We start from the raw sequence: 55,750 nt of genomic DNA, 5'->3' as shown, positions 1-55,750 counted from the left end.
GCGTCGACCCGCACGGTGCCCTCGAGCGTCTGCCCGTCGCGCAGGTTGAGCACGGGCGTGCCGGTCGACGGGCTCGGCTCGGCGTGGGCCGTGGCCGGTTCGACGGCGACGATCGCCCCGCCGACCAGCGCGACGGCGAGCAGCCGCCGCAAGTGGTGCCTCATCCTGCTCCTTTGCGGATTCTCCGGGTGATGAAGACGGTTCTCCGGGTGATGAAGACGGTTCTCCGGGTGATGAAGACGGCGATGACGGCGGCGGCCAGGAGCACGCCGGCGACGAGGCCGATCTGGAGTGCGGCGCTGCGGCCCCGGTGCTGCGGTTCGGCCGGGCCGGGGCCGAGGGGCCAGTCGTGGGAGTCGGCGCCCTGGCGGTACACCGTGCGCTCCCCCTGCGGGCCGGTGGCCAGGGTCTGGTAGGCCGGGTTGAGGTCGGTGAGCGTGCGCACCGCGACGGTGGCGGTGCCGACCGGCCCGGCGCAGGTGTAGTCGATGCTCACGCCGCTCTTCGCCAGGTCGGCGGGGCGCTCGACGGCGCCGGCGCACGCCTTCCCGCCGCCGGCCACGGTGATCTGCTTGAGCAGGTACGCGGCGAAGCGGTCGGACGGGCCGATGGCGGCGGCGTCGCTGTCGCGGTAGAAGACGGCGCCGTCGAGCATGACCCGGTCCCTGGGCAGCAGGCCGAGGGAGACGCCGAGCAGCACGAGGTCGTCGAGGCCGCCGACCTTCCAGCGCACGTGCACGACCTCGGGCCGGGCCGCGTCGACGGCGATGGCGACCGTCTGGGGGTCGCCGAACGGGTGCGCGGCCGCCGGGCCGGGGGCGGCGAGCAGGGCCGCGGCGAGGCCCGCAGTGACGGCCGCCACGAGGCGCCGCCGGCGTCCGAGTGGCTCCAATGGGTTCGACTCCGGGATTGGGCTGGCAGCAGGCTGCGCCGAGTCTCGCGGTCGTGTGGAAGCAGCAGGCGACGTCGACGTGAACAGCGATGATCAGGAATACCGCCGGTCGTGTTTGAACCGATCCAAGGCGTTCCTGGCCACGAACGCCGGGTTCGGCTCCCGCTTCAGCCCGCTACGCGCGGCAGGTGTTCGACGCGGCCGTGACGCGCCAGGCCGGGCGGCTGCGCACGATCGCGGCGCCGGACGTCGACGACCTGCGCACCCTGCAGGTCGACGACGTCGCGCCGGTCCGGGAGCCGGCCGTCACGGCAGGGGGTACGCCTCGCGCAGGCTGATCCGGCTGTACTCCACATGCCGCACCAGCGGGTCGGCGGCCTGCGCGGCGGCGGTCAGCGGCAGCGTGCCGTGGGTCTCGTTGTAGAGCCGGTAGAAGCCCTCGGCGAAGTTGACGCCGGCGGCGCGGCCGGCCTCGCCGTTGGCCGACTCGATGAGCTTGCGGGCGAACAGGCCCGAGTACCCCTGGCTGTCGAAGCAGTCCATGGCCGCGACCTTGCGCCCGACGACGGGCGTGATGTCGACGAACACGTCGTTGCGCACCCCGAACAGGCTCAGCCCGTCGATCGGGTACACCGGCAGCGAGGTGAGGAAGACCTGCTTCACGTGGTACTCGGGCCGGCCGTCGAGGTTGCGCAGGTAGGCCCCGGCGCGCCCGAGCGCGGCCAGGACCGTCGTGGTGGCCACGGTGTGCGTGTTGGCCGCCATGACCGGGTTCTGCGGGTAGTCGCAGATGATGACGTCGGGGCGCTCGGCCGCGATCTGCTCGGCGACCGTCTCGACAAGCGACTCGTGCAGGCCGGCCTCGCGGTCGTCGCGGTCGAGCGTGACCACCCGGGAGATGCCGACGATCTCGGCGGCACGCTCCAGCTCGCCCTTCTTGAACGCGACGATCTCGTCCAGCCCGGCGCCGGCGATGGCCGCGTCGGGGTTGTCCTTGCGCCACTCCTCGGCGTACCGGTTGGCGTGGATGCGGCCGCCGTGGGTGAGGATCAGCGCGACGATCTCGTCACCGGCATCGGCGTGGCGGGCAAGGGTCCCGCCACAGTTGGTGATGGTGTCCGCGGGGTGCGCGTAGATGGTCATGACCTTCATGGCCACACCTCACGTGAAATGCCGTTCCATGTCAATCCTGAGTTGGGCTCCCGCCCTGACAGGATGGGGAGCTTGGGGATCGTACGTTTTCGAACGGTTCTGGAACAGGCAGTAGGTGCGCTGGGAGCGAAGGATCGACAGGTGGCAGGGACCGCTGGACGACCCGGCCGTGAGGCCCTCGAAGATGTCGCAGACCGTCAGGTGCTCCGGCCGGTGGGGCAGACCGTGTTGCAGGATCCGCAGCAGCCCGGCGGTGAAGACGCCGTGCCCGCCCGCGACCCGGGCCAGGTGGTGGGAGCCCGACGAGCTCAGGATGGTCGTGTTGCGGACCCCCGTCATCGACTCGGCCAGCCGGCCGGAGAACGACGCGTCGGCGAAGATCACCGTGGAGCGGGCCCGGGTGCCGATCAGGGCGGCGTTGAGGTCGCTCGCGGTGACCAGCGTCCGGGGCCGGTCGGGCCGGGAGCCGCGCACCGGGAACCCGACCTCGCCGTCGGCCGTCGGGACTCCGTGCCCGGCCAGGTACAGCAGGAGCTCGTCCGTCGCCGCGTCCGCCATCTCGCGCACCGCCGCCAGGACGTCGTCCACCCCCGGCGGGTCGATGAGCCGCACACAGGTGCCGGACGGCAGGCCGTAGACGAGCGGGTCGGACAGCAGGCCGGCGAGGGCGTCGGCGCCCCGCGGCGCCGACGGCAGCGGCGGCAACGCCGGATCGTCGTAGGTGCCGGTGCCCACAAGGAGGGCGCGGCACAGGGACAGATCCCGCGGCGGCGGCGCCGCGGGCTCCTTGCGGTAGGCCGCGTTCCGCACCAGGGCCAGCCGGCCCGCGGTGTTGCGGTCCTCCTTCTGCGGCTCGGCCTGCCCCGCGGCGATCAGGCGTGCCCGCACCGCGGGGAACACCGCATCGAGGGTCAGCAGCCGGTCCTGGCTCGCCACGCCCGCGCGCAGCACCCCGAGCAGTTCACCGGTGAACGCGGTGTGGCGTTTCCCCTCCGGGCTCGCGGCGAACCAGTCGGCGGCGGACGCCGTCAGCACGAACAGCCCGTCCGTGTCGAGGTCGTCCGGGCTCAGGCGGCCGAGCCGGCGCAGGTAGGGAACCTTCTGCAGGGCGAGTCCGCTGTAGCAGCAGTCCAGGATGACGACCTTCGCGTGCGCCGCGCTGCGCTGCAGCACGGCGGCGACGTCGTGAAACGGCACGGCGGTCCAGAAGGAGCTCCTCGCGGTGGTGTGCACCGCGAGCCGCAGCTCGGTTCCGGCCGGGTCGACCAGGCCGTGGCCGGCGTAGTAGAAGAGCAGCAGGTCTTCGGCTTCCGCCGCGGCGGCGTCCAGGGCCGACAGCAGAGCGGCCGGATCGGCGGGATCGTGCAGCGCCACGCACTGGGCCTTGGTGAGGTCGCTCCGCGCGGGATCGGTCAAGAGGTCGTAAAGCGCCTCGATGTTTGCTTTGACCGCGCCGATCGGCGGCAGATCGATGTCGCGATATTCGGCCGTACCGGCAAGAATCACCCTTGACTTCTGCCCGGGACGACCGGCTGTGGGACGAGGCGCTCCACGTGCTCGACCTCAACGCCGCGCCCTTCCGCGAGTGCCGTACGCAGCTGCGCGCGCTGTTGCGCAGTCCCGATGCCGAAGGCCTGGCCGGCGTGGTCGACTGGGGAGTGTTCGGATGAGGCGTCAATAGCGCGCGGAGATCTCCCAGCGCTCGACCACCTCGTCGCCGCGGACGGCGTACAGGTGGCTCCACATGTTCGTGGTGCCGCAGGCGTGGTTCGGGACGATCCGCACCAGGTCGCCGACGGCGAGGGAGGCGGCCGGGTCGAGGAGGAAGCCGTGCTCCTCGTTGGCGTCCACGAACCGGACGTCGGAGTCCAGGAGCCGCCCCACCGAGCCCGCGGCCGCGATGGTGTCCGAGCTCATCGCCTTGATGCCCGCGTCGATGATCGGGCGGCCCGCGCGCTGGACCGACACGACCCGGGCCAGGACCGACAGCGCACAGTCGTCGATGGTGCAGGAGCCGAGGCGGATCTGGTTGGCGTCGTAGTACACGTAGGTGCCGGGCCGGCCCTCGGTGACGCCCGCCGCGAACGGGGCCGACGTGGCGCCCGGCGTGGAGCCGACCGAGACCACGTCGATGTCGTGGCCGCCGGCGCGCAGGCCGTCGGCCAGCCGGGCCAGCAGGGCGCCCGCGCTGCGCCCGGCGGCCTCCAGGGACGGGCGGTCGGGCATCGTGGCCAGGTGGCCCTCGTGGGTGAGCAGCCCGCGCAGCCGCAGGCCGGGCAGCGCGGCCAGCGCGGCCGCGGTCGCCGGGACGTGCTCCGGGTCGACGCCGAGCCGGGCGTGGCCGGTGTTCACCTCCAGCACGAACGGGACCGTCACGCCGGCCGCGTGCGCGGCGGCCGACAGCGGCGCGGCGGCCTCGAGCGAGTCCAGCGCCACGGTCAGGCCGCCCGTGCGGACCGCGTCGATGACGAAGGCGACCTTGGGCGGGCCGACCGGGGCGTGCGCCCACAGCAGATCGCGAAGGCCCGCGGCCTGCAGCCACGCCACCTCGGCCGGGGTCGAGCAGGTCATGCCGAGCGCGCCCGCGCCGAGCTGGCGGCGTACCACCTCCAGGCATTTGGACGTCTTCGCGTGCGGGCGCAGCCCGACCCCGGCCGCGGCGAACGTGCCCGCCATCCGGGCGATGTTGCGCTCCAGGCGGTCGAGGTCGACGAGCAGCGACGGCGTCGGCAGCTCCGGGATCAGCGTCATCGGGCCAGCCCCAGGGCCTCGCGCGGGTCGCCGTCGATGAGCCACTCGACGGTCGCCGGCTCGATGGCCGGCAGGCCGCCCGGCCGCATCCGGGCGAGGCCGTGCAGGCCGTCCTTGGCCTCGGCCGGCGTCCACATCGGATAGTCGGAGCCGAAGAGCAGCTTCGGTACCACGCCCCACTCCTGCGCCCGCACGAGCGCCATGAACCCGTCCAGCGGGCGCGCCCACGAGGCCGAGACGTCGCCGAACACGTTGCGGTTCTTGCGCAGCACCACGATCGTCTCGCGCTGCCACGGGTGGCCGAGGTGCGCGATGATCTGCTTGAGATCGGGGTGCCGGCGGGCGACGTCGTCCACGAGCAGCGGGTTCGACAGCTCCAGGCGCCCCTCGGGGCTGGGCGTGGTGCCCATGTGCCACAGCACGATGAGCCCGGCCTCGGTGGCGGCGCGGAAGAACGGGTCGTGGGCCTCGTCGCGGGCGTCGAAGTGGGCCAGCACCGGGTACAGCTTCACGCCGCGCAGCCCGCGCGCGATGCCGTCGGCGAGCTGGTCCATGACGTCCGGGTCGGACAGGTCCAGCGCCATGAAGCCGAGTGTGTTCGTACTCGTCCGGGCGCAGAAGTCCTCGACGAACTCGTTCGGGGTGAGCACGCCGGCGCGGGTGGCGCGCATGCCGAAGACGAACGCGAGGTCGACGCCGGCCGCGGCCATCGCCTCGTCGTACTGCTCCGGGGTGCGGTCGGCGTACTCGTGGCCGTAGACGGGCTGCCAGTTGCGGTGCCACTCGCAGCCCCAGTGCTCGGACAGGTGGCAGTGGGTGTGGACGTCGATCATCCGGTGGTTCCTCTCGTGCGGTGCAGGACCCGCCCCGCCCGCCGGCCGGTGTGCGTGCCGCGCTCGACGGTCGGCACGCCGCCGACGAGCACCAGGTCGATGCCGGTGGCCAGCTGGTGCGGCGCGGTGAAGGTGGCGGTGTCGGCGATGGTGCGCGGGTCGAAGACGACGACGTCGGCGGGGGCGCCGGGGCGCAGCACGCCGAGGTGGGGCAGGCCGATGCGGCGGGCCGGCTCGGAGGTGCAGCGGCGCACCGCGTCGGGGAGATTCTCGGCGTAGCGGCTGAGGTACCGCGGAAAACATCCGTAGCTGCGCGGGTGCGGGACCCCGGCACCGGTGATGCCGCCCGGGTCCAGGGCCAGCCCGTCGGACGCGACCACCGCCGCGGGGTGGGCCAGGACCGTGCGCAGGTCGTCCTCGCTGCGCCCGCCGGCCGTCATCATGGCGCCCGCGCCGAGCTCGGCGAGCAGGTCGAGGGCGGCGTCGGCGCCGCCGAGGTCGGCCAGGGTGCGCCCGAGGGCCGGGTCCGCGTCGCCGCGGCTGGTCCAGCTGACGGTCAGCTCGTCCCAGCCGGTGGGCCGGTCGACCCAGGCGGCCCGGATCCGGGCGCGCACCCCCGGGTCGCGCAGCCGGGGCGCCCAGGCCGCGGCCCCGCCCTCGAGCGCCCAGGCGGGCAGCAGCTGGGACAGGGGCGCGTTGCCGTGGACGTACGGGTAGATGTCGACGCCGATCTCGCACCCGTCGGCGTTGGCCGCGTCGACGAGGTCGAGGGCGCCGCGGACCGCGCCCCAGTTGCGGCGGCCGACGGCGGCCAGGTGCGAGATCTGGGTGCGGGCGCCGGTGGTCCGGGCGACCCGCACCGCCTGCGCGACGGAGTCCAGCAGCCCGTCGTCGTAGCTGCGCACGTGCCAGGTGAAGACCGCGCCGGCCGCGGCGACGACCCGGGCGAGGGCGACGAGCTCCTCCTCGCGGGCGTAGGTCAGCGGCGGGTACACCAGGCCGGTCGACAGCCCCAGGGCGCCCGCGCCGAGCGCGTCGGCGAGCAGCCCGCACATGCGGTCGAGCTCGGCCGGCCCGGCCGGCCGGTCCTCGAAACCGCAGACGGCGGCGTGCAGCGGCACGTGCCCGACGAGCGCGGCCACGTTCACCGACGGGCGGGCGGCCGCCACGGCGGCGAGGTACCCCGGCAGGTCCCGCCAGTCCCAGGCGATCGCCGGGTCGAGGTCGAGGTAGCTCACCGCCGCCCGGATGCCCTCGATGTCGGCGCCGGGCGGCAGCGGGGCGACCCCGAGCCCGCAGTTGCCGACAACCTCGGTCGTGACGCCCTGGTGTACCTTGCTGCGCGCCTCGGGCCCGGACAGCAGCGTCAGGTCCGAGTGGGTGTGCAGGTCCACGAAGCCCGGGCAGACGATCCGCCCGGTGGCGTCGAACACCGGCGCGCCGGTCTCGATGACCGCCTCGACGGCCACGACCGCGCCGTCGCGGATCAGGACGTCGGCGGCGATCCCGGGCGAACCGGTGCCGTCGAGCACCGTCCCACCCTGGAGCAGCAACGTGGAATGTGATTCCATGTCCGCATGATCGAACGCTTCCATCCCGGCTCCTTCGCCCCCGTCACGGTTCCGCTGTCACACGCCACGAAGGCGGGCGGCTTCGTCTTCGTCTCCGGCCAGGTTGCCACGACCGCCGACGGCTCCATCTACCTCGGCGACTTCGAGGCCGAGGTGAACCAGACCCTGGACAACGTCGAGGCGGTGCTCGCCGCGGCCGGGGCCCGGGCCGACCAGATCGTCAAGGTCGGCGCGTTCCTGTCCAACGCGACGCTGTTCGCGCCGTTCAACGAGGTCTACGCCCGCCGCTTCGGCGCCGCCCCGCCCGCCCGCACCACGGTCGTCGTGGCGTTCGGCCGCGGCGACGTGCGCGTCGAGGTGGAGTGCATCGCGTACGTCGGCGAGTAACGCGGGCATCAGCGCTTCCCGGCGGGGCGCAGCGAACGGTGCACGATGCGCAGGGCCGCGGTGAAGTCGGGGTCGTCGGACATCGCCTTGGCGACCTCGTCCAGCGCGGCCACGTACTCCTGCTGCTTCGGCGCCGTGAACTCCCCCGCCGGCCCGGAGACACTGACCGCGGCGAGCAACTCGCCGCCGATGCGCACGCCGACCGCGACGCACCGCAGGCCGGCGCTGCGCTCGTTGTCGTCGAGGGCGTAGCCGCGCTTGGCGGTGCGCTTGAGGTCGCGGCGCAGGTCGGCGTGGGTGGTGACGGTGTTCTCGGCGAAGGCCGGGAACGGCTCGGCGGCGGGCAGCAGCGCGGCGAGGTCCGGCTCCGGCAGCTCCGACAGCAGCATCTTGCCCAGGCCGGTGCAGTACGTGTGGTCGCGGGCGCCGAGCGCGGTGGTGAACCGCAGCGGGCGGTCCGGCTCGGCGACGCAGATGTGCAGCACCTGGTCGCCGTCGAGCACGCCGAGGTTGGCGGTCTGGCCGGTGCCGAGCGCCACCGGGCGCAGGTAGGCCTCGGCCACCACGGTCAGGTCGAGCGAGGAGACGTACGCGCTGGCCAGCCGCTGCACCTTGTGCCCGAGGCGGTACGAGGGCCGCTCGTCGACCCGGACCACGTACTCCATCTCCGCCAGCACCGCCAGCAGCCGCACGAGGGTGCTCTTCGGCAGCGCGGTGCTCTCGCTGAGGTCGTTGACGGTCAGCGGCTCGGACTCGGCGGCGAGCATCTCCAGCAGCGCGAGGCCCCGGGCCAGGGCGTTGGCGTGGTAGTTCGCCGACGCCGGCTTGCTGTCGTCGACGGGCACCGGGCGGGCGGTGCGGATGGTGCGGGCCATGACGGCCTCCTCGGAACGGGCTCTACGCGGTAGTGGGCAGTTCAGGGAAGTGGCAGGCGCTCGGGTGGCCCGCCCCGATCCGATCGATCAGGGTGGGTGCCTCCTGTGCACAGACATCCTGGGCCTTCCAGCATCGTGTGCGAAATCGGCAACCCGACGGCGGGTCGGCCGGGCTCGGTACGTCACCGGTGAGCGTGATGCGCTCCCGCTCGTCCCGCCCCACCGGCGTGGGCACCGGGATCGCGGACAGCAGCGCCTGCGTGTACGGGTGGGTGGGGCGGGTGAAGATGTCCGCCCGGGTGCCCGTCTCCACGATGCCGCCGAGGTACATCACCGCGACCCGGTGCGAGATGTGCTTGACGACGGAGAGGTTGTGGGAGATGAACAGGTACGCGAGCCCCAGCCGGTCCTGCAGGTCCCGCAGCTGGTTGATCACCTGCGCCTGCACCGAGACGTCCAGCGCGCTGACCGGCTCGTCGAGCACGAGCAGCTTCGGGTTGAGCGCCAGGGCCCGGGCCAGGCCGACGCGCTGGCGCTGGCCGCCGGAGAACTCGTGGGCGTAGCGGCGGGCGTGCTCGGGGCGCAGCCCGACGAGGCGGAGCAGCTCGGCGACCCGGTCGGCGCCGCCGTCGCCGTAGCGGCCCTGCACCCGCAGCGGCTCGGCCACGATCTCGTGCACGGTCATGCGGGGCGACAGCGAGGCGTACGGGTCCTGGAACATGATCTGGATGTCGCGCCGCCTGGCCCGCAGCTGCGACTGGGGCAGCCGGGCCAGGTCGGCCCCCTCGAACAGGATCCGGCCCGCGGTCGGCTCCAGCAGGCGCACCAGCAGCCGGCCGGTGGTCGACTTGCCGCAGCCGGACTCGCCGACCAGCGACAGCGTCTCCCCCGCGGCCAGCTCCAGGTCGACCCCGTCCACCGCCCGCACCGCGCCGACCTGCCGGCGCAGCACCCCGCGCCGGATCGGGAAGTGTTTCGCGAGCCCCTCGACCTTCAAGAGAGTCATGCGCCCTCCGCTTCGCTCCGGCCGCACGACCTCCGAGCTGAGCCCATGATGACCGGCCCCTCCACTCCGCTCCGGACCGGCCGCACGCCCTCCGCTTCGCTCCGGCCGCACGACCTCCGAGCTGAGCCCATGATGACCGGCCCCTCCGCTCCGCTCCGGACCGGTCATGCGAGCTCCTCGTGGAAGTGGCAGGCGCTGCGGCGGCCCGCGCTGATCTGCAGCAGCGGCGGCCGGTCGGTCCGGCACACGTCCTGGGCCAGCGGGCAGCGCGGGTGGAACGGGCAGCCGCCGGGCGGCGCGGCCATGTTCGGCGGGTTGCCCGGGATCGGGTCGAGGCGGTCCGACTCGGCGTCCATGCGCGGGAGGCTCGCCAGCAGGCCGAGGGTGTACGGGTGGCGCGGCTTCTCGAACAGGGAGAGCACGTCGGCGGTCTCGACGACCCGCCCGGCGTACATGACGACCACCCGGTCCGCGAGCTCGGCCACGATGCCGAGGTCGTGGGTGATGAGGATGGTCGCGGCGCCGGTCTCCCGCTGGGCCTTCTGCAGCAGCTGGAGCACCTGGGCCTGGATGGTGACGTCCAGGGCGGTGGTCGGCTCGTCGGCGATGATGAGGTCCGGGTCGTTGGCGATGGCCATCGCGATCATCGCGCGCTGGCGCATGCCGCCGGAGAACTCGTGCGGGTACTGCTTCGCGCGATGGGCCGCGTCGGGGACGCCGACGAGCGCGAGCAGCTCCACCGCGCGGGCCCGGGCCGCCTTGCGGTCCCGCCGGTCCTGGTGCAGCAGCACGGTCTCGGCGATCTGCTCGCCGATGCTCAGCACCGGGTTGAGCGCGGTCATCGGGTCCTGGAAGATCATGCCGACCGGGCCGCCGCGGATCGCCCGCAGCGCCCGCGCCGACAGCCCGCGCAGGTCCTGGCCGCGGAACGCGAGCGTGTCCGCGCTCACCCGCGCCGGCGGCTCGCGCAGCAGGCGCAGCACCGACATCGCGGTGACGGTCTTGCCGGAGCCGGACTCGCCGACGACGGCGACGATCTCGCCCTCGTGCACCTCGAGGTCGACGCCGTCCACGGCGTGCACGACGGCGTCGTCGGTGTGGAAGTCGACGCTGAGGTTCCGGATCCGCAACAGGGCCGTCATGACTGCCTCGGATCCACGGCGTCGCGCAGGCCGTCGCCGATGAAGTTCACGGCGAGCACGGTCAGCGCGACCGCGACGCCCGGGGAGAGCCACAGCCACGGCTCGCTGCGGATGACGGTGAGGCTCTGCGCGTCGGTGAGCATGTTGCCCCAGCTCGCCGCGGGCGGCTGCACGCCGAGGCCGAGGAAGGACAGCGTCGCCTCGAGCGCGATCGCCTGGGCCACGGCGAGGGTCGCGGCCACGCTGACCGGGGGCAGCGCGGCCGGGATGATGTGCCGGCGCAGCAGCCACACCGGGCCGGCGCCGGTGGCCCGGGAGGCGAGCACGAACTCCTGCTCGCGCAGCGACAGCGTCACGCCGCGCACGATCCGGCCGCAGACCGGCCACTGGAACAGCCCGATCGCGATGACCATGGTGACCACGCTCGGGCCGAGGACGCCGGCGATGACCACGATGACGACAAGCGACGGGAACGACATGAACACGTCGGCGATGCGCATGATGAGCCCGTCGACCCAGCCGCCGAGCAGCCCGGCGATGCCGCCCAGGACCGTGCCGATGACCACGGCGAGGGCGGCCGAGGAGATGCCGACGCCGAGGGAGACCCGCCCGGCGAAGAGCAGCCGGCTGAACACGTCGCGGCCGGTCGAGTCGGTGCCGAGCCAGTGCCCGCCCGACGGCGCGGCCCGCGCGGCGAGCAGGTCGATCTGGTTGGGGTCGTGGCCGGACAGCGGCCGGGCGAAGACGGCCGCGAGCACGACGAGGAACAGGAAGACGAGGCTCGCGAGGGCGATCGGGTGCCGGCGGAAGCGCCGGAACGCGCCCCGGCGCGGGATCGCGTCGCCGCCACCGATGTCGGCGGCCTGGTCCGCCACCTGGATCGTCATCGCAGCCTCACCCGGGGGTCGACGAGCGTGTACAGGACATCGGCGAGCAGGTTGGACAGCAGCACCAGGATCGCGATCAGCAGCGCGAAGCCGATGATGACCGAGTAGTCGTGCTGGTTGACCGAGCTCACCGCGAGCTGGCCCATGCCCGGCCAGGCGAAGACCTGCTCGATGACGACCGCGCCGGCCAGCAGCTGCGGCACGCTGGAGGCGATCACGGTCAGCAGCGGGATGAGCGAGTTGCGGAAGGCGTGGCGCAGGACCACCCGCCGCGGGGGCGCGCCCTTGGCCTCCGCGGTGCGCACGTAGTCGGCCTGCAGCTCGGTGATCATGGAGCTGCGGACGTACCGCATGAAGGGCCCCGAATTGCCGAAGCCCAGGATGAGCGCCGGCAGCACGAGGTGGCGGATCGAGTCCAGCAGGCTCGGCGCGGTCGGGTCGGAGATGCCCGACGACGGCAGCCACTGCAGCTTCAGCGTGAAGAAGTAGATGGCGATCAGCGCGACGAAGAACACCGGGATCGACACCGAGCCGAGGCTCACCACGGTCGCGGAGTAGTCGACGATCGAGTTGCGCCGCCGGGCGGCGGCGATGCCGAGCGGGATGGCGACCAGCAGCGAGATGACGAGCGCGACGCCCATCAGCTCGACGGTCGGGCCGATGCGCTCGCCGAGCACGTCGGTGACGGCGCGCCCGTTGAGCAGCGAGTAGCCCAGGTCGCCCTGCAGGGCGTTGACCAGCCAGTGCCAGTACTGCACGAAGACCGACTGGTCGAGGCCGAGCTCGTGGCGCTTCTGCGCGATGAACTCGGCGCTGCCGGAGTTGAGCTGGTCCGCCGGGACCTGCATGGCGATCGGGTCGCCGGGTGACTTGTGCACCAGGCCGAAGATCGCGACGGTGATCAGGAAGAAGACCAGCACGTTCACCAGCAGGCGGCGGGCGAGGTATGCCCCCAAATTACGCTCACACTCCTTTCACTGTGAGGCGGCCGGGCGGGTGGGGTGGCGCCCGACCCGCCCGGCCGTGTCCGTCAGCCGGAGATGCTCCAGCTCGCCGGGTCCCAGAAGTTCGCGTCCTGCGAGCCGGGGGCCCGGAAGCCCTGGACCTTCTTGCTCACGCCCCACAGACCATAGGGGTTGTACAGCCACATGAGGTCGACCTGGGCGTTCGCCTCGGTCGCCGCCTGGTCGTAGAGGGCCTTGCGCTGCGCCGTGTCGACGGTCTGGTTGGCCTGCGTCATCAGCTGGTCGAGCTTGTTGTCGCAGAAGAAGTTGATGTTGCCGCCGGCCGGGTACTGCTGCGCGCACGCGGTGATCACGTTTATCGCCGAGGAGTCCACCGCGTAGTTGCCGCCGCCGTACAGCGTCATGTCGTACGACTTGTCCTTGTAGGTGCCGGCGATCTGGGCCGCCTGGATGTTCACCAGGTTCACCTTCACGCCGACCGCGGCGAGCTCGCTCTGCACGATCGTCGCGGTGGCGTCGCGGTCGCGCTGGCCGTGCACCCACTGCAGGTTCACGGTGCGGTTGGCGTCCCAGCCGGCCTCGGCGAGCAGCTGCTTGGCCTTCGCGACGTTCTTGGCGTAGTCGTTGAGGCCGGAGGGCTCGTTGGCCTTGGCGAAGTCGGACAGCCGCACCTCGGCCTTGCCCATGAGGACCGTCTTGACGATCTGCTGGCGGTCCACCGCGTAGAGGAAGGCCTGGCGGACGCGGGCGTCGGCGAAGTACGGCTTGGACTGGTTGAGCGCGATGCGCACGAACCCGGCGCCGGGCTTCTCCTGGGTGGCGACGCCGCCGAAGCCGGCCACGGTGGCCGCGTCGGTCGGCGAGTAGGAGGCGATGTCGATGCCGCCGTTGCCCAGCTGGGCGGTGGCGACGTCGGACGTCATCGGCTTGAGGTAGACGTCCTTGATCTTCGCCGGGTTGCGGTAGTTCGGGTTCGCCGTGACGTGGACGTACTGGTTCGTCTTGTACTCCACGAACGTGTACGGGCCCATGCCGACCGTCGGCTTGCGGAAGAACTCGTCCTTGGCCACGGCGTCCGGGGCGTCCTTGCCGAGGACGTGCTCGGGCAGGATCCACGGGTAGCCGATGACCGCGAGCAGGCCGAAGTTGGGCTGGGCGGCCTTGATGACGAACGTGTTGTCGTCCGGCGCCGAGAAGCCGGTGATCGTCGGGGCCTTGCCGGAGGTGAAGTCGGCGACGCCGGCGACCGCGGCGTAGCTGCCCGCGGTGGCGCTCGTGGTCTTCGGGTTGGCCAGCAGGGTGTACGTGAAGAGGACGTCCTTGGAGGTGAACGGCTGCCCGTCGCTCCACTTGAGACCCTTGCGCAGGTGGAACGTGAAGGTCGTCGCGTCCGGCGAGACGTCGTAGCTCTCGGCGAGGCGCGGCTGGAGCTTGTAGTCGGGGTCGACGGCGAGCAGGCCCTCGTTGACGAAGGACATGACCTGCGAGTCGGCGCCGTTGAGCGGGGCCAGCGGGCTGAAGACGCCGGCGGGCTCCTGGTAGAGGTACACGTTCAGCGACGACTTGCCCGGCGTGGACGCCGTGTCCGATTTCGGGCCGGTGCAGGCGGCGGCGGAGAGTAAGGCCACCGCGGCGGCACCGGCAAGGAACACCCGTTTCATGGGCACCTCTTTGTATCGGGGGGTTGGCACTTGCGAGGGTTGGGCGCGGCCTCAGGCCACCGTGTTGCGGAGGGTTCCCAGCGGGCCGAGGTCGACGGTCATCTCGTCGCCGGCCCTGAGGTATTCGCCGGTCGCGGCCCCGACGCCGGAGGGGGTGCCGGTGAGGATCACGTCACCGGGTTCCAGGGTCATCAGCCGCGACGCGTGGGCGATCAGCTCGGCCACCGTGAAGATCATGTCCTTGGTCGAGCCGTGCTGCTTGGTGACGCCGTTGACGTCGAGGCGCACCGGGATCGCCTGGGGGTCGCCGGCCTCGTCGGCGCTGAGCAGCCAGGGGCCGAGCGGCGCGAAGCCGTCGCACCACTTGCCGGCGAGCCAGTCGAAGAACCAGACGGCCTTGTCGTCGGTGTCGCGCTCGAAGCCGTAGTCCATGCTGCGCGCGGACACGTCGTTGGAGGCCATGTAGCCGGCGACGTACTCCAGCGCGTCGTCCGCCGCGACGTTGCGGGCCGGCCGGCCGATGACGACGGCGAGCTCGGCCTCCCAGTCGATCTCGTGGCTCACCTCGGGCAGCGGGATGACCGCGCCGGGCCCGACGATCGACGTGGGGGGCTTGAGGAACAGCCGCGGCGAGAGGCGCGTCTTGTCGAGCGGGTCGCCGCCGGTCTCGGTCACGTGGTCCTGGTAGTTGGCCGCGGCGGCGAGGAGCTTCCCGGGCCGCTGCAAGGGGGCCCGGAGCTCCACGGCGCCGAGCGGGACGGTCCTTTGTGGACCGTCGTGGTTCGGGAGTCCGCGTTCGACCAGCGCCTGCAGGTCGCCGTCGCCGAGCTCGGCGATCGTCTCGTCGTCCTCCAGGCGGCCGTGGCGGACCTTCCCGTCACGCAGATAGCTGACGAACCGCATCGAGCTTCACTCCCCGACCCTCGGTGATGGACTGCTGGGCGGCCTCGACCACCCGCTGCGCGCGGACCGCGTCGCGGGGGCCGAGCTCGGCGCGGCCCGTGCGCACGCCGGCGGCGAGCACGTCGAGCAGCGTGTCGACGGTGCCGGGGCCGATCCACGCGGGGCCGGCCGAGTCGGCGGTGTGCACCTGCAGCGCCGGGCGCAGGGCGTCCACGACGAGCACGCCGTGGGAGCCGCTGATGCGGTACCGGTGCAGCAGCAGGCCCGCGGGTGCGACCCCGTGCACAGCCGGCCCGCGGCCGACGACGATCGTGCTTGTCACTCCGCGCTCGTGGTCGAGCTGGAGGGTGGTGAGCGGGCCGCCGGTCGCGCGGACCTTCTCGACCGCCAGGCCGAGCAGGTCACAGACGGCGTCGATCGGGTACAGCCCGAGGTTGAGCAGCTCCCCGCCCGGCGCCGGGTCGCCGCCGGCCACGATGAAGTCACACTGGACGTTCCACGGCAGCCCGACCCGCCCGGCCCGGACCGCGGCCTTGGCCGAGCGCAGGGCGCCGCCGAGCCGCTGATGATGCGCCGGGACGATCACGACGCCGTGCTCGTCGGCCAGCTCCGCCAGCCGCTCGCACTCGGCGGCGGTGGCGGCCAGGGGCTTGTCGGCCAGCACGTGGCGACCGGCCCGGATCTCGCGCTCGATGGCCCCGGCCCGCTCCGGCAACGGCAACGCCACCGACACGACCTCCGCGTCCTCGTCGTCGACGATCGTGAACGCGGGGTGCCGTTCGAAGGCGGGGCGGTACATGTCGCGCTGGTGGTTCTGGGTTCCTATCCCGGCCTCGCCGAGCAGCCGCACGCGGATCATGCGAGCACCTCGTCCAGCGTCACGCGCTCGCCGGTCTGGATCGAGCGCTCCGCGGCGACGCCCATGGCGACCGCGAGCACCGCGTCGTCCACGGGCATCAGCGGCGGCGCGCCCCCGATGCTGTCCAGCCAGGCCCGCAGCTGCAGCGCGAAGCCGTTGCCGCCGGCCGCGGGCACGAGGGCCGGGCCGTTCTCGGCGTAGAGCACCGCGGCCTCGCCGTCCCAGTCCTGCCGGACGGCGCCCCCCGAGCCCGCGACGAACAGCTCCCGCTGGTTGAACGAGCCCGGCCGGTGCGCCCGGCTCATCTCGCACACCGCGGTGGCCCCGTTCGCGTAGTCCACCACCATCTCCAGGTAGTCGTAGATGCCCAGCTCCGCGGCGGTCTGCTTGTGGCCCCGGGCGCTCACGGCGACCGGCCGGGCGTCGAGCCACCAGGTGGCCAGGTCGAGCAGGTGCACGCCGTTGTGCAGGGCGTGCCCGCCGGACTTGGCCGGGTCGGCGACCCAGGCGCTCCAGTCGGGCCAGATCCAGCCGCCGAGGATGGCCAGCCGGACCAGGAACGGCTCGCCGATCCCGGCCACGGCCGCCTTGACCGCGCGGCCGTAGTCGTAGGCGCGGTGCGTGTGCGCCGCCGCCAGGACCAGGCCTTTTCCGGAAAACGCGGCCTGCAGGGCCCGCGCGTCGGCCACCGTGATGGTCAGGGGCTTCTCGATGAGCAGATGTTTGCCGGCGCCGGCGACCGCGGCGCCGATCGCGGCGTGCGTGAAGTTGGGCGTGCACACGATCGCCGCGTCGACGTCCGGCCAGGCCAGCGCGGCGGCCAGGTCGCTCTCGTGCGGGATGCCGCCCTGCGAGCGCGCGAACGCGGCGGCGCGGCCCGGGTCGACGTCGACGATCCCGGCGATGCGCGCCCCCGGCGTGACGGCCACGGCGGCACTGTGAGCGTCGGCGATGAACCCGGCGCCGACCAGCAGGATGCCGATCTCGTCCGTTGCCACCCGGCCCTCCTCCACTGCGATGTCCGACGACGTTTTTCACGACGTTTGGAACGTAGTTTCATGTCGCGCCGGAAGACTGTCAAGGTCCACTTTCCAAACATGGAACGTCTTGCCATGTTGTCGCGACGTGCTCTAGCGTCCCCGGCATGCCCTCTGCACAACGGCGGGAGGCCCCGCGCGGTCAGGCAATCGCGGAGCGGGCCGACCGAGTCATCCCCGGCGGCGTGAACTCATCGACGCGTTACATCGGTGAGCCGTACGCCTTCGCCGCCGCCGAAGGCGCCTACGTCACCGACGCCGACGGCCGCCGCTACCTCGACTACCACGCCGCCTTCGGCGCGATCCTCCTAGGCCACAACCATCCGGTCGTCAACGACGCCGTCCGGGCCGCGCTCGGCGGCATCGACCTCGTCGGCCTCGGCGTCACCGAGGGCGAGGTCGAGCTCGCGGAGCGGATCGTGGACATCATCCCGTCCGCCGAGTCGATGATCGCCACCATGAGCGGCTCGGAGGCCACCGCCCAGTCGATCCGGCTGGCCCGCGCGGTCACCGACCGCGACCTCATCATCAAGTTCCAGGGCGGCTTCCACGGCTGGACCGACTCCGTCGCCCGCAACGTCATCTCGGCGCCGGACAAGGCCTACGGCCGCGACCCGCTCTCCCGCGGCATCCTGGCCCAGGCCATCGACGCCACCCTCATCGCCGAGTTCAACGACCTCGACTCCGTCGCCGCGCTCTTCGACGCCCACCCCGGCCGCATCGCCGCGATAATCCTCGAGCCGATCCCGCACAACGTCGGCGCGCTGCTGCCCACGCAGGAGTTCGTCGAGGGGCTGCGCACGCTGACCCGCGACCGCGGCGCCCTGCTCATCTTCGACGAGGTCATCACCGGCTTCCGGCACGCGCTCGGGGGCTACCAGCAGGTCGTCGGGGTCACGCCGGACCTGACCACGTTCGGCAAGGGCATGGCCAACGGCTTCCCGATCGGCGGCGTCGCCGGCCGCCGGGACCTCATGGAGCACTTCAACGGCCGCACCGGCGACGTGCTCATGGCCGGCACCTTCAACGGCAACCCGGCCGCCTGCGCCGCGGCCCTGGCCACCATCGGCTACCTGAGCGAGCACCCGGACTTCTACACCCGCACCCACGAGCTGGGCGCCCGGATGCGCGACGGCCTCACCGCCATCGTCACCGAGCTCGGCATCGAGGCCACGGTGGCGGGCTTCGGCGGGGTGTTCGCGGCGTACTTCGCCAAGGCGCCCGTGCTCGGCTACCGCGACCTCATGCGCAACAACGACGCCGCGTACATCGCGTTCCACCGCGGCATGACCGAGCGCGGCTTCCTCATGCTGCCGATGGCCCTCAAGCGCAACCACGTGAGCGGTTCCCACACCGCCGCGGAGATCGACCTGACCCTGGAGGCGGCCCGCGAGGTGCTCGCCTCGCTGCGGCCGCTCCTGGAGGGATGATGCCGCTCTTCGTGAAGACCCCCGCCGGGTCCGCCGGGAAAGGGCCCGACGTCGCCGAGGTCGTCGCCACGGTGATCGCCGACGTGGAGGCGCGCGGCGACGAGGCCGTCCGCGAGTACTCCGAGAAGTTCGACAACTGGTCGCCGCCGAGCTTCCGGCTCGACCCCGAGCAGATCGAGCGCATCGTGGCCGGCGTGGACCGGCAGGTGATCGACGACATCCGCACCGTCCAGCGCAACGTCGGCGACTTCGCCCGGCGCCAGCTCGAGTCGCTGCACGACTTCGAGGTCGAGACCCTGCCCGGGGTGTACCTCGGGCAGCGCTCCATCCCCGTGTCCGCGGCGGGCGCGTACGTCCCCGGCGGCCGCTACCCGCTCGTCGCCTCCGCGCACATGACGGTCGTGACGGCCAAGGTGGCGGGCGTGCCCCGGGTGGCCGCGTGCACCCCGCCGATCCGCGGCGAGGTCCCGGCGGCGACGGTCGCCGCGATGCACCTGGCCGGCGCCGACGAGATCTATCTGCTCGGCGGCGTGCAGGCGGTCGCCGCCCTGGCCCTGGGCACCCCGTCCATCGCCAAGGTCGACCTGCTGGCCGGCCCGGGCAACGCCTACGTGGCCGAGGCCAAGCGCCGGCTCTTCGGCCGCGTCGGCATCGACCTGTTCGCCGGCCCGACCGAGATCCTCATCGTCGCCGACGACACCGCCGACCCGTTCATCGTCGCCGTCGACCTGCTCAGCCAGGCCGAGCACGGCCCCGACTCCCCCGCGATCCTGGTCTGCTCCTCGGAGCGGGTCGCCCGCGCGGCCCTCGCCCACGTCGAGGCGCTCCTGCCGGACCTGCCGACAAACGACTACGCCGGCCCCGCCTGGCGCGACCACGGCCAGATCATCGTGACCGGCACGACCGACGAGGCCTTCGCGGTGGCCAACGGCTTCGCGGCCGAGCACGTGCAGGTCCTCACCGCGGAGCCGCGCCGCGCCCTGGCCCTCATGCACGACTACGGCGCCCTCTTCCTCGGCGAGGCCACGTGCGTGTCCTACGGCGACAAGGTCATCGGCACCAACCACACCCTGCCGACGCGCGGCGCGGCGCGGTACACCGGCGGCCTGTGGGTCGGCAAGTACCTCAAGACCGTCACGTACCAGGAGGTCACCTCCCGGGAGTCGAGCGTCGAGCTCGGCCGCCTCTGCGGCCGCGCCGCGCGGGTCGAGCTCTTCGAGGGCCACGCCCGCTCGGGCGACGTGCGGGCGGCCAAGTACGCGGGCGACCCGCTGCCGTGGGCTGCGGGACAATACAACGCATGATCTTCAAAGACGGCCAGCGGGTCCTCTTCATCGGCGACAGCATCACCGACTGCGGCCGGACCGGCCCGCTGGCCCCGTACGGCGACGGCTACGTGAACCTGCTCCGCGCCCTGGTCACCGCCCGCCACCCGGCCACGGACCTGACCTGGCTGAACCGCGGCGTCTCGGGCGACACGGTGCGCCACCTGCGAGCCCGCTGGGACCGCGACGCCGTGGCCGAGCGCCCGGACTGGCTCTCGATCATGATCGGCATCAACGACGTCTGGCGCGCGTTCGGCGACCGCCCCGACGAGGCCGTGCCGATCGACGAGTACGAGTCGACCCTGCGGGCCCTGCTGACCGAGGTGGACTGCCCCATCATCGTCGGCACCCCGTACTTCATCGAGCCCGATCGCACCGACGCGCAGCGGGCCCGGAGCGACTTGTACGCGGACGTGGCCCGCCGGGTGGCCGCCGACTTCGGCGCGCTGCTGGTGGACACCCAGGCCATGTTCGACCGGCTGCTGGAGCACCGGGCCCCGTCGGCGTGGGCCCCGGACCGCGTCCACCCCGGCCTGGAGGGCCACACGGCCCTGGCCCTGGCCTTCCTCGACGTCATCGAGTCGGACTGAGGTCAGATGTCGTTCGATGATCGCGTGCGCAGCCCGTAGCGGCTCGCGACGGGGTTCCACACGTCCACGAACCGGGTCTTGGCCGCGCTGCTGTTCAGGGTCTGCCGCTGCGCGTCGTCGTAGTCGGCCTGCCCACCGCCGCCGCACCCGCTGGACTGCCGCGCCCGCCCCCACGACACGAAGCTGCGGTCGGCGGCGAGCGAGTAGCCGAGCGCCTCCTTGAGCATCGAGCGCACCTGCTCGCCCTCGGGGTCGCCGAACGGCCGTATTCACCGAACGGCCGAGGTGTTCCGCCCGGCGCACCGACACGCGGCGGTCGCCTGCGTCCGATCGCCAGCCGGACCGGACCGTCCGGCCGGTGCGTTCCGGCCGACCCGGTCAGCGGCCCGGGTCGACCAGGAGCTTCGGGCCCGGGCCGGCCGCCGGTGGGCGCCGGCCGGCCAGGGCCGCCGCGACCTCCTCAAGGCCGATCGTCGCGCCGACCAGTGGGTGCGGGTCGACCGAGCCGTCGGCGTAGGCGGCGATCGCGCCCGGCAGGCCCGCCGAGGCGCCCAGGATGCCCACCGCGGTCACGTCCTTGAGCGCGATCTCCCGGGTGTCGACGGTGCTCGGCACGCCCGACAGCCCGATGTACACGATCCGCCGCCCCGGCTCGACCAGGTCCAGGGCCAGCGCCGGGGCCGCGGGGTCGTTCGTGGCGTCGACCACGGCGTCCCACGGCAGCGGCGGCAGCTCCGCGCGGAGGCCGCCGGGGAAGCCGAGGGAGCGGGCCAGGGCCAGCTGCTCCGGGTCGCGGCCCAGCAGGTGGACCTCGGCGCCCCGCGAGCGCGCGAACAGCGCCGCCAGCAGGCCGATGGTGCCCGTGCCCAGGATCAGCAGGCGTTCGCCCGCGGACACGTTCGCGGCGAGCACGGCCCGCAGCGCGTTGCCGCCCGGCTCCACCAGGGCGCCCAGCTCGGCGTCGAGCGACGGCGGGAGGGCGTGCAGGGTGCGCGCCGGGACGACCAGGCGCTCGGCCAGGGCTCCGGCGATCGCGCCGCGGATGCCGACCTCGTCGCGGGCGGCGCACACGTGGTGGCGGCCCGCCCGGCAGCGCGGGCACCGGCCGCAGCCGATCATCGTGTCGCCGGTGACGCGGCGGCCCAGCCAGGACGGGTCGATGCCGGGGCCGGCCGCGGTCACCGTGCCGCACCACTCGTGGCCGGGGCGGACCGGGTACGCCGTGACGCCGGTCTGCAGGTAGCTCAGGCCGCCGGTGAACAGCTCCACATCCGTGCCGCAGATCCCGGCGCGCTCCACCTCGACCAGCACCTCGCCGGGGCCGGGCACCGGGTCGGGGACCTCCTGCACCGCGGCCCGGGACGGGCCGGTCAGGACGAGGGCGCGCACGCCGTTGGCGTCCAGTACGTCGTCGGCAGGCCCCGCGCGCCCACGGCGGCCGTGAACAGGCGGCCCGAGTCGGGGTGGGCGGCCCGCTGCTCCCGCGGCACGCCCCGGGCCGCGGTGGTGATGACCAGGACGTCGCCGGCGAAGGCCACGCACGACGTGTTCGGGGCCGGGACGGGGACCACGTCCAGCAGGGCGCCGGACGGCGAGCGGCACTCGACCCGGGCGCCGCCCCAGACGGCGATCCACAGGTTGCCGTCCGCGTCCACGCACATGCCGTCGGGGTGGCCGTCGGCGATGGTCAGCAGGTCGCGGCGCTCCCCCACGGCGCCGGTCGCCACGTCGTACTCGCGCACGTGCACGACCCCGGGCAGCGTGTCGATGCTGTAGAACAGCTCGCCCGACGGGCTCCAGGCCAGGCCGTTGGACAGGTCGAGGTCGGCGTCGAGCACCGTCACGCCCGCGTCGTCGAGGCGGACCAGGACCTCCTCGCCGCGGCGGTCGTCCTGGGCCAGGCTGCCGACCAGGAACCGGCCCGCAGGGTCCACGGCGCCGTCGTTGAGGCGGCTCTCGCGGTCGGCGGGCAGGACGCGCGCGACCGTCGAGCGGGTGCCGTCGAGCGCGACGGCGGTCAGCGTGTGCCGCTCGGCGACGAGCAGCGATCCGTCGGCGGCCACGGCCACGGCGCCGACGGTGTCGGCGAAGGCCCACGAGCGCGCCGGCGTGACCAGGCCCGCGGCGAGCGAGCCCTCGTGCACGGTGTTGGCCAGGATGTCGACCCAGAGCAGCCGGGATCGGGCCTCGTCCCAGACGGGGCCCTCGCCCAGGGCGTAGGAAGATGCCGAGGCCGGACGGGCGGAAAACGCCATGCCCGATAGTAGCCTCAGCCCATGGCCGGACGACGCAGTGCGCAGTGGTACGCCGGAGACGACCGCAACAGCTACATCCACCGCGCCTGGATGCGTCGCGGCCTGCCCGGCGACGCGTTCGAGGGCCGCCCGCACATCGCGATCGCCAACACCGCGAGCGACCTGACCCCGTGCAACGCGCACCTCGACGAGGTCGCCCGCAGCGTGGCCAACGGGGTGTACGAGGCCGGCGGCATCCCGCTCGACCTGCCCGTCGTGTCGCTCGGCGAGACGCAGGTGCGCCCGACGGCGATGCTGTGGCGGAACATGGCCGCGATGGCGACCGAGGAGATGCTGCGGGCCAACCCGATCGACGGCGTGGTGCTGCTCGGCGGCTGCGACAAGACGATCCCGGCGCTGCTCATGGCCGCGTGCTCGGTCGACCTGCCGGCGGTGGTGGTGCCGGGCGGGCCGATGCTCACCGGCACGTTCCGCGGGGTGCCGCTGGGCTGCGGGACCGACGTGTGGAAGCTGTCGGAGGAGGTGCGGGCGGGCACGCTGTCCGAGCGCGCGTTCCTGGACTCCGAGGCGTCGATGATCCGCAGCCGGGGGCACTGCAACACGATGGGTACCGCCTCCACGATGGGCCTGCTCGCCGAGGTCCTCGGCATGACGCGGCCCGGCATCGCCGGCATCCCGGCCGCCGACAGCCGCCTGCTCGCCGCCGCGCACGCCACCGGGGTCCTCGCGGTCGACCTCGTGGACCAGGACCGCCGGCCGAGCGGCATCCTGACCAAAGCGTCCTTCGAGAACGCGATCGTGGCCCTCGCCGCGCTGGGCGGGTCGACAAACGCCGTCGTGCACCTGCTCGCCATCGCCGGCCGCGCGGGCGTCGAGCTCACCCTGGACGACTTCGACCGGGTCGGCGCGGCGGTACCGCTGCTGGTGGATCTGCAGCCGGCGGGCCGTTTCCTGATGGAGGACCTCCACCGGGCCGGCGGGCTGCACGCCGTGCTCACCGAGGTCGCCGATCTGCTCGACCCGTCGGCGCTGACCGTCACGGGACGGCCGCTCGTCGAGGCCGTGACGCAGCCGATCTGGGACACCGAGGTGATCCGGCCGCGGGCGGAGCCGCTGCAGCCGCACGCCGGGATCGCCGTGCTGCGGGGCAACCTGGCGCCGGACGGGGCCGTCATCAAGCCGGCCGCGGCGTCGCCGCACCTGCTGCGCCACCGCGGCCCGGCGGTCGTCTTCGACTCGGTCGAAGACCTGCACGCCCGCCTCGACGACCCCGGGCTCGACATCACCGCCGACTCCGTCATCGTGCTGCGCGGGTGCGGGCCGCGGGGGTACCCGGGCATGCCCGAGGTCTCCAACACCCCGATCCCGGCCAAGCTCCTCGCGCAGGGGGTCCGGGACATGGTGCGCATCTGCGACGGGCGGATGAGCGGCACGGCGTACGGCACGGTCGTGCTGCACGTCGCCCCCGAGGCGGCCGCCGGCGGCCCCCTCGCGCGGGTCCGCACCGGCGACCTGATCACCCTGGACGTCGAGGCGCGCACCCTGCACTGCGAGGCCGACCTGGACGCCCGGGAGCCGTCGCCGGAGTTCCTCGCCGCCCTGGCGAGCCCGCGGCGGGGCTGGGAGCGGCTCTACGTCGACACCGTCCGCCAGGCCGACACCGGCGCCGACCTCGACTTCCTCATCGGCGCCAGCGGTGACCGGGTGGCGCGCGAGTCGCATTAGCGAGCACTAACGGACGTGTTCGAGCCTGAACGGTTCTGTTCGCTTGCTGGTGCGCATCGCGGGAGAGCCGCTGCCATAGGGCCATGAAGGCATTGAGATCCGTGTTGGTCGCGCTGGCCGTGCTCGCCGGCGCGCTCGTCGGGGCCGCCCCCGCCAGTGCGGCCACCGCGCTGGTCTACGCCACGTTCAAGGGCGACGCAGCCGCCGACGAGGAGCTGTGGCTCTACCAGTCCACGAACGGCGGCACGAGCTACAGCGTGCTCGCCGACACGAACTTCCGCGGCCCGACCGGCGTCCTGCGCGATCCCAGCATCCTGAAGTACAACGGCCGCTACTACATCGCGTACACGGTCCAGTCGTGGACCACGAGCAGCACGTACTTCAACATTGCGTCCAGCACGAACCTGACCACGTGGACGAACATCGCGAGCGTCGCGTCGGGGATCGCGAGCACGAAGTACACCTGGGCCCCGGAATTCTATGTCGAGGGCTCGTCGGTGAAGCTGATCGTGAGCGTCGCGGCGAGCACGTGCTCGAACTGCTTCCGGCCCTACGTGTACACCGCGCAGAACACGGCGCTGACGTCCTGGAGCGGCCCGGCGCAGATGTGGGGCCTGGGCACGAACCACATCGACACGTTCGTGGTGAAGTCCGGCTCGACGTGGCACGCGTTCACCAAGAACGAGACGACGAAGTACATCGAGCACTGGACGACGACCGCGAACCTCACCGAGGGCTGGGTCAACCGGGGCACCCTGTGGGCGTCCGGCTACGAGGGCCCGTCGCTGGTGCGGCTCGACGACGGCCGCTACCGCATCTACGTTGATAAATACACCAACGGCGGCATCTGGACCGCGACGAGCTCGGACCTCAACACCTGGACGGGGCTGAGCGCGGTCACGTGCGCCGGGTGCCGCCACGGAACCGCGACCGCCAAGTAGGGACACCGCCATGTCGCGAAGACTGCTGACGATGCTGGCCGTCGTCGTCGCCCTCCTCACCACCGCCGCCCCGGCCCACGCGGCCGCCGTCACCGTCCCCAGTGGAGTGCAGCTGCGCGACACCGCGGGCAATCTCCTGCACGCGCACGGGGGCGGGGTCATCCAGGTCGGCTCGTACTACTACTGGTTCGGCGAGAACCGCAACGCCAACGACACGTTCCGGTACGTCGACGTGTACCGCTCCACCGACCTGCGCACGTGGGAGTTCCGCAACCACGCGCTCACCCAGTCCTCCGCCTCCGAGCTGGGCTCGGCGAAGATCGAGCGGCCCAAGGTGATCTACAACAGCTCCACCGGGCAGTTCGTCATGTGGATGCACAAGGAGAACGGCACCGACTACGGCGAGGCCCGCGCCGCGGTCGCCACGTCGTCCACGGTCGATGGAAGTTACACGTACCGCGGCAGCTTCCGCCCGCTCGACTACATGTCACGGGACATCACGCTGTTCCGCGACGACGACGGTACCGCCTACATGATCTCGGCCGCCAACGAGAACGCCGACCTGCACGTGTACCGCCTCACGAGCGACTACCTCGGCGTGAGCGCCCGGGTCCAGCGCCTGTGGCCGGGCTCCTCGCGCGAGGCGCCCGCCATGTTCAAGCGCAACGGGGTGTACTTCCTGCTGACCTCGGCGGCCACCGGCTGGGGCCCGAACCAGCAGAAGTACGGCACCGCGACCAGCGTCACCGGCACGTGGAGCGGGCTGTCGAACGTCGGCGACAACACCGCGTTCGGCTCGCAGACGGCCTACGTGCTGCAGCTGGGCGGCTCGTACCTGTACATGGGCGACCGGTGGGCGGGCGCCTGGGGCGGGCCCGTCACCGACTCGCAGTACGTCTGGCTGCCGTTGTCGTTCCCGTCAAACACGAGCCTGAGCCTGTCGTGGGCGCCGCAGCTGAGCATCGACACGGCCGCCGGCACGGTGTCGGGAACGGCCGGGCCGGCGGAGCAGCTCGTGGCGCGGCACAGCGGCAAGTGCCTCGACGTGAGCTCGGGCTCCACGGCGGACAGCGCGCGCACGCTGCAGTACACCTGCGGCACCGGGCTGAACCAGCGCTTCACGGTGCAGGATCTGGGCAACGGCTACGTGCGGCTGGTCGCACGGCACAGCGGCAAGTGCCTCGACGTCAACGGCACCTCGACCGCCGACGGGGCGACCGTCCTGCAGTGGACGTGCGGCGGCGGCACCAACCAGCAGTGGCAGGTGCAGAGCGCCGGCTCCGGCTACGTCCGCCTCGTCGCGCGGCACAGCGGCAAGTGCCTCGACGTCGCCGACGGCTCCACCGCTGACGGGGCGGCCGGCCTGCAGTGGACGTGCAACGGGGGCACCAACCAGCAGTGGACCCGCCGCGCAGTGGCCTGACCCGACCGTCACCGGGGCCGCGGCGACCCGCGGCCCCGGTCTCGCGCCCGGCCGCATCCCGGGGGCAGAATTCGGTGCATGCCGGTCGTGATCGTGCTGGGAGGGGTCGGCGCGGAGCGGTTCACCGTCGCCGTCTCCCCGCCGGCCGAGCTGGCCGCGGCCCTGCACGTGCTCACCGGGCCGACCCACCACGCGGAGCGCGCCGACTGGGCCGCGGACGTGCTGCGCGGCGCCCCGGCGCCGCTGCTGGCCGGGCTGGACCGATTCGCTCCACTGTGGACGGCGCTGCGCTGGCGGGGGTTCTACCCGGGGCTGGGCGACTTCGGGCTGGACCGGTTCGCGGAGCTGACGGCGTTCGCGTGCGCCAGCGGGTACAGCGGCTTCGACTTCGGCCGCGTCCTGCACGACCCGGCCCAGGCCGCGCTGCTGCGCCAGACCGCCGAGCGCCTGCCCGACCCGCACCTGCGGCTGGCCGAGAACCTGCTGCGCGACCCGGCGGGGCTGCGCCGCGACATCGCCGGGTTCGCCGCCCTGTGCCACCGGGTGTTCTTCGCCGAGCTGTGGGCCGGGGTCGAGCCGGTGCTGAGCCGGGCCGCACACCGGCTGCGGCAGCGCCTCGCCGACGCCGGCCCGGCGGCCGCGCTCACGGCGCTGAGCCCGTCGACCGCGCGGATCGTGGCCGGCGCGAACGGGACGGACCGGGTGGTGTTCGACAAGGTGCACCACGCGGTGATCAGCCCGGCGCGGTCCCCGGTCATCCTGGTGCCGACGGTGTACGGCGCGCCGCACCTGCTGGCCAAGAACGAGCCGGGCGCGCCGCCGGTGGTGCACTTCCCGGTCGAGGCCGCGGACCTCGGCGTCACCCTCGCGCGCCGCCGGCTGCTCGCGCTCACCGACGCCCGCCGGGTGCGGCTGTGCCGGCTCATCGCCCGGCAGGCGATGACGACCGCGGACCTCGCCGACCGGCTCGGGATGACCCGGCCGCAGGTGTCACGGCACCTGCGGGTGCTGCGCGACCTGGAGCTGGTGCGGGTGCAGCGGCACGGCCGGCACGTGCACTACGCCCTCGACCTGGCCGCCGTGCAGCGCCTCGGCCACGACGTCGCCACGGCGCTGCAGCATTAGGATCCGTCCAGGAGCGGGGCGAGCACGGCCGTGTGGGCGTGCTCCAGGTCGCGGGTGGCAGTCAGCAGGGTGAGCGGGCCGGCGCCGGCGAGGTCGCGCAGGTGGCCCAGCGCCTCGGCCCCGTGCAGCTCGGCCCGGTAGCGCCGCGCGAACTCGGCGAAGCGCTCGGGCTCGTGGGCGTACCACTTGCGTAACTCGGCCGACGGGGCGACCGCCTTCAGCCACTCGTCGACGGCCGCGTCCGCCTTGGCGAGGCCGCGCGGCCACAGCCGGTCGACGAGCACCCGGCGGCCGTCGTCCGGGGCCGGCTCCTCGTACGCGCGCCTGACTCGCACCACCCCTCTACTGTGGCTCTGATTGCGACCGGCGGCACGGGGGTAAGAGATGATGATGCGAACGAAGGTTGTATCCGCGCTCGCGCCGCTCGCGCTGGTGCTGGCGGCCGCGGCCGGCTGCACCTCGGACGGCGGCGACGCGGCCGCGCCGGGGAGCTCGGCGCTGCCGGCGAGCGCGGAGCCCTCGGGCGCGGCGCCCGCGTCCAGCGCCGTGCCGGCGCCGTCGGGCAGCGGGGGCGGCGGCACCGGTGGCGACTCCACCCGCTGCCACCATGGCGACCTGCAGATCGAGGTGGCTCCGGCGCCCGGCGGCGGGGCGGCCGGCTCGCAGTACTCGTGGCTCAAGTTCGTGAACATGACGAGCCACCGCTGCACCCTGTACGGGTACCCGGGCGTCTCCTGGGTCACGGGCGCGAACGGGCAGCAGGTCAACCGGCCCGCCGGGCGGGACCCGAGCGCCAAGCCGGAGCACTTCGGCCTGGACGCCCACCAGCCCGCCCACGCGCAGGTCAGCATGCCGCAGACCGGCAACTTCGGCGACGCCGACTGCAAGCCCGTCCAGGCCGCCGGCTTCCGCGTGTACCTGCCGGACGAGACCGCCGCGGACTTCGTGCCGGTCCCGATGACCGTCTGCTCGGCGGACGGCGTCGGGCTCGCCCAGATCGGCCCGATGATCTCGGGCCTGTCTGAGTAGGGGCAGCCCCCGTACCATGCGGCGGTGAACCTCACGCGCCGCCCGGGCTGGGCCCCGGTCCTGCTCTCGTACGCCACGTTCATGCTCGTCGGCCTGAACGCCGGCGTCGGCGGGGTCCTCATCGTGTCCCAGATGGCCGACTACCGCGTCGACGAGGCCACGATCGGCATCACGTTCTTCACCTCCTCGGCCGGGTACATGCTGGCCGGGGCGACCGCCGGGGCGCTGCTGCACCGCGTCCACGTGCGGATGGCGCTGCTCATCGGGGTCGGCGTCTACGCGCTCGGCGCGGTGGCGATGGCCGTCCGGCCCGCGTTCGCGATCCTCGTCGCCGTGCAGCTGCTGGTCGGCTACGGCACCGGCATCCTCGAGTCGATCCTCAACGTCTTCCTCGCCGAGCTGCCGAACTCGACCACGCTGCTCAACCGGCTGCACGCGTTCTTCGGGGTCGGCGCGTTCCTCGGGCCGCTGCTGGCCGCCTGGCTGCTGCAGTACCTGGAGTGGACGTCGGTGTTCCTGGTCCTCGGCGTGCTGTGCGTGCCGCTGGCGACCGGGTTCCTTCTGGCGTACCCCCGCAAGGCCCCCGCCGTCGAGCACGCCGACGCGCCCCGGCCCACCGGCATGCTGCGCGACGCCCTACGCAGCCCCGCGGTGGTGCTCGGCTCGACGTTCCTGGCCGTGTACGTCGGGCTGGAGATCGGCGTCGGCACCTGGGCGTTCACGTTCCTGGTGCAGGAGCACGGCGAGCCGAGCGTGGTGGCCGGGTACACGGTCAGTGGCTACTGGCTCGGCCTGACCCTCGGCCGGTTCCTCATCAGCCCCCTCGCGACCCGGATCGGGATGAGCGCGGCCGCGATGGCGACGGCCTGCCTCGTGGGCGTGACGGCGGGGGCGGCGGTGCTGTGGGCGGTGCCGACGGCCGCCCTGGCCACGGCCGCCTTCGTGCTGCTCGGGTTCTTCCTCGGGCCGCTGTTCCCGACCGCGATGGCGGTCACGCCGCAGCTGGTGCCGCCGCGGCTGATGGCGACCGCGATCGGCGTCATGAACGGGACGTCGCTGCTGGGCGGGGCTGGGCTGCCGTGGCTGGCCGGCTGGCTGGCCCAGCACATCGGGATCTGGACCCTGATGCCGTTCGCGCTCGTGCTCTCCGTCGTGCAGCTCGGCGTCTGGCGCCTCATGGTCACCCGCGGGGGCGCCGGGCCGGACCGCGTGGCGACGCCGGAGCCGGCCGCGCCCGGCCTCTAGTCCCTGTCCTGCCCTAGTCGGGGCTGCTCGACCGCGCCGGCGCCGGCAGGTCCGGGGTGCCCGCCAGGTGGCTCACCCGCGCGCCGGTGTTGTGCAGTTCGTACGCGCTCTCCGCGTGCGTCACCAGGTCGAGCCCGGCCCGCTCGTCCTCGGGCCTGACCCGGAAGCCGACCAGCCGGTCGATCCCCTTGGCCACCAGCCAGGTCGCGCCGAACGCGTACACGGCCACCACCAGCACCGCGAGCGCCTGCCGCCCCAGCAGGTCGAGCCCGCCGCCGAAGAGCAGCCCGCGCTGGCCCCCGGTCACCGCCGCGGTCGCGAGCAGCCCGATGAGCAGCGTGCCGAGCAGCCCGCCGACGCCGTGCACGCCGGCCACGTCGAGCGAGTCGTCGTAGCCCAGCCGGTACTTCAGCCCGACCGCGTAGGCGCAGGCGACCCCGGCGATCGCGCCGATGACGAGCGCCCCGAGCGGGTTCACCGACCCGCACGCCGGGGTGATCGCGACGAGTCCGGCCACCGCGCCGGAGGCCGCGCCGAGCGTCGTCGGGTGCCCGTCGCGGAACCGCTCGACGAGCAGCCAGCCGCACACCGCGGCGGCCCCGGCCACCTGGGTGTTGAGGAACGCCACCGAGGCCGCCCCGCCCGCGGTCAGCGCGGAGCCGGCGTTGAAGCCGAACCAGCCGAACCACAGCAGGCCCGCGCCGAGCACCACCAGGGGCAGGCTGTGCGGGCGCATCGGGTCGGCGCGGAAGCCCAGCCGCGGGCCGAGCACCAGCGCGAGGGCGAGCCCGGAGGCGCCCGAGTTCACCTCGACCACCGTGCCGCCGGCCAGGTCGAGGATGTGCAGGTGGGTGGCGATCCAGCCGCCGCCGAAGACCCAGTGCGCGATCGGCACGTAGACGGCGAGCACCCACACGGCCACGAAGCCGATCCACGCGCCGAACTTGGCCCGGTCGGCGATGGCGCCGGAGAGCAGCGCCGCGGTGATCACGGCGAACATGAGCTGGAAGGAGGCGAAGGCGGCCGTCGGTACCGTGCCCGTGAGGTCGTGCGGCCCGACGCCCGCCATCCCGGCATGGCGCAGCGAGCCGATCAGCCCGCCGGCGGTGTCGGGGCCGAAGGCGAGCGAGTAGCCGGCCAGCACCCACACGACGGTGACCACGGCCAGGCAGGCGAAGGACATCATGAGCATGTTCAGGGCGCTCTTCACCCGCACCATGCCGCCGTAGAACAGGGCCAGGCCCGGCACCATGAGCAGCACCAGCGCGGCGCTGACGAGCAGCCAGGCCGTGTCCCCGGCGCTGAACCCTTCCGGCATGTCTCCCCCTCGATCTCCGGCGGCCGCGTCAGCGTGCCGGGCAGCCGTTTCGGCCACAGTTCCGAAGAGTTTCTGCTGTGTTACGCACGTCGCCCGTTGGTTACGTGCACGTCACGCGGGAAGGGAGTTAGATGGCCTCGGACAGACTCTCCGCGTTCATCCGTGCGCGGAGTGTGATCACCTGGGGAGGTGCAAGGCATGTGCGGAATCGTGGGCTGGGTGGCACTGGGTGCCACGGAAGACCGGGATCTGCGTCGCGAGGCGGCCGCCGTGCGGGCCATGGCCGGCACGATGGCGCTGCGCGGCCCGGACGCCGAGGGCCTGTGGGTGCGTGAACGCGTCGCGTTCGGCCATCGCCGGCTCGCCGTCATCGACCTCGTCACCGGCGACCAGCCGATGACCGTCGAGCAGGACGGCCGGGAGCTCGCCGCGATCACCTACAGCGGCGAGCTGTACAACTACCGCGAGCTGCGCGACGAGCTGCGCGGTCTCGGCCACGTCTTCCGGACCGACAGCGACACGGAGGTGGTGCTGCGCGCGTACGTGCAGTGGGGCGAGGACTTCGTCGACCGGCTCAACGGGATGTACGCCTTCGGCCTGTGGGACGCCCGCCGCGAGCACCTGCTGCTGGTGCGCGACCGGATGGGGGTCAAGCCGCTCTACTACTACACCGGCATCGCCGGGTCGGTGCTGTTCGCGTCCGAGCCCAAGGCCGTGTTCGCGCACCCGCAGGCCGAGGCGGTCGTGGACACCGAGGGCCTGCGCGAGCTGCTCGCGTTCGTCAAGACGCCCGGCCACGCCGTCTACCGCGACCTGCACGAGGTCCGGCCCGGTGAGGTGGTCCGGGTCGACCAGGGGCTGCACCGCCGGCAGTACTGGCGGCCCTCCTACGTCGAGCACCGCGACGACCGGGACACCACCGTGCGCACCGTGCGCGAGCTGCTCGACGACATCGTGGCCCGGCAGACGATCGCCGACGTGCCGCTGTGCGCGCTGCTGTCCGGCGGCCTGGACTCCTCGGCGATCACCGCGCTCGCGCACGCGGCCCTGACCGCGCGGGGCGAGGGGCCGCTGCGCTCGTTCGCCGTCGACTTCGTGGGGCAGACCGAGAACTTCCGCCCGGACCCGATGCGCGCGACCCCGGACGGGCCGTTCGTGCAGGACGTGGTCAAGCACGTGCCGGTCGACCACGAGGACATCGTGCTGGACGTGGCCACGCTCATGGACCCGCTCAGCCGCAACGCGGTGGTCGCCGCGATGGACCAGCCGCCGTTCGGCGGGGACATCTACACGTCGCTGTACCTGCTGTTCCGGGCCGTGCGCGAGCACTCGACGGTGGCGTTGTCGGGCGAGGCGGCCGACGAGGTGTTCGGCGGCTACGCCTGGTTCCACCAGCCGGCCGTGGTGCAGGCGCCGATGTTCCCCTGGCTGGCGATCTTCGAGCTGGCGAGCCCCGGCGGGGACGCGAACAGCGGCGCGCTCGACCCGGGCCTGCACGAGTCGCTGCGGCTGCAGGAGTACCGCGCCGCCTCCTACCAGGCCGCCCTGGCCGAGGTCGACCACGGCGACGACCCGGACCCGCACAACCGGCGCATGCGCGAGATCTCCTACCTGCACCTGACCCGGTTCGTGCAGATCCTGCTCGACCGCAAGGACCGCATGAGCATGGCGCACGGGCTCGAGGTGCGGGTGCCGTTCTGCGACCACCGGCTCGTGCAGTACGTCTACAACACCCCGTGGGCGCTCAAGACGTTCGACGGCCGCGAGAAGAGCCTGCTGCGCGCCGCGACCGCCGACGTGCTCCCGGCCTCGGTCGTCGCCCGGGTCAAGAGCCCGTACCCGTCCACCCAGGACGACCGCTACGAGCGCGCCCTGCGCGACGCCGCCGCGCGGATCACCGCCGACTCGCCCGCGGCCGCCCTGCTCGACCGGGGCAAGCTGGCCGAGCTGATCGCCGCGCCATACGAGTACGACGGCTTCGGCGTTGCCCGCCGCCAGATCGAGCAGATCCTGGCCCTCGACACCTGGCTGCGCCGCAGCCCGGTCCAGCTCAAGCTGTAGCGCCGGCGCTAGCGGATCCGGCCGAACAACGGGTGCGGGCTCACCTGGACGCGTGGGGCCGCACCCCCGAACCAGGGCGCCTCGCGGATGGCCCGCATGGCGTTGCGGCGCCGCTGCGGCGACATCCGGTCGATGAACAGAACGCCGTCCAGGTGGTCGGTCTCGTGCTGCAGGCACCGGGCCAGCTCGCCGGTGCCGACCACCTGGACGGGGTCGCCGCGGTCCGAGTAGCCCTTCGCCACAACGTGCTGCCGGCGGACGGTGTCGAAGTACAGCCCCGGCATCGACAGGCAGCCCTCCGGCCCGTCCTGCTCCTCCTCGTTGTCGCATGGGAGGTCCAGCACCGGGTTCACCAGGTGGCCGTGCACCCCGTCGACGTGGAACACGAACACCCGCACCCCGACGCCGATCTGGTTCGCCGCCAGCCCCGAGCCCCGCTCCGACTCCAGGGTGTCGAACAGGTCGCGGACCAGCCGGCGCAGCTGCGCGTCGAACGTCGTGACGGGCTCGGCCGCGGTGCTCAGCACCGGGTCGCCGAACATCCGCACCGGAACCACGCTCATCCTCGCCCCTTTGCATAGTGCTTTGCAAACGAGGATACTGGGCGTCGTGATCGACCAACAGACCCATCCGGTGCGCGCCGCGCTGGTCGCCCTGCTCCGCGAGCGCGGCACCGTCACGTCCACCGAGGCCGCCCGCGAGCTGGGCGGGAGCTCGGGTCTGCACTCGTTCCACCTGCGCCGGCTGGCCCGCTACGGTGTGGTCGAGGAGGTGCCCGCCGGGGGCCGGGCCAAGCCCTGGCGGCTCGTCGGGGCGCCCGATCCTTTGCAAAGCGAGCTCAACCGGGGCCTGGAGGACGAGAGCTACCAGCAGTGGCTCGCCGTGCGGGACCGGGCGCCCGCCCAGTGGCGCCGCGACCAGGCGTTCAGCGAGGTCGTGTACCTCACGCCGCAGGAGCTGACCGAGCTCGCCAACGCGGTCCGGGCGCTCATCGCGGGGTACAGCGGCCGCCCGAAACCCACCCGGGGACCGGTCGCGGCCGTCGCGCGCTTCTTCCCGCTCGTGACCGGGGACGACTGAGTCAGCGCAGCTCGGCGGTGGCCAGGAACCGGCCGACGGCCGCGATCTCGGACTCGTCGAGCGGAATCTGGGGCACCGCGGTCGTCGGGTGCGCGATGACGCCGAGCAGGTACAACGCCGCCTTGAACGCCCCGAGCGCCGACGAGCCGAGCCCCATGCGGCCCCGCCCGACCGCCACCAGGTCGAACAGGCGCACCAGGCGCTCCTGCTCGCGCCGGGCGGCCGCCCAGTCGCCGGCGCGGGCGGCGGCGTAGAGGCGGGTGTACCCGTGCGGGTCGACGTTGCCGAGCCCCGGCACCACGCCGTCGGCGCCCATCCACAGCGCCGAGTCGACGGTGAGCTCCGAGCCCGTCAGCACCGCGAAACCGTCGAGGCCGGGCCGATCGCGGCGGCCCAGCAGCACGTTGCGCAGGCCGCCCTCGTCGCCGCTGGAGTCCTTCACGCCGGCCAGGACCCCGTCGGCGGCCAGGCCGAGCAGCAGGTCACCGGGGAGCTTGGAGTGCACCGACACCGGCAGGTCGTACGCGTACAGCGGGATGCCCGTCCGGGCGGCGATGGTGCGGAAATGCACCTCGATCTCGGCCGGGTGGGTGCGGGTGTAGAACGGCGCGGTGGCGACGAGCCCGTCGACGCCGGCCGCGAGCGCCACCGCGGCGTGGTCGAGCACCCGCAGGGTGGTCATGTCGATGGCGCCGGCGAGCACGGGCACCTGGCCGGCGACGTGGCCGACGACGGTGTCGAGCACGACCCGGCGGTGGGCGTCGGGCAGGAAGGCGACCTCCGAGGTCGAGCCGAGCACGAACAGGCCGTCGACGCCCCCGGCCAGGAGGTGGTCGATGAGCCGGACGAGCGACGCCGTGTCGACCTCGAAGTCCGGCGTCAGCGGGGTGCACACCGGGGGGATGACGCCGGTAAGGGCCTTGGCGGTGCTCATGCGCGCTCCTGTGCTTGGCTGATCAGTTCACGGTCGCCGGCGCCCGCGGGCACCGGGTGGTAGCAGCGGAACAGGTGCCCGTCCGCGCCCGACGGCGCCGGCATCTCGGTGGCGCACAGCTCGTCGGCCTTCCAGCAGCGGGTGCGGAACGGGCAGCCGCTCGGCGGCCGGGTCGCGGAGGGCACCGGGCCGGCCAGCGGGATCGGGTCGATCGGGTGCAGCAGGCCGGGTGTGGCCGAGAACAGCGCCCGGGTGTACGGGTGGCGGGCCCCGGCCGGAACCGCGTCGGCGCCGGCCTCCTCGACGATGCGGCCGAGGTACATGGTCACGACCCGGTCGCTCACCCGCCGCACGGTCTGGATGTCGTGCGAGACGAAGACGAGCGCCAGGTTGAGCCGCTCCTTGAGGTCCAGCAGGAGGTTGAGGATCTGGGCGCGGACCGAGACGTCCAGCGCGCTGGTGGGCTCGTCGGCGATGAGCAGGTCGGGGCCCAGGGCGAGGGCGCGGGCGATCGCCACCCGCTGCCGCTGGCCGCCGGAGAGCTGCCCGGGCAGCACATCGAGGGCGCTGGCGGGCAGGCCGACGAGCCCGAGCAGCTCCCGGACGCGGGCCTCGCGCTCCCGGCCGGTGCCGCGGCGGTGCACGTCGAGCGGGTCGCGCAGGATGCGCCCCACCGGCAGGCGCCGGTTCAGCGCGGTCGACGGGTCCTGGAACACCATGCCGGTGCTGGCCCCGACCCGCGTGCGGCGCCGGTTGGCGGGCAGTGCCCAGAGGTCCTCGCCGCGGAAGCAGACCGTGCCCACGGTCGGGCGCTGCAGGCCGACGAGAACACGGGCGAGCGTCGACTTGCCGCAGCCGGACTCGCCGACGATCCCGACGGTCTCCCCCGCGCGTACGGTCAGGTCGGCGCCGGTGAGCGCGTAGACGCGGTCGCGGCGCAGGACGCCGCCGGTGCGGGCCTTGTGCACCACGTGCACGTCGTGCAGATCCAGCAGACCGCTCATGACACGACCTCCGCTCCGGTCGCGCCATGACGAAACCTGTGCTTGCTCATGAGCGGCCCCTCCGCTCCGCTCCGGACCGCTCATGACACGACCTCCGCTCCGCTCCGGTCGCGCCATGACGAAACCTGTGCTTGCTCATGAGCGGCCCCTCCGCTCCGCTCCGGACCGCTCATCGGGACACCTCGGCGAGGTCGAGGGCGGGGTGGTGGCAGGCGACGGCGTGCGGGCCGCCGGTCAGGGCGGGCGCCGTGGTCCGGCAGACGTCGGTGGCCATCGGGCACCGGTCGGCGAAGCGGCACCCGGCCGGGAAGTCGGCCGGCGACGGCACGACCCCGCGGATCTGGGTGAGGCGCTGCGCCCCCGACTCCAGCGACAGCACGGAGCCGAGCAGCCCGCGGGTGTAATGGTGGGCCGGCGCGCCGATGAGCGCGGCGGTCGCGCCGGTCTCGACGATCTGGCCGCCGTACATCACCACGATCCGGTCGGTCACGTCGGCGATGAGCGCGAGGTCGTGCGAGACGAGCACGAGCGCGAAGCCGAGCTCGGCGCGCAGCCGCAGCAGCAGCTCGATCACCTGCGCCTGGACCGTGACGTCGAGCGCGGTGGTCGGCTCGTCGGCCACGATGAGCTTCGGGTCGCGGGACAGGGCCATGGCGATGAGCACGCGCTGGCGCTGGCCGCCGGAGAGCTCGTGCGGGTACGCCGACAGCGTCCGCGCCGGGTCCAGCCCGACGAGCTCGAGCAGCTCCGTGGCGCTGCGCCGGCCGCCGCGCCGGACGAGCTGCTTGAGCTGCGCCCGGATCGTCATCGCCGGGTTGAGCGAGGACAGCGCGTCCTGGTAGATCATCGCCATGTCGTGGCCGAGCAGCCGCCGGCGGTCCTTGGTGGACAGCGTGAGCAGGTCCCGGCCGGCGAAGGCGATCCGGCCCCGCACGCGCGCGCCCCGCGGCTGCAGGCCCATCACGGTGAGCGCGGTGAGCGACTTGCCGCAGCCGGACTCGCCGACCAGGCCGAGCACCTCCCCCGGCCGCACCGCGAACGAGATGCCCGCGACGATGTCCACGTCGTCGTGGCGCCCCGGGAACCCGATCGCGAGGTCCTCGACGCTGAGGACCGGCTCGCCGGTGGGCAGCGGGCGGGCCCGCTCGCGCAGCCGCGCGGCCGCCTCGGACAGCCCGGACAACTCGGTGAGCTCGCCCGAGCCGGGCTGCGCCGCCTCCAGCTTGTCGGCCTCGGGCGCCGAGCGGGCGGGGCGGGCGGCGGGTGCGGCCCACGCGTCGGCGACGCCCTCGGCGAGGATGTTCAGGGCCAGCACGGTGACGAGGATGAGCAGGCCCGGGAAGACCGTGGCCCACCAGCCGCCGAGCAGTACCATGTTGCGCCCGTCGGCGATGACGCTGCCCCAGGACGGGTTCGGCGGGCGGACCCCGGCGCCGATGAACGACAGCGACGCCTCGAAGACAATCGCGTCGGCGACCATGACGGTGCAGAAGACGAGCACCGGCGCGGCGCAGTTGACGGCGACGTGGCGCAGCAGGATGTGCGGGGTGCGGGCGCCGATGGTGCGCTCGGCCGCGACGTAGTCCTCCTCGTACTGGGCGAGCACGTTGGCGCGCACCACCCGGGCCACGGAGGGCATGTACAGGAAGGCGATGGCGAGCACGAGCACGCCGATGCCGCCGCCGAAGACGGAGACGAGCACGGCCGCGAGCGCGATGCCGGGGAAGGCCATGACGATGTCGAGGAGCCGCATGGCTGTCTCGTCGACGCCGCGGCGGGAGGTGGCCGCGACCGCCCCGATGACCGCGCCGGCGACGAGGGCGAGCGCGGTCGCGCCGAGGCCGATGACGAGCGACCAGCGGGCGCCGTACATCAACCGGCTGAGGATGTCGCGGTTGCTGCTGTCCAGGCCCATCCAGTGCGCGCCGGACGGGCCGCCGCCGGTGGCCTCCTGCACGTACGGGGAGTGCGGCGCCAGCACGGGCGCGAGCAGGGCGGCGAGGACGACGACGGCCACCACGGCGATCGCGATCCAGGACGACGGCCGCAGGCGGCGCAGGTTCACGCGCAGGCCCGGGCGGGCGAGCCTGCCGGTCAGCCCCGGGCGCATCAGGCCGCGCTCCGGAGCCGGGGGTTGACGAGCAGGTACAGCACGTCGACGGCGAGGTTCACGACCACGAACCCGACGGCGATGGTGAGCACGACGCCCTGCACCACGGCCGGGTCGCCGTCGCGGACCGCGTTGATCATCAGCTGGCCCATGCCGGGCAGCGAGTAGATCTGCTCGATGACGACGGCGCCGCCGAGCAGGTACCCGACCCGCAGCCCGAGCACGGTCAGCGGGTTGATGAGCGCGTTGCGCAGCACGTTGCGCCCGACCACCACGACCGGCGGCAGGCCGCTGCCGATCGCGGTGCGCACGTAGTCCCGGTCGAGCTCCTCGACCATCGAGGTGCGGATGATGCGGGTCAGCTGGGCGGCGACGGGCAGCGAGAGCGACAGCGCCGGCAGCGTCATCGAGCGCAGCCAGCCGCTGAAGGAGTCGGCGGGGTTGATGTACCCGCCGGTCGGGAACCAGCCGCGGTCGACCGCGAGGTACTGGATCATCAGCAGGGCCAGCCAGAACGCCGGCGCGGCCACCCCGACCAGCGACACCAGCCGGATCGCCTGGTCGGGCCAGCGGTCGCGGAAGATGGCCGCGGTGACGCCGAACAGCAGCGCGAGCACGACCGCGACGAGCAGGCCCAGCGCGGTCAGCTGCAGGGTGAGCGGCAGCGCGGTGGTGACCGAGTTCAGCACCGGCGCCTTGGTCAGCACGCTGGTGCCCATGTCGCCGTGCAGCAGCTCGCCGACGAAGTGCACGTACCGCACCGGCAGCGGATCGAGCAGCCCGTTGTCGACCTGGAACTGGTGGATCTGCTCCGGGGTCGGGTTGGCGCCCTGGAAGTACGCGTACTCCGGCTTGCTGTCGGAGAAGCGCATGACGATGAAGACGAACGCGACCACGCCGAGCAGGAGCGGCACGAGGATCAGCAGCCGCCGCACGAGCATCCGGACGATCATGTCCGCTTCGCCTGCAGCAGGTTGATGCCCGGGTAGCCCTGGGCGCGGACCCCGGTGAGCTTGTGCCCGTCCCACGCGGTCATGAGCTCCGTGTGCACGACCGGGTAGAGCACCGCCTGCGCGGCGACGACGTCGAGGTACTGCTGGGTGAGCTCGACCTTCTTCTTGGCGTCGGGCTCGGCCGTGGCCGCGTCCATCTTCGCGAAGAGGTCCTTGGCGGCGGGGCTGGCATCCCATTTGGTGTACTTCATCCAGGTGCCGCCGGACGTGTAGTTGTAGCGCATGATCAGGTCGGCGTCGAGGCCGAACTGGTTGGGGTTGGACGCGGCCGCCACGACCTGGTAGCTCTGCGACTGGTCCATCTTCGTGAACAGCGCGCTGGTGTCCTGCGGCTGCAGCGTGGTCTTGATGCCCACGGCCTCCCAGGAGTTCGCGATGGTCGGCAGGCAGTCGCTGATCCAGCTGACGTTCACCGCCATCAGGGAGATCGTCAGCCCGCTCACCCCGGCCTCGGCGAGCAGTTGCCGGGCCTTGTCCGGGTTGTACTCGTACACCGTGGCCGCCCGCCGGTAGGACGGGTTCTCCGGGTTGAGGAAGCTCGTCGAGGCGGTGCCGTGGCCCTTGAGCGCCACGTCGATCATCTTCTTGGTGTCGATGGCGTAGAACAGCGCCTGGCGCACCCGCACGTCGTCGAACGGCTTCTGCGCGGTGTTGAACATCAGGAACATGTGGTTCATGCCCTTGCCGCCCTCGACCTGCAGGCCGCCCTTGGTGAGCTGGTCGATGTTCGCGTACGGCACGTTGTCGGCGATCTGCGCCTCGGCCGCCGCGCCGGAGATCTTCGCGACCCGGGCGGACGCGTCGACGATGCTCAGCCAGTTCATCTTCTTGACCGTGGCCGGGCGGGGGCCGTTGTAGCCCGCGTACGCCTCGAGCGTCGTGTTGGACTTCGGCTGGTGCGAGGTCTGCTTGTACGGCCCCGAACCGACCGCCTTGCCGCCCTTGGCCGCGTCCCAGCCGCCGGCCTGGCCGAAGACGTGCTTCGGCATGATCTTGGCGATGGTGAGGCGCTGGACGGCGTCGGGGAACGGGAACTTGAAGACGAGCTCGACCGTGCGGTCGTCGACCTTGCGCACGGTGTCGAGCCAGGAGCGGAAGAACGAGCCGATGAGCACGTTGGCCTTCGGGTCGAGCACGCGCTCGAACGTGAACAGCACGTCGTCGGCGGTCACCGGCTGGTCGTCGTGCCACTTCGCGCCCTCGCGGAGCGTGAACTTCCAGGTCGTGGCGTTGACGTCGGCGGGCAGCGCGGTGGCCAGCGCGGCGTAGGGCTGCCGGTTGATCGGGTCGGTGTCGAGCAGGCCCTCGTAGATGTGGACGTTGGCGGCCATCGAGAACGCCGACGCCGTCATCGTCGGGTCCCAGCTCTGGTCGTTGCCGTAGCCGATCACGGCGGTGATGAGGTCCTTGTCCCCGCCGCTCCCGGAGGAGCCGGTGGAGGCCGGGCCGCCGCACGCGGCCAGCGAGGAGCTGATCGTGGCGGCCGCGCCGAGGGCGCCGGTGTACCGCAGGAAGTCGCGGCGGCTGAACACGTGCCGTGAAGCCGGGGTGTGCACGGTGCCTCCTATGAGATCGGGATTGGGCGCACATTGGACGTCCCACATCCCATGTCCTGTCGTATGGTGGAGGCTAGGACCGCATCTACCCGTCGGTCAAGAGCCGTCGTAGGATGTCCCACCAACGTCAACCCTTGGGAGCGGCATGACCACCGCGCGCAGCGATCGATTGGGCACCCGGCGGCGCAGCCGGGCGCTCGAGGTGCAGGACGAGGTCAAGGAGCTCATCGTCCGCCGCCGCCTCTCCGCCGGGGACCCGCTGCCGACCGAGTCGGAGCTGGTCGAGGAGCTCGGCGTGGGGCGCAACGCGGTGCGCGAGGCGCTCAAGGCGCTGCAGGCCGTCGGCATCGTCGACATCCGGCACGGCTTCGGCATGTTCGTCGGGCGCATGTCGCTCAACGGCCTCGTCGACGAGCTGGCCTTCCACGGCCGCATCACGGCCGGCGAGCAGACCGGGCACCTCGGGCACCTCATCGAGATCCGCGAGGCGCTGGAGAGCGGGCTCGTGCAGCTGCTCATCGAGGGCCCGGCCGAGCCCGACTGCGGGCGGGTGGACGAGGTCCTGGCGCTGATGGAGGCCGAGGCCGAGGCCGGCATGGTGTCGCCCGAGACCGACAAGCGCTTCCACGACGTGCTCTACCACCCGCTGGACAACCCGCTCGTGGGTCAGCTGCTGGGGGCGTTCTGGGACGTGTACCACCAGTTGCGCGAGGACCTCGGCGAGCCGGACGAGCCGCCGCACGACGTGGCGCGCAAGCACCGCGACATCCGCAACGCCGTCGCCGCCGGGGACAGGGCCGCGGCGGCGGCGGCGATGCGGGCACACTTCGCGGGCGTACGGGCCCGCCTCGCGCGGCTGCGGAAGGCTCAGCCGAGCGACTGAGTCGCGACCCGCTTGAAGGTGATGCTCTCGTTCGGGCCCAGGTCGCCGGTTTCGTACAGCACCCCGAGCGTCTGCTCATCGAGCTGGACGAGGTCGCTGTACGCCGCGGGGAGCCCGGACAGCGCCAGCGCGCTGGTGAACGTGGTCCCGCCGTCGCGGCTCACCCGCAGCGTCATGACGGCGCGGGCGGCCGGGTCGGCCGGCCCGGAGTACACCAGCAGCGAGTTGCGGCCGGAGAGCTGCAGCACGCTGCCCTCCACCACCGGCCCGGCGATCGTCCCCTGCGGACGGTAGTAGGCCGGGCTCAGGGTCTGCCCGCCGTCGGCGCTCACGGCGTCGAGCCGGTTGCCGGGCGCGGTGCCGTTCTGGTCGCGGGCGTTGAAGTACAACCGGCCGTCGGGCAGCTCGGCCGCGCTGGACTCGTTGGCGTTCACCACGCCGTCGTAGGTGCCGTCGACAAAGCCGATGCGCCAGGTCGCGCCGTCGTCGTCGCTGATGAGGTCGTGCGCGCCGTAGTACTTGGCCTCGGTGCCGGCGTCGGTCGAACCGGCCGGCGGGGCGGCGGAGTGGTTGGCCGGGACGACGAGCCGGTCCTTGTGCGCGCCCTTGGTGAGCCGGACGGCGTGGCCGGGGCCGGTGGCGTACCAGCGCCAGTTCGCCTGCTTGGCCGCCGCCGTCACCTCGGCGGGGGCGCTCCAGGTGGTGCCGTCGTCGTCGCTGTGCTGGACGAAGACGCGGCGGCTCTGCTCGGCGGTCACCTCGCCGCGCATGATGGCCGCCTCGGTGGAGGTGCCGGCGTTGTACGTCGAGAGCAGCACCACCCGCCCGGAGGCGGTCACCACCGGCGCGGGGTTGCCGGAGGTGTTGGCGCCGCTGTCGTACACCACCTGCAGCGGCCCCCACGAGCACCCGCCGTCGGTGGAGCGCTTGAGCACCAGGTCGATGTCGCCGGCGTCGGACAGGCCGCCCTTGCGCCCCTCGGCGAAGGCGAGGACCGCGCCCGAGCGGGCCTTGACGACGGCGGGGATGCGGAAGGCGGAGTAGCCCTCGGTGTTGGCGCGGAACGGCACGGAGCCGTCGCACGCCCGGGCGCGCTCCGGCTCGGCGGCCGCCGGCGCGGAGCCGAGCAGGGTCAGGATGGCGATGCCGGTGACGGTCAGGACGAGCGGTCTTGGCACGGGTACACCTTTCTACCTCCGGATGACCGCGACCCCCCGGGGCGGGAGGGTCACCGTCGACTGTGGACGTTCGGGGTCGGTCAGCAGGTCGGCGCCGGGCTCGGGCAGGGTCACCGTCGCCGGCTCGGCGCCGTGGTTGAGCAGGAACAGGTAGCTGTGCTCGGGGCCGGTGCGCACGGTGGCCTGGACGCCCTCGGGCAGGCCGGCGAGGACCGGCCCGGCCCCGGCCCCGGCGCGGACCCGGTCGAGCAGCGCGCGCATCGCGGCCGGTTCGGGCCGGGTGGCGAGGTACCAGGCGACGCCGGTGCCGTACGCGTGCCGGGTGATCGCGGGACGCCCGTCGAGCGCGCCGCCCCGGAACGCGGCGACGACCTCGGCGCCCTCGGGCTCGACCCACTCGCTCCACACGGTGCCGCGGCCGCCGTCGAACTCCACCGAGCCGCCCGGGGGCAGCGGGTGGAACTCCTCGACGGCCAGGCCGAGCACGCGGCGCAGCGGGGCCGGGTAGCCGCCGAGGTGCACCCGGTCGCACTCGTCGACGATGCCGGTGAAGAACGACACGACGAGGTGGCCGCCGCCCTCCACATAGGACGTCAGGCGCTGCGCGGTCCCGTCGGCCAGCAGGTACAGGTTCGGGACCACGACGAGCTTGTAGCCGCTCAGGTCCGCGTCGACCGGCACCACGTCGACGCTCACGTGCGCGTCGAACAGCGGCTCGTAGTGCGCGCGGTGGGTCTCGACGAGGTCGAGTACGGCCGGGTGGGCGTCGGACTCGAGGGCCCACCAGTTCGCCCAGTCGTGCACGATCGCCACGTCCGCGCGCAGCCGCGTGCCCGCCACCCCGGCGAGCCCGCCGAGCTCGGCCCCCAGCGTCTGCACGTCGCGGAAGCCCCGGCTGTCCGGGCCCGCGTGCGGGACCATCGCCGAGTGGAACTTCTCGGCCCCGCCCGCGGCCTGCCGCCACTGGAAGAACAGCGCCGCGTCGGCGCCCTGGGCGATCGCCTGCCAGCTCCACAGGCGCATGACGCCCGGCGGCTTCGGGGCGTTGCGCTCCCGCCAGTTGACCGCCGACGGCGCCTGCTCCATGAGCAGCCACGGCTGCCCGCCGCGGGCCGCGCGCACGAGGTCGTAGCCGAACGCGGCCTCGACGTGGCCGCGGGGGTCGTACGGGTCCGGATAGCTGTCCAGGCTCACGACGTCCTGTTCGCGGGCCCACCGGAACGAGTCGACGGGCTTGTGCACGAGGCCGATGAAGTTCGTGGTGACGGGGACGTCCGGGGTGTACCGCCGCACGATGTCGCGCTCCAGCGCGTAGCAGGCGAGGAGGGCGTCGTCGCTGAACCGGGCGAAGTCCAGCTTCTGGGCCGGGTTCACGAAGGTAGGCGCGGTGCGCGGCGGCTGGATCTCGTCCCAGTCGCCGTAGCGCTGCGACCAGAAGGTGGTGGACCAGGCGGCGTTGAGGCCGTCGAGGTCGCCGTACCGCTCGCGCAGCCAGCGGCGGAAGTCGGCCGCGGAGACGTCGCACCAGCACTGGCGGACGTGGCAGCCGTACTCGTTGCCGATGTGCCACAGCTTCAGCGCCGGGTGCGCCCCGTAGCGCTCGGCGATCCGCTCCACGAGCCGCGCGGCGTGCTCGCGGTAGACCGGGCTCGACGGGCAGTACTGCTGCCGCCCGCCCGGCCACAGCCGCACCCCGTCGGCCCGCTGCGGGAGCGTCTCCGGGTGGCGGGCGGCCAGCCACGGCGGCGGCGAGGCGGTCATCGTGGCGAGGCTCGCCCCGACGCCGGCCCCGGCGAGCTTGTCCAGCACGCGGTCGAACCAGCCGAAGTCGTACTCCCCCGGCCGCGGCTCGACCGTCGCCCACGCGAAGATGCCGACCGAGACGAGGTTGACCCCGGCCTCGGCCATGAGCCGCGCGTCCTCGTCCCAGACGGGCTCGGGCCACTGCTCCGGGTTGTAGTCGCCGCCGAACCAGAGCACCGGGCCTCCAACGAGTCGAGGTGGGACGTAGGACGTCCTCTGTCCATCCGGACACTAGGAGGCCGGACGATCGACCGTCAAGTGTGTCGGGAGCGTAAATTCGTTCGAATGCCGATACCGTTCCGGGTCCGGACATGGGATGTTCGGGGCATGGTCAGACGCGGAGCTACGGTGCAGGACCGCATCGTCGAGCTGATCCACGACCGCGAGCTGCCGCCCGGCGCGCCGATGCCGACCGAGCCGCAGCTCATGGACCTGCTCGGGGCGAGCCGCAACAGCGTGCGCGAGGCGATCCGGGCGCTGCAGGCGCTCGGGATCGTGGAGATCCGGCACGGGTACGGCACGTTCGTCGGCCGCGCCTCGCTCGACGCCCTGACCCCGTCGCTCACGTTCCGGGTGCGCACCGGCCCGGGCGGCGGCGTGCGGGCGCTGCACGACCTGGTCGAGGTGCGCGAACTGCTGGAGACCGGGCTCATCGGCTCGGTGGCCGGCACCGTGAGCGAGGCCCGCGTGGCCGCGCTCGATGCCCTGGTCACCGGCATGGCCCACGACACCGCGGCGGACCGCGCCTTCCACGCGCTGCTCTACGAGGGCTGCGGCAACGACCTCGTGCTGCAACTCATCGGCATGTTCTGGGACGTGTACCACGAGATCGGGGGCGTGCTGGCGCCGCCCGAGGACCGCGTCGCGCAGACGGTCGCCAACCACCGCCGCATCGTGGACGCGCTGCGGGCCCGCGACCCGGAGGCGGCGCGGGAGGCGATGCGCCGGCACTTCGGCGACGTGAAGCAGCGCATCGTGCAGGCCGAGGCCCGGGCCGCCGCGGCCTAGGCTTAGCGGGTCTGTTCGCGCCGGCGGCGGCGCTCGATCTCCTCCTGCACCGACGGGTCCCACTGCGCGGCGTTCCAGTCGTCGGCGGTGGGCTGGGCCGCGAGCGGGCCCACGGGGTCGCCGCCGGTGACCATCGAGTACCGGTCGGCGGCGTAGGGCCGGCCCGGGTTGCTCCGCGCGCGCAGCCAGCCGCGGGTGTGCAGCACCCCGGCGATGAGCAGCGCGCAGCCGGCCAGCCGCACGGCCGCGTTGCCCCAGATGCCCGGCACCGCGTACGCGAACACGAACAGCAGGAAGAACGCCCCGATGCCGTAGTAGCCGAGGTGCCCGTAGGGCGGCGCGCCGTGCTCGCGCGACTGCTTGACGGACGAGTAGACCCAGAACGCGGTCGTGATGAGGATCCCGAGCACCACGCCGAGCGCTACGAGGCCCAGGACGACGACGGCGATGACGATCCAGTGGGCCTGCAGGACCCCCGGGACGTCGGCGGCGTACCACCCGGCCACGAACACGGCGTCCACGACCACGATTGCCGCGTAGGCGATGGCGAACGCGACCACCCGCCGGGTCGCGACATAGAACTCCATGACTCCCCCTCGTGCGTGGTCACTCACGATACGCCGGTCCCGGCGACGCCCGCCGCCCCCGGATCGAAGCCCTCGGGCCAGCGGGTCCGCGCGTCGGCGACGGCCCCGTCGAGGCGGGCGCCGGTCAGGACCGCGCCGCGCAGGTCGGCCCCGGCCAGCTCCGCGTGCCGCAGGTCGACGTCCTCCAGGAAGCAGTCGCGCAGGTCGGTGCCCTGCAGCCGGGCGCGCATGAGGGTGGCGCCGCCGAAGTACGCCCCGCGAAGGTCGAGCCCGCCCATCCGCGCGAAGCGGAGGTCGGTGCGGGGCAGGCTGAGCCGCTCGGCGCCGCCCGCGGCGTGCAGCCGGGCGAGGGCGGTGACGGCCGCCTGCGCGTCGTTGGCCCGCACGGCCAGGCTCCACAGCTCCGTGACGGGGGTGTCGGCGGGCGGCTGGCCGGGGCGCCCGGGCGGCCACGGCGAGTGCCCGCGCACGTAGGCGCAGAGGATCGCCACGATCGCGTCCCGGTCCTCCGGCGACTGCCCGGCGATCTGCTCGAGCGCGAAGACGCCGCCGATGCGCACATCGAGGGACTCGTGGCCCAGGTGCTCGACGGCGCGCGAGTACCGCTCGGTGGTCTGCCCGCTGCGGCTCAGCCGCAGCTCCTCCTCGTTGATGCGCAGCCGGCGCCAGGTCGCGTACGCGCCCAGGCCGAGGATCACCGCGCCCAGCGCCTGCAGCAGCACGGTCCGGACGTTGTTGACGGCCGTGAGCCGCTCGTTGGCGGTGACGGCGGTGCGGCCCAGGTCGTGGTCGACGACGACGGGCGGCAGGAACAGCACCGCCGCGAGCCCGGCCGCCGCGGCCACGAGCACCATCAGCCCAACCACCACGGAACGTCGCACGCAACCATGGTCGGCGATGCGGTCAAGCGACGCGGAACATCGCGACGCCGTGGGCCGGCACCCGGGCCGCGACCGCGGTGCCCGTCGCGCCCGTCCACAGGTCGTGCACGGCCGTCGCGCCCGGGACCGTCCACGCCATGTCCGCGGCGGCGCCGGTCTCGTTGAACAGCAGCACCGCCACGTCGCCGTCGGCGAGCGGCCGGGTCAGCACGTCGAGGCCGGCGCGGGACGAGACCACGGTCGCGGGGCGGCCGAGCGGGTCCTGGTCGACCGCGACCACGGCCGGGTTCGCGAGGTCGGCGAGGGTCTCGCGGGAGGCGGTGGTGAGGTCGGCGCCGGTGATGAGCGGCGCGGCCAGCATGGCCCACAGGCTCAGCTCCGCGCGGTCCTCGGTCCGGGTCATGCCGTTGCCGACCTCGAGCATGTCGGGGTCGTTCCAGCCGCCCGGCCCGGCGTAGCCGGAGACCCGCACGGTGGCGTGGAAGACGTCGAGGAGGCTCGCGAAGGTGGGCCGGATGTCGGGCGTGGTGCGCCACAGGTTGCCGTACCCGCTCCCCCACGCCCAGACGCGGTCGGCGCCCCAGTTGCAGATGCTGTAGACGATGGGCCGCCCCGTCGCCGCGAGGGCGTCGCGCATGGCCCCGTACCGCTCCCGCGCCGGCACCCCGCCGTCGTAGCAGGTGTCGTACTTGAGGTAGTCCACGCCCCACGCGGCGAACCGGCGCGCGTCCTGCTCCTCGTGGCCGAGGCTGCCCGGGTACCCGCCGCAGGTCTTCGTGCCCGCGTCCTCGTAGATGCCGAGCTTCAGCCCGAGCCCGTGTACGTAGCCGGCGAGCGCCCCGATGCCGTGCGGGAACCGCTCGGGGTCGGCCTGCAGGTTCCCGGCGGCGTCGCGGGCCGGGGCCATCCAGGCGTCGTCGATGTTGACGTACACGTAGCCGGCGTCGCGCAGTCCCGAGGAGACGAGCCGGTCGGCGGTGCGCCGGACGAGGTCCTCGGTGACGTCGAGGCCGAAGGCGTTGTAGTCGTTCCAGCCCATCGGCGGGGTGCGGGCGAGCCCGTTGCCGAGTGGCGGCACCGGCACCGCGGACCCGGCCAGGAGGGTGAGCGCGGCGAGCACGAGCAGGAGTGCGCATGCCCGCCGTACCGTCGCCATGCCCCGACCGTAGCGGCGCTTCCTGGCAGCCGGCTCACAGTTCGCTGATCGCCACCGCTCTGCCCTGCGCCAGGCTCACGTTGCCGGCGATGCCGACCAGCACGCTGTTGGCGCCGTCGCGCAGGCCGGCCGCGCGGCCGAGCGGGTCGTCGGACGCCCCCTCGAACACGTCGCGCAGCAGGATCGCGTCGCCGCCGCCGTGCGCGCCGGCGCCGTGCGGGATCGGGATCTCGGCGGCCCGCTCCCAGTGCCGCTGCAGCACGAGCCGCTCGTGGGACTCGTTGCCGGGCGGCCCGCCGGTGGGGTCGACCACGCCGGCCGGGCGCACCCAGGAGCGTTCGCCGACGTCGAGCTCGAGGCGGCCCTCCGTGCCGTTGAAGGCGACGCGGTACCCCTCCCGGGGCGCGAACGCGGTGAGCGAGTACGCCATCGTCGCCCCGCCCTCGTAGGTCACCGCGAGCGAGAGGGAGTCCTCGATGGAGATGCCGGCCGCGAACACGTCGGCGTCGCGGTGGTAGCCGTCCTCGGCCTCTGCCTCGAGGTACAACTGCCGCAGCCGCGGATCGGCGGACAGGTCGAGGCGGAAGGAGTCGTCCGCGGGCAGGTCGCGCCCGAGCGCCGGGCGGGGCGGCATTCCCCGCCCGGCGGCGTTCCGCTCGCCGTAGAAGCGCAGGCCGCCGGAGGCGTAGACGGTCTGCGGCACGTCGGCGAGCCACCAGTTGACGAGGTCGAAGTGGTGGGTGGACTTGTGCACCAGCAGCCCGCCCGACATCGCCTTGTCGCGGTGCCAGCGGCGGAAGTAGTCGGCGCCGTGCGCGGTGTCCAGCAGCCACTCGAAGTGCACCGAGGTGACCCGGCCGACGGCCCCGTCGAGCAGCAGGCGCTTCACGAGGCTGTTGCGCGGCGAGTACCGGTAGTTGAACGTGACGGTGAGGCCCGCCGTCGAGCGCCGGGCCGACTCGGCGATGCGGTGCAGCTTCTCCGCGTCGGTCGTCATCGGCTTCTCGGTGACCGCGTCGATGCCGTGATCGAGGGCGGCGCAGATGTACCGGTCGTGGGTGGCGTCGGGCGAGGTGACGATGATGCGGTCGGGGCGCTGCTCGTCGAGGAGCCTCGCCAGCTCGTCCGGGTGGTAGTGCGCGAGGTGTTCGCCGTGGTGGCGCATGCGGACCGGGTTGGGGTCGCAGAGCGCCACGAGGTCGCCGTGGTCGCGGTGGGCGCCGTTCAGCGCGTCGACGTACATTCCCGCCCGGTGTCCGGTGCCGACGATGGCGTACCGCTTCGTCACAACGCCGCCCGCCCCAGTCCGGCGAGCGCCGCGGTTCCCTCGTCGCCGCGGTCGCCGGTCGCGATCACGACCGCGTAGCGGAAGGCGAGCGTGTCGCCGTCGGCGAGCTCGAGCTCCTCGCTGAAGAACGGCGCCGGGTTCAGGCAGGCGAACTCCTCGGTGCGGGCGAACCACTGCGGCGGGTGGCGCGGGTTGTCGCGGGCGTCGACCATCACGATCGTCGAGGCCCGGTCGGTGCCGTCGTGGCGGCCCCGGAAGGCGAACCACTCCGCGCGGGTGCCGCGCAGGTCGTCGCCGCCGGTGCCGTCCGGCGACTGCAGGGTGCCGCCGGTGAAGTCGCGCGGCCCGCGCCAGAACAGCCCCCCGTAGCCCGCGTTCTCCCGCCCCTTCGTGGTCGGCGACCCGAAGCTGAGCGTTTCGCCCGACACATTGCGCATGCTGGTGTGCACGGTGAGCGTCCAGGTCTGTTCGTCCACGAGCGAGGCGTGCAGGGTGCGGGTCTCCGCGATGACCGGGTCGCCCGCCTGTGACGCCCAGTCCAGGCGGTGCGCAACTGTCGCGTCACCGTTGGTGGCCGACAGGTCGGTCATCTCGCGGTGCTCGGCGCTGCCGTTGTTGTCCAGCTGGACGTAGAAGCGGCCGTGCACGTACGTCGGGCCGCCCCAGAAGTTGTGCTCGCCCACGTGCGGCAGCGACCAGGCGATGCCCTTGTGCCAGACGTGGTCGTGCGGGCGGAACAGCGACACGACGTCGCCGGCGAGCGTGCGGATCGGGTGCAGGTACGGCTTCGGCGACTCCAGCCTGGGCGTGTCGGGCCGGTAGACGTAGGTGAACAGCCCCACGCCGCCGGAGGAGACGGTGACCGAGCGGTCGAGGGCGTGGTCGACGTTCATTCCCAAGGTGCACCTGTTCCGTTCATGCGCTTGGCGAAGGGGTCGCCGGGCGAGATCTGTCCACTGTGGACGGGGGCGCCGGTGAAGGCGGAGGCGTACAGCGCGGCGATCAGCTCCATGGTCCGGCGGGTGTCGGCCGCGGTGACCGGCGGCGCGACCCCGGCGTCGAGGGCGTCGAGCACGGCGGCGAGCTGCCCGGCGTGCCCGCTCTCCACGGTGGACCGTTCCCGGCGCCAGCGCTCGGCCACGTCGTCGTGGCCGGGCGCGGGCGTGATCGTCCAGTCGTCGTCGGTGTACCCGTAGAGGTGCCGCAGCTCGACCGTGGCGTGCGCGTAGTCGAAGCGCAGCCGGGACTCCTGCCGCGGCGACAGCACCGAGTTCACGACCGCCGCGGTGGCCCCACCGGCGAAGGTCACCAGGGCCATCGAGACGTCCTCGGTCTCCACGTGCCGGGCGCGGCGGGCGGCGACCGCGGTCACCTGCTCCCAGGGGCCGAGGACCGACAGCAGCAGGTCGAGCTGGTGGATGCCGTGGCCCATGGTGGGGCCGCCGCCCTCGGTGTCCCAGCGGCCGCGCCAGGCCACGTTGTAGTAGTCGTCGTCGCGGTACCACTGCGTCTCGCAGGTGGCGAGCATCGGCGCGCCGAGCTCGCCCGCGGCCGCCATCGCCTGCAGCCGCACCGCCCCGGACCCGAAGCGGTGCTGGAACACGGTGGCCAGGTGCGCGCCGGTCCGCCCGGAGACCTCGATGAGCGCGTCGAGCTCGGCCAGCGACAGCGTCGGCGGCTTCTCGACGAGCACGTCCACGCCCGCCTCCAGGCACTGCGCGGCGAGCGGCGCGTGCCAGGCCGGCGGCGTGCACAGGTGGACGAGGTCGACCCCGCCGGCCGCCAGCAGGGCGCCCACGTCCGCGTACACCCGCGGCGCGCCCCAGGTGGCGGCGAAGTCGGCGGCCCGGCCGCCGTCGATGTCGACGACGGCGGCCAGGTCGAGCCGGTCGCCGTGCGCGCGGATGGCCCGCGCGTGCGCCACGGCGATCGCCCCCGTACCGACCACGGCTGCTTTACGCAGCATCGATCTCTCCCTGGAGCTCCTTGATGAAGGCCGCGGCGGCGTCCTGCGGGGACTTGCGGCCGAAGAGGACGTCCTCGGTGTACCGCTTCAGGATCGTCTCGACGCTGCTCGCACCCTTCGGCGTGACCCGCGGCGGGGCGCCGACCTTCACCGCGTCGAGGTACTCGGCGGCGGCCTTGTCGGTCGCGCCGAGCTTGGCCGCGAGCGTCTGGCGGATCTTGCTGTTGGCCGGCACGCCGCGGTCGGTCTGCAGCACGTCGGCGGACTCCTGGCTGTTGGCGAGGTAGTCGACGAACGCGGCCGCCTCGGCGGCGTGCTTGGAGCGTGAGGAGACCGACCAGTACATCGACGGCTTGTAGTACGCCCCCGGCGACTTGGCCTGCGCCTCCCCGGGCAGCTTCAGCAGCTTGAGGCTCTTGCCGCTGGCCGCCGTCAGCGAGGTCAGCTGGGTGTTCCACCAGGTGCCGAAGGCGCTGGTGTTCGTGGCCGTGCCGGACTGGTCGAGCCCCGCGCCGGCCCGCTCCACGGAGACGGACGCGGGCGGCGCGACCCCGGACTTGGAGATGTCCACGAGGTACTGCCAGTAGGCGGCCAGCACCGCGGGCTCGATGACGACCTTGCCCTTGTCGTCGTACAGCGAGCCGCCGGCCTGCCGCGCCCAGATGTTGACGCCGCCGATGTCGAAGCCCCACGACTGCACGCCGGTGACCTTCCCGCCGCCGGCCGCCGACACCTTGGCCCCGATCGTCTTCAGGTCGTCCCACGTCCACTTGGTGTCGTCGGGCAGCTCGATGTTGTACTGCTTGAGCAGGTCGGTGTTGACGATCATCGAGTACGTGGTCAGGCCGACCGGCAGCCCGTACAGCTTGCCGTCGACCTTGCCCGTGCCCAGCGCGTTCGGGTCGAAGTCGCCGGTCTGCAGGTGCTTGGACGCCGTGCCGAGGTCGAGCAGGGCGCCGCGCTGGGCGTACGAGGAGATGTACAACTCGTCCATCTGGATGATGTCCGGCGCGTCGTTCGCGGCGACCGTCGTGGCGAGGCTGTCCCAGTAGCCGTTCCAGTCCTTGAACTCGCCCTTGACCGTGATGTTCGGGTGGGCCTTCTGGAACAGGTCGATGACCTGCTGGGTGCGCTTGTGCCGGGCGTCGGAGCCCCACCACGTGAAGCGCAGGGTGATGTTCTCCTTGGTCAGGTCGCCGGAGGCGTCGCTGTCGCCGCCGGTGCCGCAGGCGGTGAGGACGGCTCCGGCCCCGACGCCGAGGGCCAGTCTGAGGGCGGTGCGGCGGGAGAATGCTGCAGTCATGGGGGGTGTCCTTTACTTCATGCCGGTGGTGGCGATGCCTTTGATGAGGTAGCGCTGGCCGATCAGGAAGGCGAGGAAGATCGGCAGGAGGGACACGACGCTCATGGCGAACATCGCGCCCCACGACGTGGAGACCGTGGAGTCCACGAACGAGCGCAGTGCGACCGGCACCGTGTACATCTGCGGGTCGGTCAGGTAGATCAGCTGGCTGAAGAAGTCGTTCCAGGTCCAGATGAACGTGAAGATGGTCGTCGTGGCCAGGGCCGGGAGCATCAGGGGCAGGATCACGCGCAGGAAGATGCGCGGGTGCCCGGCGCCGTCGATGCGCGCGGCCTCGTCCAGCTCGCGGGGCAGGCCCCGGATGAACTGGACCATCAGGAACACGAAGAACGCGTCGGTGGCCAGCAGCTTCGGCACGATCAGCGGCAGGAACGTGTTGATCCAGCCGACCTGCGCGAACATGATGTACTGCGGCACGATGAGCACGTGCACCGGCAGCATGATCGAGCCGAGCATGACGGTGAACCACAGGCGCTTGCCGGTGAACTCGAGGCGGGCGAACGCGTACGCGGCCATGGAGCAGCTCACCAGGTTGCCGATGATGCAGCCGAGCACGACGATCGCCGAGTTGAACAGGTAGTGCCCGAACGGGCTCGCGAGGGCGTTCCAGCCCTCGCCGTAGTTGTGCGTCTCGAGGTCGGAGAGCACCAGTCCCGGCGATCGGAAGATCTCGTTGCCGGGGCGCAGCGAGCTGACGACCATCCAGATCACCGGGTACAGCATCACGGCGGCGAGCAGGACGAGGCCGGCGTGCTTGAGCACCTTGAAACGCTTCAATACCGGGCGCGCGCGGAGATCAGTCATCGTAGAAGACCCAGTGCTTGGCGGCCCAGAAGTTGACCGCGGTGAAGGCGGCGATGATGAGCAGGAGCAGCCACGCCAGGGCGGAGGCGTAGCCCATGTCGAAATTGCCGAAGCCGCGCTGGTACAGGTAGAGCGTGTAGAACAACGTCGAGTCGGACGGCCCGCCGCTGCCACCGGAGACGACGAACGCCTGGGTGAAGCTCTGGAACGCGTGGATCACCTGGAGCACGAGGTTGAAGAAGATGATCGGCGACAGCAGGGGCAGCGTGATCTTCCTGAACTTCGTCCACGTGCTCGCCCCGTCGACGTCGGCCGCCTCGTAGTACATCACCGGGATCTGCCGCAGCCCGGCAAGAAAAATGATCATCGGCGCGCCGAACGTCCAGATGTTGAGCACGACGAGCGTGCCCAGGGCCGTCGACGGGTCGGAGATCCAGCCCCGGCCGTGCCCCCCGACCAGCTCCAGGGCCTGGTTGACGAGCCCCTCGGCGCCGAAGATCTGCCGCCACAGCACCGCGATCGCGACGCTGGAGCCGAGCAGGGAGGGCAGGTAGAACACCGAGCGGTAGAACGCCAGGCCGCGCATGCCCCGGTCGAGCAGCAACGCGAGCCCGAGCGCGGCGGCCAGCTGCAGGGGCACGCTGACGAACACGTAGATGAACGTGACGCGCAGCGCCTGGTGCAGACGCTCGTCGTGCAGCATGCGCTGGAAGTTGTGCAGGCCGGTGAACTTCGGGTCCTGGATCAGGTTGTAGTCGGTGAAACCGAGGAACAACGAGACCAGGACCGGCCCGGCGGTGATCAGCGCCAGCCCGGCGAACCAGGGCAGCAGGAACAGGAAGGCCGCCTTGTTGTCGCGTTTTCGCGGCGGGGCGCCTTTGGCTTTGCCGAGCCTTTGCAGCTCGCCGAGCGCACTCAACGTCGAGTCTCCAATCGCTTTCCCCTTCGGGGGTGTCTCTTGTGGGAAAACGTATTCCGCAGTCTGCACGCCGCACCGGGGCCGGTCAAGCCCCACGGGCGTATGCGGATATTGCCCCGTTGTGAGCGCGCTCATGGTGCCGTATACGACGCTGACGGGTCTTGGCTCCCAGGTCAACACCTAACGGCACAATCGCCCCAACTCGATGCTGGAGACAAGCGCTTTCCTGGGGCTTTGGGGCGCCGGCGCCGGGCCGGCCGGACGCGGCGTCGCACTGGCGGTGGAGCGCTGGGCACTCGACACTCGGCGCTGCGCACCAGGCGCGCGAAACTCGGACGCTCAGCACGCGGCACTCGGACACTCAGCACACGGCACTCGGACACTCGGTACGCGGCGCTCGGACGCCAATGCTCGGACACTCGGCGCTCTCTCGGGCCGGGACGCCGGTCACCGCGCTGCAGGGCGTGCCGCCACATTGCAGCAACGCCGTCTTACCTGGCCCCGAACCGCCGACCTGGATACGGGTGCATTCCCCCGGCGCGGTCCTGCACAAACGCACAGCGCATTGGGTTAATGTCGCACGACCGCCGCACCCTGCACGAACGCACACCGCACACCGTTCGCCCACCACGACACCGCGCCCCGCACGAACGCGCAGCGTGCACACATCCGTGCCGCACGACCGCACGACTCCGCTCAAACGCGCCGCCCGTGCGCGTTCCCACGGGCTGCACGAACGCGCAGCGTGCACACATCCGTGCCGCACGACCGCACGACTCCGCTCAAACGCGCCGCCCGTGCGCGTTCCCACGGGCTGCACGAACGCGCA

The 55,750-nt window shown here is 72.8% G+C and carries 53 protein-coding genes and 1 pseudogene (1 of these 54 cut by a window edge); 16 read left to right on the top strand and 38 right to left on the bottom strand.

Annotated elements, in window-relative coordinates; translation table 11 throughout:
• Both AB0B76_RS27420 and AB0B76_RS27415 read right to left on the bottom strand, forming a co-directional pair.
• A protein-coding gene (locus AB0B76_RS27420; RefSeq protein WP_360380732.1) for a carbohydrate-binding protein crosses the window boundary here: on the bottom strand, positions 1-164 show its start. It extends 4,594 nt beyond the left edge of the window; the window shows 164 of its 4,758 coding nt (coding positions 1-164); its start codon is at positions 162-164; its stop codon lies off the left edge, out of view.
• Positions 161-862, bottom strand: a complete 702-nt coding sequence (locus AB0B76_RS27415) for a hypothetical protein (protein WP_360380730.1) — start codon at positions 860-862, stop codon at positions 161-163. The genes AB0B76_RS27420 and AB0B76_RS27415 overlap by 4 nt, the downstream gene beginning before the upstream one ends.
• A gap of 212 nt (positions 863-1,074) precedes the next feature.
• Between AB0B76_RS27415 and AB0B76_RS27410 the strand changes: the two are divergent.
• Positions 1,075-1,230 (top strand): annotated as a pseudogene (locus AB0B76_RS27410) (hypothetical protein); the annotation flags it as partial.
• Here the strand turns inward: AB0B76_RS27410 and AB0B76_RS27405 are convergent.
• Positions 1,199-2,044 (bottom strand): PIG-L deacetylase family protein, encoded by an 846-nt coding sequence (locus AB0B76_RS27405; RefSeq protein WP_360380728.1) that lies wholly within the window; start codon positions 2,042-2,044, stop codon positions 1,199-1,201. The pseudogene AB0B76_RS27410 and the gene AB0B76_RS27405 sit on opposite strands and share 32 nt — an antisense overlap.
• Positions 2,045-2,053: 9 nt before the next feature.
• Complete coding sequence (locus AB0B76_RS27400; RefSeq protein WP_360380726.1) at positions 2,054-3,550, bottom strand: caspase family protein; 1,497 nt, start codon at positions 3,548-3,550, stop codon at positions 2,054-2,056.
• Positions 3,551-3,552: 2 nt separating this feature from the next.
• Between AB0B76_RS27400 and AB0B76_RS27395 the strand changes: the two genes are divergently transcribed.
• Positions 3,553-3,714 carry a hypothetical protein gene (locus AB0B76_RS27395; protein ID WP_360380720.1) on the top strand — a complete coding sequence of 54 codons (162 nt, stop codon included), beginning with the start codon at positions 3,553-3,555 and terminating at the stop codon, positions 3,712-3,714.
• 4 nt (positions 3,715-3,718) lie between these two features.
• On the opposite strand, the gene AB0B76_RS27390 is transcribed toward AB0B76_RS27395, so the two are convergent.
• From AB0B76_RS27390 to AB0B76_RS27380, 3 genes are read right to left on the bottom strand one after another with little or no spacing between them, the layout of a single operon-like run.
• A complete protein-coding gene (locus AB0B76_RS27390; RefSeq protein ID WP_360380718.1) occupies positions 3,719-4,795 on the bottom strand; it encodes an alanine racemase in 1,077 nt (358 codons plus the stop codon).
• Entirely contained in the window at positions 4,792-5,628 is an 837-nt protein-coding gene (locus AB0B76_RS27385) for an amidohydrolase family protein (RefSeq protein ID WP_360380715.1), read from the bottom strand. Before AB0B76_RS27385 ends, AB0B76_RS27390 begins: the two co-directional genes overlap by 4 nt.
• Positions 5,625-7,199 carry a D-aminoacylase gene (locus tag AB0B76_RS27380; RefSeq protein WP_360380712.1) on the bottom strand — a complete coding sequence of 525 codons (1,575 nt, stop codon included), beginning with the start codon at positions 7,197-7,199 and terminating at the stop codon, positions 5,625-5,627. The genes AB0B76_RS27385 and AB0B76_RS27380 overlap by 4 nt, the downstream gene beginning before the upstream one ends.
• A 6-nt stretch (positions 7,200-7,205) precedes the next feature.
• On the opposite strand from AB0B76_RS27380, the gene AB0B76_RS27375 reads away from it, so the two are divergent.
• Entirely contained in the window at positions 7,206-7,586 is a 381-nt protein-coding gene (locus AB0B76_RS27375; protein ID WP_360380709.1) for a RidA family protein, read from the top strand.
• Positions 7,587-7,594: 8 nt separating this feature from the next.
• On the opposite strand, the gene AB0B76_RS27370 is transcribed toward AB0B76_RS27375, so the two are convergent.
• From AB0B76_RS27370 to AB0B76_RS27330, 9 genes are all read right to left on the bottom strand, one after another.
• Complete coding sequence (locus tag AB0B76_RS27370) at positions 7,595-8,461, bottom strand: IclR family transcriptional regulator (protein ID WP_360380707.1); 867 nt, start codon at positions 8,459-8,461, stop codon at positions 7,595-7,597.
• Between the two features lie 22 nt (positions 8,462-8,483).
• Positions 8,484-9,467 (bottom strand): oligopeptide/dipeptide ABC transporter ATP-binding protein, encoded by a 984-nt coding sequence (locus tag AB0B76_RS27365; protein ID WP_360380705.1) that lies wholly within the window; start codon positions 9,465-9,467, stop codon positions 8,484-8,486.
• A gap of 164 nt (positions 9,468-9,631) precedes the next feature.
• A complete protein-coding gene (locus AB0B76_RS27360) occupies positions 9,632-10,609 on the bottom strand; it encodes an ABC transporter ATP-binding protein (RefSeq protein WP_360380702.1) in 978 nt (325 codons plus the stop codon).
• Positions 10,606-11,496 carry an oligopeptide ABC transporter permease gene (gene opp4C / locus AB0B76_RS27355; RefSeq protein ID WP_360380700.1) on the bottom strand — a complete coding sequence of 297 codons (891 nt, stop codon included), beginning with the start codon at positions 11,494-11,496 and terminating at the stop codon, positions 10,606-10,608. Before opp4C ends, AB0B76_RS27360 begins: the two co-directional genes overlap by 4 nt.
• Positions 11,493-12,452 (bottom strand): ABC transporter permease, encoded by a 960-nt coding sequence (locus AB0B76_RS27350; RefSeq protein WP_360380697.1) that lies wholly within the window; start codon positions 12,450-12,452, stop codon positions 11,493-11,495. The genes opp4C and AB0B76_RS27350 overlap by 4 nt, the downstream gene beginning before the upstream one ends.
• A gap of 74 nt (positions 12,453-12,526) precedes the next feature.
• The gene (locus AB0B76_RS27345; protein ID WP_360380694.1) at positions 12,527-14,122 is read right to left on the bottom strand and encodes an ABC transporter substrate-binding protein; all 1,596 of its coding nucleotides are present in this window, start codon (positions 14,120-14,122) and stop codon (positions 12,527-12,529) included.
• Between the two features lie 51 nt (positions 14,123-14,173).
• Positions 14,174-15,025, bottom strand: coding sequence for a fumarylacetoacetate hydrolase family protein (locus AB0B76_RS27340; protein ID WP_360380692.1), 852 nt, complete (start codon positions 15,023-15,025; stop codon positions 14,174-14,176).
• Positions 15,000-15,884 (bottom strand): Gfo/Idh/MocA family oxidoreductase, encoded by an 885-nt coding sequence (locus AB0B76_RS27335; protein WP_360380690.1) that lies wholly within the window; start codon positions 15,882-15,884, stop codon positions 15,000-15,002. Before AB0B76_RS27335 ends, AB0B76_RS27340 begins: the two co-directional genes overlap by 26 nt.
• Positions 15,881-16,882, bottom strand: a complete 1,002-nt coding sequence (locus AB0B76_RS27330; protein ID WP_360380687.1) for a Gfo/Idh/MocA family oxidoreductase — start codon at positions 16,880-16,882, stop codon at positions 15,881-15,883. The genes AB0B76_RS27335 and AB0B76_RS27330 overlap by 4 nt, the downstream gene beginning before the upstream one ends.
• A gap of 224 nt (positions 16,883-17,106) precedes the next feature.
• On the opposite strand from AB0B76_RS27330, the gene AB0B76_RS27325 reads away from it, so the two are divergent.
• Genes AB0B76_RS27325 through AB0B76_RS27315 form a run of 3 tightly spaced genes read left to right on the top strand, consistent with a single transcriptional unit; the run spans position 17,107 to position 20,266 of the window.
• A complete protein-coding gene (locus AB0B76_RS27325) occupies positions 17,107-18,351 on the top strand; it encodes an aspartate aminotransferase family protein (RefSeq protein ID WP_360380685.1) in 1,245 nt (414 codons plus the stop codon).
• An 11-nt stretch (positions 18,352-18,362) separates the two neighbouring features.
• Positions 18,363-19,655 carry a histidinol dehydrogenase gene (gene hisD / locus AB0B76_RS27320; RefSeq protein ID WP_360380682.1) on the top strand — a complete coding sequence of 431 codons (1,293 nt, stop codon included), beginning with the start codon at positions 18,363-18,365 and terminating at the stop codon, positions 19,653-19,655.
• Positions 19,652-20,266 carry an SGNH/GDSL hydrolase family protein gene (locus tag AB0B76_RS27315; protein WP_360380679.1) on the top strand — a complete coding sequence of 205 codons (615 nt, stop codon included), beginning with the start codon at positions 19,652-19,654 and terminating at the stop codon, positions 20,264-20,266. The genes hisD and AB0B76_RS27315 overlap by 4 nt, the downstream gene beginning before the upstream one ends.
• A 2-nt stretch (positions 20,267-20,268) precedes the next feature.
• On the opposite strand, the gene AB0B76_RS27310 is transcribed toward AB0B76_RS27315, so the two are convergent.
• The 3 genes from AB0B76_RS27310 to AB0B76_RS27300 all read right to left on the bottom strand — a co-directional run bounded on the left by AB0B76_RS27310 (position 20,269) and on the right by AB0B76_RS27300 (position 22,521).
• The gene (locus AB0B76_RS27310; protein WP_360380676.1) at positions 20,269-20,493 is read right to left on the bottom strand and encodes a hypothetical protein; all 225 of its coding nucleotides are present in this window, start codon (positions 20,491-20,493) and stop codon (positions 20,269-20,271) included.
• A gap of 151 nt (positions 20,494-20,644) precedes the next feature.
• Positions 20,645-21,655 (bottom strand): alcohol dehydrogenase catalytic domain-containing protein, encoded by a 1,011-nt coding sequence (locus AB0B76_RS27305; RefSeq protein ID WP_360380674.1) that lies wholly within the window; start codon positions 21,653-21,655, stop codon positions 20,645-20,647.
• Complete coding sequence (locus tag AB0B76_RS27300; RefSeq protein WP_360380671.1) at positions 21,637-22,521, bottom strand: SMP-30/gluconolactonase/LRE family protein; 885 nt, start codon at positions 22,519-22,521, stop codon at positions 21,637-21,639. Before AB0B76_RS27300 ends, AB0B76_RS27305 begins: the two co-directional genes overlap by 19 nt.
• A 21-nt stretch (positions 22,522-22,542) precedes the next feature.
• Here AB0B76_RS27300 and AB0B76_RS27295 point away from each other — a divergent pair, with 21 nt between their 5' ends.
• From AB0B76_RS27295 to AB0B76_RS27280, 4 genes are all read left to right on the top strand, one after another.
• Positions 22,543-24,246, top strand: coding sequence for an IlvD/Edd family dehydratase (locus AB0B76_RS27295; RefSeq protein WP_360380668.1), 1,704 nt, complete (start codon positions 22,543-22,545; stop codon positions 24,244-24,246).
• Positions 24,247-24,329: 83 nt separating this feature from the next.
• Positions 24,330-25,187, top strand: coding sequence for a family 43 glycosylhydrolase (locus AB0B76_RS27290; protein WP_360380665.1), 858 nt, complete (start codon positions 24,330-24,332; stop codon positions 25,185-25,187).
• A 10-nt stretch (positions 25,188-25,197) separates the two neighbouring features.
• Complete coding sequence (locus tag AB0B76_RS27285; protein WP_360380662.1) at positions 25,198-26,610, top strand: RICIN domain-containing protein; 1,413 nt, start codon at positions 25,198-25,200, stop codon at positions 26,608-26,610.
• A 78-nt stretch (positions 26,611-26,688) separates the two neighbouring features.
• Positions 26,689-27,735, top strand: coding sequence for a DUF5937 family protein (locus AB0B76_RS27280; RefSeq protein ID WP_360380659.1), 1,047 nt, complete (start codon positions 26,689-26,691; stop codon positions 27,733-27,735).
• Here AB0B76_RS27280 and AB0B76_RS27275 read toward each other — a convergent pair.
• Complete coding sequence (locus AB0B76_RS27275) at positions 27,732-28,073, bottom strand: DUF488 family protein (protein ID WP_360380656.1); 342 nt, start codon at positions 28,071-28,073, stop codon at positions 27,732-27,734. The two genes, AB0B76_RS27280 and AB0B76_RS27275, sit on opposite strands and share 4 nt — an antisense overlap.
• 46 nt (positions 28,074-28,119) lie before the next feature.
• Between AB0B76_RS27275 and AB0B76_RS27270 the strand changes: the two genes are divergently transcribed.
• Together AB0B76_RS27270 and AB0B76_RS27265 are read left to right on the top strand one after the other, a co-directional pair.
• Positions 28,120-28,764 carry a DUF4232 domain-containing protein gene (locus AB0B76_RS27270; RefSeq protein ID WP_360380654.1) on the top strand — a complete coding sequence of 215 codons (645 nt, stop codon included), beginning with the start codon at positions 28,120-28,122 and terminating at the stop codon, positions 28,762-28,764.
• A 24-nt stretch (positions 28,765-28,788) separates the two neighbouring features.
• Positions 28,789-30,009: an MFS transporter gene (locus AB0B76_RS27265; protein ID WP_360380651.1), complete on the top strand. Its 1,221-nt coding sequence runs from the start codon at positions 28,789-28,791 to the stop codon at positions 30,007-30,009.
• 13 nt (positions 30,010-30,022) lie between these two features.
• On the opposite strand, the gene AB0B76_RS27260 is transcribed toward AB0B76_RS27265, so the two are convergent.
• Entirely contained in the window at positions 30,023-31,327 is a 1,305-nt protein-coding gene (locus AB0B76_RS27260) for an ammonium transporter (RefSeq protein WP_360380648.1), read from the bottom strand.
• Positions 31,328-31,525: 198 nt separating this feature from the next.
• Here AB0B76_RS27260 and asnB point away from each other — a divergent pair, with 198 nt between their 5' ends.
• Positions 31,526-33,388 (top strand): asparagine synthase (glutamine-hydrolyzing), encoded by a 1,863-nt coding sequence (gene asnB, locus AB0B76_RS27255; RefSeq protein WP_360380646.1) that lies wholly within the window; start codon positions 31,526-31,528, stop codon positions 33,386-33,388.
• A gap of 8 nt (positions 33,389-33,396) precedes the next feature.
• Here asnB and def read toward each other — a convergent pair whose 3' ends face one another.
• Positions 33,397-33,951 carry a peptide deformylase gene (def, locus tag AB0B76_RS27250; protein ID WP_360380644.1) on the bottom strand — a complete coding sequence of 185 codons (555 nt, stop codon included), beginning with the start codon at positions 33,949-33,951 and terminating at the stop codon, positions 33,397-33,399.
• 46 nt (positions 33,952-33,997) lie between these two features.
• On the opposite strand from def, the gene AB0B76_RS27245 reads away from it, so the two are divergent.
• Positions 33,998-34,468: a helix-turn-helix domain-containing protein gene (locus tag AB0B76_RS27245; protein WP_360380640.1), complete on the top strand. Its 471-nt coding sequence runs from the start codon at positions 33,998-34,000 to the stop codon at positions 34,466-34,468.
• Between the two features lies 1 nt (position 34,469).
• Here AB0B76_RS27245 and AB0B76_RS27240 read toward each other — a convergent pair whose 3' ends face one another.
• The 5 genes from AB0B76_RS27240 to AB0B76_RS27220 all read right to left on the bottom strand — a co-directional run bounded on the left by AB0B76_RS27240 (position 34,470) and on the right by AB0B76_RS27220 (position 41,085).
• Positions 34,470-35,402, bottom strand: a complete 933-nt coding sequence (locus AB0B76_RS27240) for a dihydrodipicolinate synthase family protein (RefSeq protein WP_360380638.1) — start codon at positions 35,400-35,402, stop codon at positions 34,470-34,472.
• Positions 35,399-36,406 (bottom strand): ABC transporter ATP-binding protein, encoded by a 1,008-nt coding sequence (locus AB0B76_RS27235; RefSeq protein WP_360380636.1) that lies wholly within the window; start codon positions 36,404-36,406, stop codon positions 35,399-35,401. Before AB0B76_RS27235 ends, AB0B76_RS27240 begins: the two co-directional genes overlap by 4 nt.
• 169 nt (positions 36,407-36,575) lie before the next feature.
• Positions 36,576-38,516, bottom strand: a complete 1,941-nt coding sequence (locus tag AB0B76_RS27230; protein WP_360380633.1) for a dipeptide/oligopeptide/nickel ABC transporter permease/ATP-binding protein — start codon at positions 38,514-38,516, stop codon at positions 36,576-36,578.
• The gene (locus tag AB0B76_RS27225; protein ID WP_360380631.1) at positions 38,516-39,469 is read right to left on the bottom strand and encodes an ABC transporter permease; all 954 of its coding nucleotides are present in this window, start codon (positions 39,467-39,469) and stop codon (positions 38,516-38,518) included. The genes AB0B76_RS27230 and AB0B76_RS27225 overlap by 1 nt, the downstream gene beginning before the upstream one ends.
• Positions 39,466-41,085 (bottom strand): ABC transporter substrate-binding protein, encoded by a 1,620-nt coding sequence (locus tag AB0B76_RS27220; RefSeq protein WP_360380629.1) that lies wholly within the window; start codon positions 41,083-41,085, stop codon positions 39,466-39,468. Before AB0B76_RS27220 ends, AB0B76_RS27225 begins: the two co-directional genes overlap by 4 nt.
• A 145-nt stretch (positions 41,086-41,230) precedes the next feature.
• Between AB0B76_RS27220 and AB0B76_RS27215 the strand changes: the two genes are divergently transcribed.
• A complete protein-coding gene (locus AB0B76_RS27215; protein ID WP_360380627.1) occupies positions 41,231-41,968 on the top strand; it encodes an FCD domain-containing protein in 738 nt (245 codons plus the stop codon).
• Here AB0B76_RS27215 and AB0B76_RS27210 read toward each other — a convergent pair.
• Positions 41,953-43,146, bottom strand: coding sequence for a sialidase family protein (locus AB0B76_RS27210; RefSeq protein WP_360380624.1), 1,194 nt, complete (start codon positions 43,144-43,146; stop codon positions 41,953-41,955). The genes AB0B76_RS27215 and AB0B76_RS27210 overlap by 16 nt on opposite strands.
• A gap of 12 nt (positions 43,147-43,158) precedes the next feature.
• Positions 43,159-45,126 carry a beta-galactosidase gene (locus AB0B76_RS27205; RefSeq protein WP_360380622.1) on the bottom strand — a complete coding sequence of 656 codons (1,968 nt, stop codon included), beginning with the start codon at positions 45,124-45,126 and terminating at the stop codon, positions 43,159-43,161.
• Positions 45,127-45,297: 171 nt separating this feature from the next.
• Between AB0B76_RS27205 and AB0B76_RS27200 the strand changes: the two genes are divergently transcribed.
• Positions 45,298-45,957 (top strand): FadR/GntR family transcriptional regulator, encoded by a 660-nt coding sequence (locus tag AB0B76_RS27200; protein WP_360380619.1) that lies wholly within the window; start codon positions 45,298-45,300, stop codon positions 45,955-45,957.
• Positions 45,958-45,959: 2 nt separating this feature from the next.
• Here the strand turns inward: AB0B76_RS27200 and AB0B76_RS27195 are convergent, their stop codons facing one another.
• The 9 genes from AB0B76_RS27195 to AB0B76_RS27155 are packed head-to-tail and all read right to left on the bottom strand — an operon-like array spanning position 45,960 to position 54,921.
• Positions 45,960-46,544, bottom strand: coding sequence for a hypothetical protein (locus AB0B76_RS27195; protein WP_360380616.1), 585 nt, complete (start codon positions 46,542-46,544; stop codon positions 45,960-45,962).
• A 23-nt stretch (positions 46,545-46,567) separates the two neighbouring features.
• Entirely contained in the window at positions 46,568-47,425 is an 858-nt protein-coding gene (locus tag AB0B76_RS27190; RefSeq protein WP_360380614.1) for a pentapeptide repeat-containing protein, read from the bottom strand.
• A 22-nt stretch (positions 47,426-47,447) separates the two neighbouring features.
• Complete coding sequence (locus AB0B76_RS27185; RefSeq protein ID WP_360380611.1) at positions 47,448-48,581, bottom strand: glycoside hydrolase family 27 protein; 1,134 nt, start codon at positions 48,579-48,581, stop codon at positions 47,448-47,450.
• A 34-nt stretch (positions 48,582-48,615) separates the two neighbouring features.
• Positions 48,616-49,869 carry a Gfo/Idh/MocA family oxidoreductase gene (locus AB0B76_RS27180; RefSeq protein ID WP_360380608.1) on the bottom strand — a complete coding sequence of 418 codons (1,254 nt, stop codon included), beginning with the start codon at positions 49,867-49,869 and terminating at the stop codon, positions 48,616-48,618.
• The gene (locus AB0B76_RS27175) at positions 49,866-50,762 is read right to left on the bottom strand and encodes a PmoA family protein (protein ID WP_360380605.1); all 897 of its coding nucleotides are present in this window, start codon (positions 50,760-50,762) and stop codon (positions 49,866-49,868) included. The genes AB0B76_RS27180 and AB0B76_RS27175 overlap by 4 nt, the downstream gene beginning before the upstream one ends.
• Positions 50,759-51,835, bottom strand: coding sequence for a Gfo/Idh/MocA family oxidoreductase (locus AB0B76_RS27170; RefSeq protein WP_360380603.1), 1,077 nt, complete (start codon positions 51,833-51,835; stop codon positions 50,759-50,761). The genes AB0B76_RS27175 and AB0B76_RS27170 overlap by 4 nt, the downstream gene beginning before the upstream one ends.
• Positions 51,825-53,138, bottom strand: a complete 1,314-nt coding sequence (locus tag AB0B76_RS27165; protein WP_360380600.1) for a sugar ABC transporter substrate-binding protein — start codon at positions 53,136-53,138, stop codon at positions 51,825-51,827. Before AB0B76_RS27165 ends, AB0B76_RS27170 begins: the two co-directional genes overlap by 11 nt.
• A gap of 12 nt (positions 53,139-53,150) precedes the next feature.
• Complete coding sequence (locus AB0B76_RS27160; protein ID WP_360380597.1) at positions 53,151-54,002, bottom strand: carbohydrate ABC transporter permease; 852 nt, start codon at positions 54,000-54,002, stop codon at positions 53,151-53,153.
• Positions 53,995-54,921, bottom strand: coding sequence for a sugar ABC transporter permease (locus AB0B76_RS27155; RefSeq protein WP_360380595.1), 927 nt, complete (start codon positions 54,919-54,921; stop codon positions 53,995-53,997). The genes AB0B76_RS27160 and AB0B76_RS27155 overlap by 8 nt, the downstream gene beginning before the upstream one ends.
• Positions 54,922-55,750: the final 829 nt, after the last annotated feature.

Source organism: Dactylosporangium sp. NPDC049140 (assembly GCF_040648435.1).
The sequence above is the reverse complement of the archived record's forward strand: the minus strand, read 5'-3'. Positions and strand labels throughout refer to the sequence as shown.

Coding starts and splice junctions, on each gene's coding strand:
- AB0B76_RS27405 (WP_360380728.1), bottom strand. CDS start 2,044: ATGAAGGTCATGACCATCTACGCGCACCCCGCGGACACCATCACCAAC.
- AB0B76_RS27390 (WP_360380718.1), bottom strand. CDS start 4,795: ATGACGCTGATCCCGGAGCTGCCGACGCCGTCGCTGCTCGTCGACCTC.
- AB0B76_RS27385 (WP_360380715.1), bottom strand. CDS start 5,628: ATGATCGACGTCCACACCCACTGCCACCTGTCCGAGCACTGGGGCTGC.
- AB0B76_RS27380 (WP_360380712.1), bottom strand. CDS start 7,199: ATGGAATCACATTCCACGTTGCTGCTCCAGGGTGGGACGGTGCTCGAC.
- AB0B76_RS27375 (WP_360380709.1), top strand. CDS start 7,206: ATGATCGAACGCTTCCATCCCGGCTCCTTCGCCCCCGTCACGGTTCCG.
- AB0B76_RS27370 (WP_360380707.1), bottom strand. CDS start 8,461: ATGGCCCGCACCATCCGCACCGCCCGCCCGGTGCCCGTCGACGACAGC.
- AB0B76_RS27365 (WP_360380705.1), bottom strand. CDS start 9,467: ATGACTCTCTTGAAGGTCGAGGGGCTCGCGAAACACTTCCCGATCCGG.
- AB0B76_RS27360 (WP_360380702.1), bottom strand. CDS start 10,609: ATGACGGCCCTGTTGCGGATCCGGAACCTCAGCGTCGACTTCCACACC.
- opp4C (WP_360380700.1), bottom strand. CDS start 11,496: ATGACGATCCAGGTGGCGGACCAGGCCGCCGACATCGGTGGCGGCGAC.
- AB0B76_RS27345 (WP_360380694.1), bottom strand. CDS start 14,122: ATGAAACGGGTGTTCCTTGCCGGTGCCGCCGCGGTGGCCTTACTCTCC.
- AB0B76_RS27340 (WP_360380692.1), bottom strand. CDS start 15,025: ATGCGGTTCGTCAGCTATCTGCGTGACGGGAAGGTCCGCCACGGCCGC.
- AB0B76_RS27335 (WP_360380690.1), bottom strand. CDS start 15,884: ATGATCCGCGTGCGGCTGCTCGGCGAGGCCGGGATAGGAACCCAGAAC.
- AB0B76_RS27315 (WP_360380679.1), top strand. CDS start 19,652: ATGATCTTCAAAGACGGCCAGCGGGTCCTCTTCATCGGCGACAGCATC.
- AB0B76_RS27310 (WP_360380676.1), bottom strand. CDS start 20,493: ATGCTCAAGGAGGCGCTCGGCTACTCGCTCGCCGCCGACCGCAGCTTC.
- AB0B76_RS27300 (WP_360380671.1), bottom strand. CDS start 22,521: ATGGCGTTTTCCGCCCGTCCGGCCTCGGCATCTTCCTACGCCCTGGGC.
- AB0B76_RS27295 (WP_360380668.1), top strand. CDS start 22,543: ATGGCCGGACGACGCAGTGCGCAGTGGTACGCCGGAGACGACCGCAAC.
- AB0B76_RS27290 (WP_360380665.1), top strand. CDS start 24,330: ATGAAGGCATTGAGATCCGTGTTGGTCGCGCTGGCCGTGCTCGCCGGC.
- AB0B76_RS27285 (WP_360380662.1), top strand. CDS start 25,198: ATGTCGCGAAGACTGCTGACGATGCTGGCCGTCGTCGTCGCCCTCCTC.
- AB0B76_RS27280 (WP_360380659.1), top strand. CDS start 26,689: ATGCCGGTCGTGATCGTGCTGGGAGGGGTCGGCGCGGAGCGGTTCACC.
- AB0B76_RS27270 (WP_360380654.1), top strand. CDS start 28,120: ATGATGATGCGAACGAAGGTTGTATCCGCGCTCGCGCCGCTCGCGCTG.
- AB0B76_RS27260 (WP_360380648.1), bottom strand. CDS start 31,327: ATGCCGGAAGGGTTCAGCGCCGGGGACACGGCCTGGCTGCTCGTCAGC.
- asnB (WP_360380646.1), top strand. CDS start 31,526: ATGTGCGGAATCGTGGGCTGGGTGGCACTGGGTGCCACGGAAGACCGG.
- def (WP_360380644.1), bottom strand. CDS start 33,951: ATGAGCGTGGTTCCGGTGCGGATGTTCGGCGACCCGGTGCTGAGCACC.
- AB0B76_RS27240 (WP_360380638.1), bottom strand. CDS start 35,402: ATGAGCACCGCCAAGGCCCTTACCGGCGTCATCCCCCCGGTGTGCACC.
- AB0B76_RS27235 (WP_360380636.1), bottom strand. CDS start 36,406: ATGAGCGGTCTGCTGGATCTGCACGACGTGCACGTGGTGCACAAGGCC.
- AB0B76_RS27230 (WP_360380633.1), bottom strand. CDS start 38,516: ATGCGCCCGGGGCTGACCGGCAGGCTCGCCCGCCCGGGCCTGCGCGTG.
- AB0B76_RS27225 (WP_360380631.1), bottom strand. CDS start 39,469: ATGATCGTCCGGATGCTCGTGCGGCGGCTGCTGATCCTCGTGCCGCTC.
- AB0B76_RS27215 (WP_360380627.1), top strand. CDS start 41,231: ATGACCACCGCGCGCAGCGATCGATTGGGCACCCGGCGGCGCAGCCGG.
- AB0B76_RS27195 (WP_360380616.1), bottom strand. CDS start 46,544: ATGGAGTTCTATGTCGCGACCCGGCGGGTGGTCGCGTTCGCCATCGCC.
- AB0B76_RS27185 (WP_360380611.1), bottom strand. CDS start 48,581: ATGGCGACGGTACGGCGGGCATGCGCACTCCTGCTCGTGCTCGCCGCG.
- AB0B76_RS27175 (WP_360380605.1), bottom strand. CDS start 50,762: ATGAACGTCGACCACGCCCTCGACCGCTCGGTCACCGTCTCCTCCGGC.
- AB0B76_RS27170 (WP_360380603.1), bottom strand. CDS start 51,835: ATGCTGCGTAAAGCAGCCGTGGTCGGTACGGGGGCGATCGCCGTGGCG.
- AB0B76_RS27165 (WP_360380600.1), bottom strand. CDS start 53,138: ATGACTGCAGCATTCTCCCGCCGCACCGCCCTCAGACTGGCCCTCGGC.
- AB0B76_RS27160 (WP_360380597.1), bottom strand. CDS start 54,002: ATGACTGATCTCCGCGCGCGCCCGGTATTGAAGCGTTTCAAGGTGCTC.